This is a genomic window from Enterobacter cloacae complex sp. HYC003_NIDB (genome assembly GCF_056673375.1).
In genome coordinates this window covers 2,303,442-2,359,800 of the sequence record NZ_CP114220.1, presented here as the reverse complement: position 1 = coordinate 2,359,800, position 56,359 = coordinate 2,303,442, and the positions used below count along the sequence as shown (strand labels likewise).

Here is a 56,359-nt window from a genome sequence, read left to right as displayed (position 1 = left end):
GCGCGGAAACAATACGCCCGCTATTCGCAACATGTTTTCCATGGCGTTGTGGATGACGTTGATCGTGGCCCCAGTCCAGGCGCTGGTGGGGGATATGCACGGGCTTAACACCTTAAAACACCAGCCAGCGAAAATAGCCGCCATAGAAGGCCACTGGGAGAATCCGCCGGGTGAGCCTACCCCACTGCTGCTATTTGGCTGGCCGGATATGGAGCAGGAACGGACCCGTTTTGGCCTGGAAATTCCCGCTCTCGGCAGCCTGATCCTGACCCACAGTCTCGATAAACAGGTTCCGGCATTGAAGGAGTTCCCAAAAGAAGATCGCCCGAACGCCACCATTGTCTTCTGGTCTTTCCGCATCATGGCCGGCCTGGGAATGTTGATGCTGCTCCTGGGCGTGACGGCAATCTGGCTGCGTTATAAACAGCGCCTTTATACCTCACGTTCCTTCCTGTGGTTTGCCCTGCTGATGGGGCCGTCCGGGCTGATCGCGATCCTCGCCGGATGGGTAACAACGGAGGTCGGCCGCCAGCCCTGGGTCGTCTATGATCTACAGCGTACAAAGGATGCGGTTTCCGCGCATGGCGATCTGCACATGAGCGTCAGTTTGCTGGCCTTCTTCGTGGTTTACACCGCGGTATTCGGCGTGGGTTACAGCTATATGGTGCGTCTGATTAAAAAAGGGCCGCAGCCCCATGGATCCTTCGCGACTGAATCCGATGGCCGCCCTGCTCGTCCGCTTTCTGCCGTCACCACTGAATTTAAGGAGTAACCGTAATGGGTATCGATCTTTCCATTATCTGGTTCGTGATTATCGTTTTCGCCACGTTGATGTATATCGTGATGGACGGTTTTGATTTGGGGATAGGCATCCTGTTTCCGGCAACGCCGAATGCGGACGACCGCGACGTGATGGTCAATAGCGTGGCTCCCGTCTGGGATGGCAACGAAACCTGGCTGGTGCTTGGCGGTGCGGCCCTGTTTGGCGCCTTTCCTCTCGCCTATGCGGTTATCATCGACGCGCTAACCATTCCACTGACAATAATGCTGATCGGGCTTATATTTCGTGGCGTCGCCTTCGAATTTCGCTTCAAGGCCACTCCGGCGCACCGCCCGTTCTGGGATAAGGCCTTTATTGGCGGATCAATTGTGGCGACCTTTAGCCAGGGCATCACCGTCGGCGCGGTCATCCATGGGTTCAGCATCACTGGTCGCGCTTACAGCGGTGGTCCGTTTGACTGGTTTACCGCGTTCAATTTTTTCTGCGGTGCGGGTCTTGTAGTGGCTTACGCGCTGCTAGGTTCAACGTGGCTGGTAATGAAAAGCGAAAATGCCCTGCAACAGCGGATGCGTCAGGTATCGAAAGTGCTTCTGCTCCTGCTTCTGGTATTCATTGCAGTAATCAGTATCTGGACCCCTCTCGCCCAACCAGCTATTGCTGCGCGCTGGTTTACGCTGCCGAATCTGTTTTATCTGCTGCCCGTTCCTGCGCTGGTTGCGATCCTGAGTCTGTGCCAGTGGCGCTGCCTGAACGATCCTGCGAGCCATACTCTGCCGTTTGTTATGACATTAGGGCTAGTTTTTCTTGGCTTTAGCGGGCTTGGGATCAGCATCTGGCCGCATATTATCCCGCCGGACATTACCCTGTGGCAGGCCGCTGCGCCAGTCCAAAGCCAGGGCTTTATGTTAGTGGGTGCACTGTTGATCATTCCCGTGATTCTGGTCTACACCTTCTGGAGTTATTACGTTTTTCGCGGAAAAGTACAGCATGGGGAGGGTTATCACTGATGCAACAACCTGTATGGAAACGTTTGATGTGGCTTGCCATCATCTGGGGCGGCAGCGTTCTGGCGCTGGCCTGCGTAAGTATGCTCTTTAAAATGCTGATGGCCGCAGCCGGATTTAAATCGCACTAACTCACTGACCGGGTGCGCCGCCGCCCGGTCCCTTCCCGCACTTTCAGATAAACCCCATTAACACTCAGGAGGGTATGGTTACACTGAAAAAATATTTACGGTATTGATAGTTTGAGAAAAAAAATGAAAAAGCTCGCGGCAGTAAGTTTAATCAGCCTCGCACTGGCTGGATGCGTTAATCCTGGTAAAGCCTCCGTTCAGACCGAACAGCTAGAGAATCATCGTTTCGTTCTGGAAAATGTGGATGGCAAAGCGGTTAAAGGCGGGAAAAACCAGCCTGAAATTCGCTTCAGTGCGCAACCCAATATCAGCCTGATTAACAACATTGTCGTCTCCGGCACAATGTGCAACGGCTTCAACGGCCAGGGGAAACTGTCCGAAGGAGAGTTGACGGTCAAAACGCTGGCAATGACGCGGAAACTCTGCACCGAGCCGCAGCTAAATGAACTGGATCAGACCATCGCCGATATGCTACGCACAGGCGCACAGGTAGACCTGACCGAAGACCAGTTAACCCTGGCGACAGCCAATAAGACATTGATGTTTAAGCGAGTTGAATAACTCAGTAGCTTCCGCACGAACCTACGGCAAGCGACTGCTCACTACAGCGTTTGCCATTTGGCAATGCGCACATGCCGATGGCGGAGCCATCGAGCTGACGGGCAACGGAGAGTGAACCGCCGATCATTGCGCAGTTGGCCTGACCTGAACTGGACATCGCCGCCCGCATACCTGGCGTAACGTGTGCCGCTGTCGCCTGCTGTACAGGTTCATTGCTGCATGCCGACAACAGTAACGCGGCACATCCGACCCAAAATGCTGAACGCATACCTTCCTCCCCATAATTAACGCGAAACCTATGCATAATAGGCATCACGCGCCGCATCGTCGAGAGCGGATGTGCGTATTTATGCGCCCTGGTAACAATTTCTCGCAATTTTTTAACACGAATAGCCTACGAGTCATTGATACAGCGCATACCAAGGACACAAAAGCGAAAATCGTAAAACCTGAGCTTTGCTAAAATACACAGATAATATTCAGGGTCTGTCGTCGTTTTACAGGCCCCTCTTTTTGCGCAATGTAAGGGTGTTGTCCTATGCAAACTATTGACGGCAATGGTGCAGTCGCGTCTGTTGCGTTTCGTACCAGCGAAGTGATCGCCATCTACCCCATCACTCCCAGCTCCACGATGGCTGAACAGGCTGACGCCTGGGCTGGTAATGGGATAAAAAACGTCTGGGGCGATGTCCCGCGGGTTGTAGAGATGCAGTCCGAAGCCGGTGCCATTGCCACCGTGCACGGTGCGTTGCAGACCGGTGCCCTGTCGACCTCGTTCACGTCGTCTCAGGGGCTGCTGTTGATGATCCCCACGCTTTACAAGCTGGCAGGGCAATTAACGCCGTTTGTGTTGCACGTCGCCGCACGCACCGTAGCCACTCACGCTCTCTCTATTTTTGGCGACCACTCAGATGTGATGGCCGTGCGTCAGACCGGCTGCGCTATGCTCTGCGCCAGCAGCGTGCAGGAAGCGCAGGACTTCGCGCTGATTTCGCATATCGCCACGCTGAAAAGCCGAGTGCCATTTATTCATTTCTTCGATGGTTTCCGTACGTCCCACGAGATCAATAAAATCGTTCCGCTACCGGACGACACTATTCTTAATCTGCTGCCGCAGGCTGACATCGATGCGCATCGCGCTCGCGCCCTCAATCCGGAACATCCGGTGATCCGGGGTACCTCTGCGAACCCGGATACCTATTTCCAGTCCCGCGAGGCGACAAACCCGTGGTACAACGCGGTCTATGAACACGTTGAACAGGCGATGGACGATTTTGCCGCTGCGACGGGCCGCGAATATAAGCCGTTTGAATATTACGGTCATCCGCAGGCCGAGCGCGTGATCGTCCTGATGGGCTCCGCCATTGGCACCTGTGAAGAGGTGGTTGATGAGCTATTGACGCGTGGTGAAAAAGTTGGCGTGCTCAAAGTTCGCCTCTACCGTCCCTTCTCAGCGAAACACCTGCTCGCAGCCCTGCCGGACAGCGCGCGTGCAGTGGCGGTACTGGACCGCACCAAAGAGCCTGGCGCACAGGCTGAGCCACTTTATCTGGATGTGATGACCGCTCTGGCTGAGGCGTTTAACCGCGGTGAGCGCGAAACGCTGCCGCGCGTCATTGGCGGGCGTTATGGATTGTCTTCCAAAGAGTTCGGACCGGAGTGCGTCCTGGCGGTGTTTGCTGAACTCCGCGAGGCAAAACCGAAGCCGCGCTTTACGGTCGGCATTTATGATGACGTGACTAACCTTTCTCTGCCCTTGCCGGAAAACACCCTGCCCTCGACTGCGAAACTGGAAGCGCTGTTCTACGGTCTGGGTAGCGACGGCAGCGTCTCGGCAACCAAGAACAACATCAAAATTATCGGCAACTCTACGCCGTGGTATGCGCAAGGGTATTTCGTCTATGACTCCAAAAAAGCGGGCGGACTGACCGTCTCCCACCTGCGCGTCAGCGAACACCCGATCCGCTCGGCATACCTGATTTCTCAGGCGGATTTTGTTGGCTGTCACCAGCTCCAGTTCATTGATAAATATCAGATGGCCGAGCGCCTGAAGCCCGGCGGTATTTTCCTGATCAACACCCCTTACAGCGCCGACGAGGTCTGGGCACGCCTGCCCCAGGAAGTGCAGGCGGTGCTTAACCAGAAACAGGCGCGCCTGTATGTCATTAACGCCGCGAAGATCGCCCGCGAATGCGGCCTGGCGGCGCGCATCAATACGGTTATGCAGATGGCGTTCTTCCACCTGACCAATATTCTGCCGGGCGACAGCGCGCTGATGGAGCTTCAGGGTGCAATCGCCAAAAGCTACAGCAGCAAAGGTCAGGAACTGGTTGAGCGCAACTGGCAGGCGCTGGCGCTGGCCCGCGAATCGCTGTTCGCGGTGCCGTTGCAGCCGGTCAATGCCAGCAGTCCGAACCGGCCGCCAGTGGTGTCTGACGCCGCCCCGGATTTCGTCAAAACCGTCACGGCGGCGATGCTTGCCGGACTGGGCGACACCCTTCCCGTCTCTGCGCTTCCGCCTGACGGAACCTGGCCGATGGGCACGACCCGCTGGGAAAAACGCAACATTGCCGAAGCGATTCCCATCTGGAAAGAAGAGCTGTGCACCCAGTGCAACCACTGCGTGGCGGCCTGCCCGCACTCGGCCATTCGCGCCAAAGTGGTGTCGCCAGAAGCGTTAGATGGCGCGCCGGAAAGTTTGCACTCGCTGGATGTAAAATCCCGCGATATGCGTGGTCAGAAATATGTCCTACAGGTGGCGCCGGAAGACTGTACCGGCTGTAACCTGTGCGTCGAGGTGTGCCCGGCGAAAGATCGTCAGGACCCGTCAATCAAAGCCATCAATATGATGTCGCGTCTTGAACATGTTGAAGAAGAGAAAGTGAATTATGATTTCTTCCTCGACCTGCCCGAAATCGATCGCAACAAGCTGGAACGCATTGACATTCGTACCTCGCAGCTCATCACCCCGCTCTTCGAGTACTCCGGGGCGTGCTCCGGCTGCGGCGAAACACCGTATATCAAACTGCTCACTCAGCTTTACGGTGACCGAATGCTGATTGCCAACGCGACGGGCTGCTCGTCGATCTACGGGGGTAACCTGCCGTCCACGCCATACACCACCGACGCGAACGGTCGCGGCCCGGCGTGGGCAAACTCGCTTTTCGAGGACAACGCAGAATTTGGTCTGGGATTCCGTCTGACGGTCGATCAGCACCGCGCCCGCGTAATGCGTCTGCTGGCACAGTTTGCCGATAAGATCCCGGCAGAACTGAATGATGCCCTGCATGCGGAGGCCACACCTGACGTTCGTCGCGCGCAGGTTGCTGAACTGCGCAACGCGCTTCAGGGTGTTGAAGGGGCTGAACAACTCCTCACTGATGCTGACGCGCTGGTTGAAAAATCTGTCTGGCTGATCGGCGGCGACGGGTGGGCCTACGATATTGGTTTCGGTGGTCTTGACCATGTCCTGAGCCTGACCGAAAACGTCAATATTTTGGTGCTCGATACTCAGTGCTATTCCAACACCGGCGGACAGGCCTCGAAAGCAACGCCATTGGGGGCGGTCACGAAATTTGGTGAGCACGGCAAGCGCAAGGCGCGTAAAGATTTGGGCGTCAGCATGATGATGTATGGACACGTCTACGTCGCGCAGATTTCGCTGGGGGCGCAGCTCAACCAGACGGTGAAAGCCATTCAGGAAGCGGAAGCGTATCCAGGGCCGTCGCTGATTATCGCCTACAGTCCGTGTGAGGAGCATGGCTACGATCTGGCGCTCAGCCACGACCAGATGCGTCAGCTCACCGCAACCGGCTTCTGGCCACTGTACCGCTTCGACCCGCGCCGTGCCGATGAAGGGAAATTGCCGCTGGCGCTGGATTCGCGTCCGCCGTCAGACGCCCTTGCCGAAACCTTACTTCAGGAGCAGCGTTTCCGCAGGCTGAACGCTCAACAGCCAGAAGTGGCAGAGCAGCTATGGAAGGATGCGGCAGCGGATCTACAGAAGCGTTATGACTTCCTGGCGCAACTGGCGGGGAAAGCCGAAAAATCGACCAGTGAATAACTTTATGCCCGGCTTGTCCGGGCATTTTTTTGCCAAAAAAAGCCCGATGCACGTGCACCGGGCGAATCCAGAAGATCGGTGAAAATTGCCTCAATGTTCTGAACAATATTCACGTGAATTATGGATGAAAAAATCTTAAAGGCATATAACGGCGTGGAGGTTACCTTGTTTTCCACGTAATTAATAATTTTTATTTTGTATTGATTATCATAATTCATTCATGACATCTATCGTTATTTCAACCGCATCATTTAGTTTAGATTTTACTTAACCCGTAACAATTATATTTTATTCATCCGCCGTCAGAGTGATTTAGCATGGGACAGCTTTCCAGCCCGGAAAGTTCACGAAGTAATAAAAAAATAACTGCAAAGGAATAATCAAAATGCAAAGAAAAGTACTGGCACTGATGATCCCCGCTTTGTTAATGGCTGGCGCCGCTCACGCAGCTGAAATTTATAATAAAGACGGCAATAAACTGGATCTGTATGGCAAAGTAGATGGTCTGCATTATTTCTCTGACGACGCGTCTAAAGATGGCGATCAAACCTATATGCGACTGGGCTTCAAAGGTGAAACCCAAATCAACGACATGATGACCGGCTTCGCACAATGGGAATACAACATTCAGGCAAACAACACCGAAGGTTCTGACAATCAGTCCTGGACGCGTCTGGCCTTCGCGGGTGTGAAGGTGGGCGATTACGGCTCCTTCGATTACGGCCGTAACTATGGCGTCCTGTACGACGTTGAAGGCTGGACCGATATGCTGCCAGAATTTGGTGGCGACTCTTATACTTATGCCGATAACTTTATGACCGGTCGTGCAAACGGCGTGGCGACCTACCGTAATACCGACTTCTTTGGTCTGGTGCAGGGTCTGAACTTCGCGGTGCAGTATCAGGGTAATAATGAAGGTAATAACTGCGACGAGAATTTCTGCTCTACCAATGAAGGGACCAACAACGGTCGTGATACACGTCATGAAAATGGTGACGGTTACGGTATATCCGCAACCTACGATTTCGGCATGGGCTTCAGCGCAGGTGCGGCATATACTTCATCTGACCGTACCAACGATCAGGTAAATTACACTACTGCGGGCGGCGATACTGCGGATGCATGGACCGCAGGTCTGAAATACGATGCCAACAACATTTATCTGGCAGCAATGTATTCCGAAACCCGCAATATGACGCCGTACGGCGACAATGCAGATGCGGTGGCAAACAAAACCCAGAACTTCGAAGTCACCGCACAATATCAGTTCGATTTCGGTCTGCGTCCGGCTATTTCCTATTTACAGTCCAAAGGTAAAGACCTGGGCAATGGCCAGGACGATAAAGATCTGGTGAAATACGCTGACGTCGGTGCTACCTACTATTTCAACAAAAACATGTCCACCTATGTTGATTATAAAATCAACCTGCTGGATGAAGATGATTCGTTCTACAAAAACAATGGCATCGGTACGGATGACATTGTAGCGTTAGGTCTGGTTTACCAGTTCTAATCCCGTTAGCCCGCAGCGATCTGCGGGCTAATTTTATCGCTGTTTCGCCTGTTCTTTGCGAAAAGAGAGATAACCAATTACCCCGCTGTCGCCATCCATAGGGTGATTTACTCCATCCATTACCGCCACTTCCGGGAAGTCGAATGGCGTGACATTTTCCAGACAGGCGACATTCACACCATATTCATTGGGATTGGAACGTCGTTGATGGAACGTGTAAATACCGCAAATCGAACAGAAGAAATGGCGCGCCGTGCCGGTGTTGAAACGGTACTCTGTGAGCGTGTCCGCGCCCTGCGTCACCTTAATGCCCGTCAAAGGCGCTGAAACCACTACCGCCCCACGCATCCTGCAAAACGAGCAGCTACATCGACGTGCGGTATTCAGGCCGTCCGTCAGCTCAACCGTAAATTTCACCGCCCCACAATGACACTGTGCATGACGAATATCAGCCATTGTTATACTCCTTTTCTCACTAACTCAGCCGCTTTTAAAAAGACCTCATCTTCGACACCATCCCCCTTCTGCCTGCCGAGCCTTACCAGCTCAGCGACAATACTTTCACGGTTGATGATCTTCTGGGATGAAACCAGCCCGATAACGGCGGCACCAATCGCCAGCCCAACTAATCCTGTCTGCTCGTCTTTATTTTTCATAGAAGCGCTCCCTTGTCCCCCTCAAAAGCGTAGCAGGAGAAATGTAAAACGCGCTGGTACGCGGGAATGAGATCCGTGCTTTATCTCAGCTGTTCGCCAGGCAAAACAGTAGGGGTTCTGAGCGGTTATCAGACAACGTTGAAGAGGACAACATGAATAGCGGTGCGCATAGAGAGGCCGAATGGGTGTTAAAACCGCCTTCGAAAAGGCGGCAGGTCATTACTCTGGATCTTTATCGCCTGATTCAGGCGCTGAGCCAGGATCATCTTTCGGTTTTTTTCCATCCTTATCCGGGTTATCCGGGCTGGGATTATAATCAGGATGGTCACCATTAACGGGACGGTCAGTCATTTTCACCTCCGTTTTTACTGCGTAAGCTGTAAGTGTAGACAACCCTTCAGTCTTAACCAAACTTCTCCTGTGGAGCTCATTTGTAAATCGTGCTGGCATTCGGCGCTGCAATCCGTACCATACACGACACACTTTCGCATGCTGGTTTTTACCGGTAGCCGCAAACCCGTCTTTTATCGCTAACCAGATGGGGCACGTAAATGCGCAGATGGTGTATGAAATCTATGCTACATGGATAGAAGAGATGAACACGAAGCTGACGCTTTGAAATCGTTTTCCTCACCCTGTGCCCCATTTGAGATCTGAGTAACGAATAGATGCAACAAAATCAAGAAATTAACAAGAAAGAACAGTACAACCTGAATAAGCTACGCTGATTTTTCCAACTCATTGATATCATTTATTTTCTCAACTTATTCAATTAGTTATAGCATAATAACTTCTCCCTAAAGCTACCCAGACCTACATTTTCAGTGCCCTTTTTTTGCCCCTATTCCGCATTTTTGCCCCTAAATTTGCCCCTAACTTTACTCAGTGCGTACCTCATTTTCTCCCTGCCCTATACTTTCAGTCTGAGTGACTGGAGGTTTCTATGTGTGGACGTTTTGCACAAGCACAAACCCGTGAACAATATCAAGCTTACCTGGCCGACGAAGCCGATCGTGACATTGCCTATGACCCGGAACCTATTGGACGCTACAACGTTGCGCCCGGTACCAAAGTTCTGCTGCTGAACGAACGCGACGAGCAGGTGCATCTCGATCCAGTGTTCTGGGGCTATGCGCCCGGGTGGTGGGATAAGCCGCCACTGATTAATGCTCGCGTCGAGACTGCGGCCACAAGCCGCATGTTCAAACCTCTCTGGCAACATGGCCGGGCGATATGCTTCGCCGACGGATGGTTCGAATGGAAGAAGGAAGGCGACAAGAAACAGCCCTACTTCATTCACCGGGAAGATGGCCAGCCCATTTTCATGGCGGCGATTGGCAATACGCCATTCGAGCGCGGCGATGATGCACAAGGCTTTCTGATTGTAACGTCTGCAGCTGATAAAGGTCTGGTCGATATTCACGACCGCCGGCCTCTTGTTCTGTCACCTGAAGCGGCACGCGAATGGATGCGCCAGAACGTCGGGGGAAAAGAAGCAGAAGAGATTGTCGCTGACGGCACGGTTCCAGCCGACAAGTTTATATGGCATGCCGTTACTCGTGCAGTGGGGAATGTGAAGAATCAGGGGCCGGAACTAATCGAGCCGATTTCGTGAGCTGCGTATTCATATCTGTAGCCCATCGTCTATTGCATGATTGAAGAAGAACGTCGTCCGGCCCAGCACTTCAATCTGCTCCAGCGCTGCTCCTTATATCGCCTCTCCATCATCAGTTATGAGCGCCCTGCCCATTAGCTTGGCAAATTGTGTGTGGCCATCGCTAAGTATTAACAACACATCTCCGGGTGTCTTGTTCACTACAGGTTCGATAATCGCAAACCCCAAATCAGTTTCGAGTACACGACTATCGGCACCCATGTTGCACAATACTTCGGGAGTGGGCTGGCGCTCGACGTAATCGGAAGCGGGTGATGCAAATCCCATCAGTGAACCCTCCCCATATTGCGTAAGATCCAGTAACGATTGTCACTGCCGTCTGTCGTCTTGTTAGCGAAGCCTAGCTGGTTGCGCTCTATCCATGAATTTGCATCGGCCCTAGTGAAATGCCAGCTGAACTCCCGCAACTTTTCAATGAAGTCGTCAGTTCTCAGGTAACGATAACCCTTAGGGTTAAGCTGTATAGACGCAACGAAAGCAATTTTTATGTCTTATATGCGTGACATCATGACCTCAAAAAAGCACTGTGTATATGCACAGTATATTTTGAAGATGCGAATGGTCAATCCTAGTATTACCTATCAATCTTTTACAATGAGTAAGCCATTGAGATAATTGGAGACTACAAGATTTTACAGTGAACAGATGGCGACATCATAGATAATCGCCATTTTTTCTGTCTAGAAGATCTCCGATTAAAATCTAATACTAAATATATTTTTCATGTGCGATTAAAATTTACCCGTCACATATTTTATATTTTTTAATTAAAAAATTTTCCTTGGACTCTATGAATAGATAAAGCCCTCAACGATTAGCCCCATTGAAATCGGTTTTGCTAAATAATAATTTAACACCGACATTTGACAGATGACTCCCGCTGTTATATAGAGATCCTTCGGTAGTGATTATTTTGCATCCTTTATTATCACAAATAAAATCAACAGGTCTAATTATAGTTAGGTTTTCTTTATTAACGATTACAGAATCTAATTTCTTAGCAAATTCTATAGCATCGGTTTTCCCTTTGATATTTTTCTCGTATATAATACCGTCAAATTGGGGTTTAAGATCGGTTATTAATGATAAATACATTTTCTTTGCATCTTCAGTAACAGATGGGATAGGGTAAATAACGATTACATTGTGACCCAATGCCTGGAGAGTTACAATATTCTTAGAAAAAGACTGCCATACCTCATCCTCATTGGCTCTAATGCCATAGCTCAAATTATTCCTACCGTCTTCCAGAGGATTGTTTGTTGCAAGCTTACCCTCCCGGAAGAAATAATAATTTGCTGAGATAATGATATTCTTTCTTTCTTTGAAACTTTTTATAATATTCCATCTACGCTTATTAACTTCAACGCATTCTGGTACATTACCAAACCAAAAATCATTTACGAAAGGGCATTGCTCATAAGTTAATGACATAAGCCCATGTCCTTTTTCTAAAAGTACCTTACTCAAATAAAAGTCTAAAGTACCTGCGTAACTATCACCAATTGTAACCCACGAACTATCACCGTTAGAACAGGCATCATAGGGATCTCTCAAGAAACATGACTCGCTTATTATTCCACTCCTCAAGTTCGCACCAGGGTTGCCCTTAAGCCTACGAAACTCAGGCTCTGAAAAGTTCATATATATATTTTGGGCTTGTAGGGACAACCTTGATATATCCCCATTAGTTGCATGAATATAATAGGAAAAAGTCATTATCATGATAAACGATGTAGTTGCCAGTATTTTCTTGTATAAATTATAACCACCCTTCCTGAAAGGTTTTTCTATAAAATAATATGATATCACTGCGACTAATATGGAAACAAAAATCAACGCCAAGCCAGTGAAAGTGTTTATTTCATAAAATCTTATTCTATAGAAGGCAAAGATTGGTTGATGCCATAAATACAAAGAGTATGAAATCATCCCTATAAATACAACAGGCTTGATCGAAAGTGTTTTACCACAAATGTCTTTGCTGTGATGTGCGAATATTATAAAAAGACACGTACCAATCACAGGAATCAGTGTTAAAAATGAAGGATGGTCTATTTTATCACTCATGAAAGTCAGTGAAAAAATTACCATAGCCATTCCTAGAAATGATAAGTATTTATTACTTCTCCTACCTATAATTGCTACCAAACAACCAGAAAGCAATTCCCAAGATCTTGAAGGTAGCAAATAAAATGCAGCATTTATATTATATTTGGCTTGATAAACAGAAACAGCAAAAGAAATAAACCACATTAAAAATACAATCCAAATGACTCTTTTTTTGAATAATTTTAACATTAAAAAAAGAATCGCAGGAAATATTAAATAAAATTGCCATTCTACAGACAAACTCCATGTATGCAAAAGTGGTTTTAAATCACTTGACTCGGAGACATAGGCATCCTCGCCAAAAAAGTAAACGTTTGATACAAATAGAGCCGAAGCTATTAGGGTTTTACCATAAATTAAAAAGGCATCTGGAAGTAATATTCCGTATGCAGCATAAGAAGCTACAATCAGCATAGCAAATAATGCTGGAAAAATCCTTTTTGCTCTGCTGTTATAAAACCCCCAAAAACTAAAACTATTTGATGCTTCTGAATTAAGAATAATTGAAGAAATTAAGTAACCAGAAAGCACAAAAAAAAACATCAACCCCTAAAAACCCTCCAGGTAAAAGGAACGCGCCATTGAAACTTAATTTGGCATGATATATTAGAACAGCAAGTACTGCAATGGTTCTCAGCCCATCTAATTCAGGTCTGTAATTTATTTTGTGTTTCATTAATTTTATGCGTAAAGTAGTGTGTGTAGTGAAACCTCACGAGTATCATTATTATTAAAGAACAGTCAAGTATTTCATATAGTTTTTGTAGGGTTTATCCCAATTCTTTAACATTTCCATAAGAACTTCTGTGCGACGTCGGTACGTAATTTAATCAAAAGCCAATCAATCAGCTCAAAAAACGCACAAATCCTCGAGGCTGAGTACCCATCTTTATTACTGAAAATCTCAAGCTCTCAGAATATTTAAAACATGAGCCCAACGTGTCCCCCCCACCAAAACAATCGCATTTATTTTTGAGCAATTATTTATAAAGTCACTTCAGTCTTAAATCATTTTAGCACCATCTATGCATATTCCATTTCACCTTTAAATAAAATTTAATTTCTCATCGCGTTTTCAAGATCATCCAGCCTTCTGAGAAGCTGCTTAACCACGGGAACAAGATAAGCGGCACCAACTTCCCCAGGATCGATAATTTTTCCATCCTCGAATGTCTTGCTTTCACCGCTTACTGGGTCAATTACGGTCAGTGCTGATACCGAGATTAACTCCGAATCGAGAGTCTCAATATTTTGTGCGCTATACCCTACCTTTATCTTTTCAGGAGCCCATTTGAAGGTATATCTAATAGGTTTTAGTCCTGATATGAAGTCAACCGCCTCCTCTTCGGTAATCTCTCTTATTATGTTTTTAACGCGCTCGTCAGAAGCTGACGGAGTTATGTCACCATTTGCCGTGCTAATAACGCCAGACGAGTTTCTGAAAAGCCATCTATTTTGTTGTGAACCTGTACTTGCCAGCGCTGGCCCACTGCTACCAATGCTGTTAGCATCAATCCAGTAACCAAAGGATGCACTGGCCGCATAAGTAGATGTTGCCACAATGGATGTAGTGGCTCGCACTATGGCACCGACTGTAGTCCCGGTGTAACTTACCAGCGTACCTGTGGAATAATCGGTGTCAGTCCACAATTGGGCGCGCCCCTTCAACCCACGTATCAAAGTGATATCTTCGTTCTCTCCAGATTTTGCCGCGTAAAGATTAGTGCGAGCGATATCGGCATCAGTTGCCCCGGTTCCGCCGTCCGAAACTCCAACCGCCCCATTGCTCCGTTTCTGGACCAGTTTGCCGATCGCCGGAATGGTTACACGAGCACCGTTGATGGTAACGGTGATGTTCTGGTTTGCTGAGGTGGTGGCGAACGTCTCCCAAGCGCCGATGTTCTCGTCATAATCGTTGATCAGCTGAGACATGCTCTGCGCCAGGCCGTCGACCGAGAGACTATCAGTAACAAGAATGCCGTACTTCTGGCCGCTCAGCGCCGGAGACGCTGCGGGTGTAATCGTCAGTGACGTCGCACTGTTGATGGCCGTGATCTGAAACATCTGTACCGGGTTAGAGAGAACAAACAACGTCTGGCCAACCCGAATCTGGCTGGCCGGTGCCGTCCAGTTCGTGCCGGTGCCGGTGGCTGTATTTCCGTTAATGGCAATGGTGCCAGTGTTATAAAGCATATTTTCTCCAGGCAATAAAAAACCCCGCCGGAGCGAGGTTGATTAAAAAGACAGTTTATTCAGACGTACATATCGGGAAGAACGGGAAGATTCAACGGCGTTACAGTGTCATTACCAAAAATTGCATAACGCTCGCGCCCAAGATATTTCCCCCCCTGAACTGAAGCAATGCCGTTCTGTATTTTTATTCCGAACATTCGATACACGTACATGCCATTCACTTCGTGAGCCATCAGCCCGAATCTCCCCAGCGGAACATAGCCGCTACCGATGCTCACGGCGCTTGTCGAAGGGTTCCAGAGTTGGTTCAGATATACGAATGGCCGTTTTGTGGTTGAAAACGTACAGGCACCGGCAGCATTGAAAATATTGAGGCCGGTACCAGGCTGCGGCGCTACGCCGCTGGCGAAGATAACGATGTCTATCGTACCTGTTGCGGGGGCGTCATCATTCGTGGACGGAGGGCTGAAGAACCTGACCGTATTTCCGTCGAAGTCAATCGTATTGCCGCTGTTGCAGCGTCCAAAAACGATATATTTCGACTTGTCATAACCTGCTATCGAGGGAACCGCCCAACCCCCGGTCGGAACATTAACGGTACCCTTCCAGATACACTGGCCTGACTGTGTGGCATTGGTTATCGAGGTGAAGTCTGTACTGTTGCTGATGAGCAAGCCCACCCCACTTCGCTGACCTGTCGGGAATATCTGCCATAGGCTTCCCGGAAACGTGTAAGTGCTGTCCCGTTCGCTGATGCGGTTGTCTTTCATCGTTGAGTTCTGCGTGACGCGGCCCCCCGATATGGTGACCGAGTTCATCTTATGAAGCAGCCCTGAATCAAGGTAAGCCGTAGCGTGCGGGATAAACAGCACCTGCGCCCCGGAAACATAACCAGTGATGTCCACATACTTTGCTTTCTGGTAGCCAGTATCAAAGCTGCCACCAAAAGACGGGCATCTCAGACCCGCCGTTATCTCCATGCGCTTTCCGCCGTCATTAAGTTCTATCAATAATCCTGTCGGCATCTTATGTCCATGTCCCCAGTACGATCCGGCCACCACCAGGAATGTTGACGGTTAAACCGTTGCCATTAATCACTGTTGTGTTGCCGGAGCCATTGAAAGAAAAATTACCGTTTGTGGCGTAAATCGAGCCGCGAACGGTCACGTTGTTGAACGTCGCGTAGCCTGACTTGTTGATGTGCCAGCCAACGTTCCCCGTGCCGTCCCAGGTTGTGGACTGGATGTAGCTGCCGATTTTGGTGTTGTCGATAGTCCCTTCACCAATCACAGTATTTCGGATAAAGGTCTGCCCGTTCTGGATAACGAACGGAAGGGTCACCGTAGCTCCGGCCTGGTGCGTTACGGCGAAGCGGTCAGCCAGGAAGATAACCTGCGACTGCATACCAGAAGGCGTATTCTCAACGCCGATCCCCATCCCAGCCGCGTAATACTGACCGTTGCTGGATAACCCGACCTTGATGCTGTACATCGCCTTCAGATCCCCGTTAACGTTCGCGATGGCCTGAGCGTTAGTGGTAATGGCTGAGGTATGTCCGTTGATGGTCGCCGTGATGCCGTTTATCTGCGTGGCGGTGGCCTGCTGGTAATCGGAGAAGGTCTGGTTCAGGCTGTTTATGGATGCCTTGTTGCCATTCACGTCAGTCTGCAAACTCAGCAGCGAACGCGCCGTTGCCTCCTTCTCGTTGACGATCACCTCATCAATGCGGTCCAGCTGCGCGCTGTTACCGGCGACCGATGCAGACAGCGTTTTGCGCGCAGCCACCTGCGCCAGGTTGCCCTGAATAATCGCGATGGCGGAGTTCTTCACTCCTCCCGCCATGCCGTCCATAGACACGCTAATGCTGTCGATTCGCTGGCCCAGCGCGGTATCAGCAGTCGCAACGGTCTGCTCAAGCTCTGAGAGAGAAGACGACACATCCCCAACCGTGCTGGAAAGCTCATTAACGCTGGTCTGAACCTTCCCGATGTCCTGCGCGTTTTTTGCGATTTCCTGCGCCTGCAGCTCAAGTTCGTCGTTGGCCTGTTTGATGTCGTCAGCCATGCCAGCAATTTTTTCATTGCTGTCCACCGCATTCTCGATCAGGTCTTTGAACGTATCGGAGTCTTTAATTTCCTCCAGAATCACATCTGTGATGTCGGAAACATCGATGCTGGCCTGTCCTCGTACCCATTCTATGTAACCTGATTCGTTGCCGCTGCGGTCCACCAGCTGCGCGCGGTACCAGAAAATCTGCCCAGCCTTAAGGCCCATCTGCTGATATTTGCGCTGCGGGTAAGGCACATCGGCCAGCAGCATCGCATCGTCCTCGGTACCGGTCAGGCTGTACTGAATTTCCGTCTTCAGCGTGTCGTCGGTATTCGCCGGGAATCCCCAGTTCAGCTCGATACCGAATACCACGTTTTCAGAAGCGATGAAGCCAACCGGCTTCGGTGGGTTGCCCACTTTACCCGTCAGCGTTTTCTCTTCTGAATAGCCCCATCCGGACGAGATTTCTGCGGCATTGATTGCGCGCACGCGCACCAGGTAGCGCCCGGCATAAATCCCCGGGACGTCGAATGACGTGGTGGAGGTGCGCGGCACGTTAACCCAGTTCCCGTCGTTGCGGCGCCATTGCGCTTCATAGGCGATAGCGTTCTGCGCCTGGTCCCAGCTCACGCGCATTGTTTCGACGCTGATATTTTGCTGCACCACAGAAAACGAGCTGATCACGATGTTCGCAGGTGGCGACTGGTTGCCCGGCGGGATCACGCTCACCGGCCGCTGGTCAATGATGGCTCCGGTATCAATGCGATCGAATTTATCCGGATCGTGATTTGCACCGACAATTGTGAACGTGCCGTCATTATTATCAGTTACCGTAATAACGCGATACTGCTGCGCGTAGAGCTCATCAGACTCAATGACCCATACGGCCTCAGCCACAGGCGTTTCACTGTAAGCGGTCGTAACGGTAACTTTATTGCCCGTTATCGACTGAATGGTGCGTGACTGAGAAACACCCGATGGAAGATTGACAATCATCCTGTCGGCTGCCGAAGCATCCGGCGCCCTGTCCAGCGTCAGCACGCGACCATTCACCGCAGAGATACGGCCGCCCAGATCGCGCCCTGAGAGATTTCGGTCCGCTACAGCAATTACATAGCCAGGCTGTGGAATGTTGCCATCTTCCCCTACATTGAAAGTAACAACGCGATCTTTGTTGTTGGTGAGGATCCCCCATCGCCCTTTCCGGTTCGCTTCCGACTGACGGGTACAACCGATCGCAGTTATCTCAAGTTGATTAAACCCATAACGCGCAACCAGCGCCTGCTCAAAAACAGGCTCCATCGCATCAGAATATGCGTTATCAGGATCAGACCAGGACACCAGCGCATTGGTGTAACGGTTCTTTGTGGTGCTGCTGGAATATGTAAAACGCCCTTTAATAACGTTCGCATGCGTGTATGTAATATCAACATCTCTCGGCATGTCCGCCAGCGCCACAATCTGGTCGTCGCCCCAGTAGGTCATCCCACGGAAGATTGCAGCAAAATCACGCAGGACCGTATAAGCGTCGTTGCGTTCCTGAATGTACACGTTGCAGGTATAACGTGGTTCTGTACCACTTCCGCCTTTGCCATCCGATACCATTTGGTCGCAATACTGTGCAACCTGGTAAAGCGTCCATTTATCTATGTTGGCCGTTGTAAGACGATCCCCAAGTCCGAAACGGTCGCTAACTACCAGGTCATAGAAAATCCATGCAGGGTTATCGGTCCAGGCCCATTTAAATGTCCCAGCCCACGTACCGCTATAAGTGCGGGTTTCGGGGTCATAAGTATCTGGAACGCGGATAACGCGGCCGCGGGGCTCGCAGGAGATCTGCGGGATAGAGCCGTTAAACTGGCTGGAATCGAATTCGATATAGAGCAGCGCTGTATTTGGATAGCGTAACTTGGCGTCAATTACCTCAGTAAAACTCTGCAGCGACATCGTGTCGCCGATCTTCGCGCTGTTGGCATCAGAGGTAATCTTACGGAGTCGGATTGTCCAGGTACTGCCAGCCTGAGGTAAATCAATACGGTGGCTGCGCTCGTAACCTGAAGTCGTTTTGCCGGTCACACTGGTATTGAGTACCGTCTGCCATGTGCCACCATCCGTCTGCAGGTCAATCGCATAATTAACCGAGTAACCGACCAGATCGCCGTCGTCCTCCTGCTTGAAAAGCGAAGGCCATTTCAGGCGCAGGCGAACCGCTGAAAGCTGCATATTGGTAAACGTGCGCGTCCACGCTGTAGCGCTCGATACCTCAGTTCCCACGTTGATTTCGTTTTCGGTACCGGGTATGCCCTGAATATATTTTTGCGCCTGAGTTCCCGCGCGAAATTCCCACGTAACGCCGCTGAAGTTTTGAGAGCCGTCAGCATTCTCCAGAGCCGTTCCGTCCAGGTAGATATCTTTCGCCGTCAACTGCCCTGCAAATTCACCCTCACCTAGTGCAACGAGGATTTTCGCCTTTGCTATAGATTGCAGATCGTCAGGCTGTTCCGTAGGGGTCCGGGAATTGGAGTTACCACCCTTGCGGCCTGTAATCGGGGTAGAAGTAACCATATTGCACCCATAAAAAAAGCCACCCTGAGGTGGCTAGATGAAAGATATTTTCGTAAGTAAATTCAATACCAATCTCTGAATGTGTATGTTTGTTCGGTTTCACGAAGGTTTCTCCCGACAATTTTTGATAAAGCTCGAAAATCTGGCTTTATTATTGGGATAAGACTTGCTAAATAAGCAGGGCGATCATTTATAACCCTAACAACTTTCGCCCTTTCACCAATCATCTTCATTTCAATATTACTTTCAGCTATATCAGGAAAACAATTCACAAAAGAATCCATTTCTTTCAAGACATGATCCAGTAGAGAAATAAAAAGCTCTGTCAAATGAACATGATGAACTAACTTTTCTCCTTCCAAATGTAATAGCACAAATTCTAGACTAACTTTACGAGGATCGGCCTTTTGCTGACGACAGATAGTTTGGATTTCCTTTTTTATATCCTCCTCGATTGCATTCCTTTTGTGCAGAACAAACAGAATATAATTATAATTATTTACAAATGCCTTTACCCTCATTAAATTCCGCCAACTTTTACCGAAATCTTCCATTGAAGGTTCAGATGGAACAACGCGAACAATCTTTTGATTAATCCAGCGGGAAATTTTTTGCATTATTGTAAAATTACACGTTTGCTTTGGCTCGATAAAATAATACCTTGCGATATCGACACCTAACTTCTTTCATCAAGCATAGTAAATGGAATTGAAAATGCTCTTTTATATGGATCAACCTCAGTCAAACCAATGTAGTTAGATTTTATTGATACTAGCGAATTCAAAGCTGAAGTTACATCAGACAATAATTTATTTGCCAAATCAAACCGCTCCCTCTCAATCCTGTGCCGCTCCTGCCTTTTATTAAAAGAATAAGCCACACCGGCACCAAGTAGAGCTGAAAAAAAAGCAACAAAGAATGGAAAAATATAGTCCTTGAGCACATCTCCATCTTGCTTGAGCTCCAAAATGGATCTAGCTATGACTAAAGCATCTTGATTCACGATTAATATCCCTATTACAACTTATTCCATATATATAACATCTTTAGAATTGGTCTTCCACATAGATACCAGCGGAGATAATCGCGCCACCTATACGGCGCCGGCCGTACAAAAGTGGTACCGGATTGCCCTGAGCTGTCGTATTTGTGACTCCACCAAAGGCATAACTGGCTTGGTTATCCGCAGATTGCTTACTGGCGAGCCCGGTTGTCTGTGGAGAAAGCATCTGGACTACGCCTCCGATCGCCATTGATGCCCCAATCCCCGCCACAGCGCCCCATCCACCAGCGAAAGCGGTACCACCAATCCCAATCGCGGCCCCTCCCGTGACGAACGCGGCAACAGCGACAAGGGCAACCCCGAGGATTGTCTGAAACACCCCGGCTCGCTTACTGCCGATGATCACCGGCGCGATGCGGATTTCCTCTGAGCTCCTGTCCATACTGAGCTCATCGTTTAAGAGGTTTCGTTTCCCGCTAAATACCGCATAGGTTAAACCTCGTTGCTTACTGGTATTCAGGAAACGCTCAAAACCCGGCACGATAATGCTCAGAGCGCGGATGGCCTCTTTAGGTGAAGCTACTGATAAACGATATTCACGCCCGAAGGTGGCGCCTAGCACGCCGTACAATCGAATTGTGCGGACCGGCTCAACATTGAGTAATGCAGCCATTTTCCCCCCATAGAAACTGCCACAGGCGGTTACCAGAAACAGTCTTTAAAGCGCAGTATTTTCATTGTGCGCTCACGCCAGTAACCGCCATAAGGTACGCGCTGGCTCAGATGCCCATATAGGTGATGCAGTAGCATGTTGCCTTCCAGCAAAATCCCCGCATGATTCCACTTATCAGCCTGAACCTGCATGATCACCATATCGCCAGGTTTTGGCGGCCCGTCGAATTCACGGAATCCGCACTCATACCAGCAATCCTGATAGAAGTTGTCCGGGTAGTCGTTTTCCCACCAGGGGTAATCGACCCGGTAATCGTGAAGCTCTATCCCATGCGTTTGCCGGTAATAGCTCATCACCAGACCCCAGCAGTCGAAGTGGCCAAGCACAAACGGGCGCTCCAGCAGCGGCAGTTCACCACGCGGCTGGATGGTCCGTAAATCCCCCTCCGGCCAGCTCACGATATGCCAGGGTAAAAGGGTTGCATCGCATTGCGCTTTATCCAACTCGCTCGGTTGCGTCGTGGCATTCGGGTGACTGTGAGCGATGGCGATCACCTTCCCCCAGTCTTCTGCAACTGCATAGTCTTCGGGGCAAAGTACAAAATTGTCCTCCGGCGCTGCGGCAAGATTCCGGCACGGGAAATAACGTTCAACACGGCTTTTCTGCGCCACCACGCCGCAACACTCGCGAGGATACTCAACTGCAGCATGGGCCATAATCGCATCGATGGTTTTCTGACGCATATCAGCTCCTGATCAAAGACGTGCACGGAAAACCACCGAACGATAGTTCGTTATTTTCGCCGAATCGAAGTTTGCACGCCCTCAGCGTGCCGTTGCATTCGTCCAAAGACGGATCGCTCACCGGGTTGTTGTTTTTATCGAAATAGCGGGTTCCGGCATAGTCGCAGCCATCGCCGGTGCGATATTTATTCCGGATACACCAGGTACACAGAGAATGAAGTTGACGTGTAGGGATCATCTTTCCCTGTAACGACATCGGGCTATCGAGCACGAATTCGATACTCTCGCCCGGAATTTCGCTGGCTTTGCTATCAATGTAAAAAACTCGTTTTCTGACCTGTTGCGGATCAGCTGTTGCGTTACCTGCAGGGAAGTTCTTCGCATCGAGATAGTGCGAATAGGTGTCATGGATAGTGACTTTCGCCTGTAGCATATCGTCATAGGCAAGGCACAGTGCTGTAATCTTGCTATCGATATCTGCAACCGTGAGCGTTGGCTGGGCACTGTTGCCGTCTGTGGAGGCTTCTAGCCCTTCAATTTGATACGGCCAGGCGGCATATTCTTCCCCCTGCCACCAGATGCTTTTCGCCTCCAGCTTTGATTCATCACCACCAGCGGCGGCGATTTCTTCTTCCGTGTGCGGGAGGTTGTACGCGTGAAATCGCAGTACATCATCCACGCCGAACGTAGAGCCATCAACTTCAATAAGCCGGACTTTGTTGCCGGGCTCAAGGTTTTGATAGTCTGCTGTGATCATGGAGCGTACGCCTGTTTGAATGTTGCGGAAATGGTCAGAACGTTGCTGGATAAGGGCTGTGACTTGATTGATTCGGCCTCAATCCGGTAGAGCCCTGTTTCGCCAACTGGCGATGTCCAGATAAATGACTTCGTGACGTGAGAACGAAAGAACTTCAGGGCCTGAAGCATGTCCGCTTTTTTCCCCGTCAGTGTGACAGGCCATGACTGCTTTTCAGGGTTAATGCCTTCCCCGGCGATCTGCTCATAGCCATCGCCAAAGGTTGCTGAGCGCGTTTTATGGGTAAACGTTCCTTCCATTCCCGCCTGTATCTGTGTTCGCCAGGTGAATGTTTCGATTGCCATGCTTTCTCCGGGCATAAAAAAACCGCCGAAGCGGGTTATCGTGATTTGGAAGCATTCCAGATGAGCCCTCCGGGCCTTAATTGCTTCGCAATACCTTCGCGCACTGACTGATCAATAGTTTGCTTATAGGCTCGGGACATCGTATCGCTACCAGCGTTTGTTTGCTGTTGCGGGCTCTGGTTCTGCACAACAACAGACGTTTGCACCGTCACATTCCCTGAACCAGCGGCCTGTAATCCGTACATCGGTGCGTTTCCGACGTAGCCGCCGTTTGCATAACCTTGAGCGCCCCGCATAAGCGCATAAAGATTACCGACACCCAGCGCACTGGTCGCTTCCTTCGTAAAGACAAACTCACCTCCATGAACTACACCTTTCGGTTGATATTTACCGCCATCACCGGTGTAGCAGCCGCTATCGAATCCTGGCACCAGACCGCCACCAGAAAAACCAAAAAACGCCCCGATACCCGTTCCACCAAAGGCTGACTTCATTCCATTAACCAGAGCCAGTTGCGTCAGCATCTGGGCGATGCCCTTCAGGAAGGTAGTCAGGAAATCTGAGAAGTTAGATTTACCAGTAGTAAAAAAATCGGTGAGCGTGCTGGCCATCCCAGTGAACGCATTGCTGGTAATCGTCTGCACCTGCGAGTAAACATTGGTCGCGCTGTCCTCAAATTCAGCCCAGCCCTTTTTCGCGCCAGTCAGCCAGTCGCCACGTAACCGGTCCTCTGCATCATAGTAATCATTCGCCGCTTTAAGCTGGTTCTGATAGCCCTCGTCGTCAAGTGAACCTCCAGCAATCTTCCAGCCAGCGGCAAGCTGACTTTTCGCGAGTTCACGTTGTGCCTGACGGTCACTCATCCCGGCACCGTTCACTAATGCAGCCTGCTTCTCTGCCATCTGCGTGACGTATTTCTGCGAGGTATCCATTCGCTTGTTCAGCTGTTCCTGTGCGGTAATCTGATCACCTAACAGGGCTTTCTGCCGTGCCAACTGAAGCACCTGGTCTTTACTCGCCAGCAGGGCTTGCTCCTGCTTTGTCAGTGAACGTGAACGCGAGGCCTCTTCCAGCACCTGAAATTTCGCTTCAGTCGTCCACAGATCTTTGCGCTGCTGGCTGATAGTGTCGTTCAGCCCTTTGTGCTGCTGCAGCGCGCGTAATTGTGCCTGAAGCGCCAGCAACTCGGCCTGGGCAGCATCCGTGCTGCGATCGCCAGCCGATAATGTGCCCTGCTTGCCGGTTTTGGTCTTTTTACCAAAAGAAGCGACTCCTTCCCGATCCTTCTGGGTGGTTGCGGTACTTATCTTTCTGGTCGTATCGAGGTATTTACCTGCACTTATATCAGCCGCATCCCAGTCTTTTTTCAGCTGAGAAATGCTGTCGCCATAAGCGCCGGCCATTTGTTCGTTGTAGTCCTGCCATCCCTGCAAGGTATCTGTTTTCGCCCAGTCGGGAACGAGGTTAATCGCGGCAGCGATAGAGGAAGAAATGATCTGGTTCAGCTTCTGGAAAACGATCGCAACGCTGTAATAAATTGCGTTGAATTCCTTCAGTGTGTTTGATGCCAGCTCTGCTACCCACTGACCGATACTCTGCATGGCCTCAGACGCCCAGCCCTTGATATCCAGCCACAGGCGACCAAACGGTGTCAGCGAGTCGTAAGCCTGCTCTCCGCGTTTTGCCATCGTATCGCCAAACAGGTCCATAGCCTGCGTAACTGCCGCGGTCTGGTCCTTTTGCTTCATCAGATCGTCAACATGCTTAAGTTGTGAAACGGTCAGGAAATTATATTGTTCGTTGAGACTCTGCAGCGCTTTAACAGGGTCTTTTTCGATGTCCTTATAGGCTTTGGCAATGTCCTGCGCCGAGACTATACCGGTCTGAACCGCCAGCGCCGTGGAGCCCGCTGCTTTTTCAAGTTGCTGCTGTGTCAGCGATCCCATGCCAACCAGCTCAGTCATCAAACTCTGAACGGTTCCTACAGTAGCCCCAGTAGAGGCAGCAATAGACTGAGAGGAAGCCATAATCTGGAGCGCTGACGTGCCGGCAATATTGCCAGTCCTGATAATGGCCTTGTTGATTTCGTTGTAAGCGGTGAAGTAGTCCGATCCCGCTTTGGCCGCAATCAGTACAGCGCCAGCCAGGCCACCAATGGCCACTCGGGCAGGAGTCACCATCGACAACATTGCTTTCAGAGCATTGCCCACACCGCCAAACGAGTCACGGAGCTGCCCGCCCTGCTGAATAGCAACCATATAAACCGGCATACCGGAAGCCAGTGAAGTCACAATGTCGGTCATTTGCATCGGGAGATAACGCATAGCATTGCGATATTGGCCCGCGCTGATAGCCCCAGACTTCCATGCTTCTTCCTGCTCTTTCAGCTTTGCGATCATTGGTGCAGCACGATCGGATACGCCGAGTTGGGCAGCTTTTAGCTCTAACAGTTCTGCGCGCGTTTTTCCGATTGCTGTGACCTGCTCCTCCAGCGAATCGATAAAGGTTTTGCCCGCTGCAGCTGCCCGCTGCGCTGCCTGAGCCTGCTCAATGCGAGCCCGCCCCTCTGCGGTCTCAGACTCCATTACCTGTGCCAGTTTTGCCCGCGTCGTCTCAAGCACGCTGTTGTAACGAGTAAAATCCTCGTCTCCCACCAGCCCTTTACCACGAAACTTCGCCAGGCTCTCCTGGATAGTGTCCAACTCATCCAGCGCCTTGTTTACCGGACTAATTTTATTCAGCAGGTTTTGCAGTTCCTGCCGTTGCTGTTTCAGGCTTTCGCTGTTCTTCTTCTGGTTATCGATGCCGGTGCGGAACGTACTGTTCAGGTCATCCGCTTTACCTGCAGCAGCGGTCGCGGTCTCCTGAAAGCGATCCAGTGCCTGGTTACCACGCTCCAGCTCAGTGGTATTTACGCGCAGGGAAATCGTGGCGATGTCGTTACTCATTCCGCCCTCTCTTTATGCATAACTTTTAGTGCGGTGCTCTCCATGATTCGGATGTCTGTAAGCGCGGTTGCCTCGTCGTCGACCTGGTGCAGGCGCATCACCCAGGGCAGCACATTGTAATCAAGCCCTGATGCGCCTCCCATGCCCGTGCGCCACTGCGTACTGACAGCCTGAAACACCAGGAATGATGGCCATACATCTGGCCAGACGTCGATGTATTGATCGTCGTAGTCATCCGCCGTAAGCCCATAGGGTGCCAGGTCTGCCGCTGTGGGTTCAGGCGTATAGAATGCAGAGGCAACCGCTATCAGTTTTTTTCGCGCTGCCCCATCAGTTCGCGATAGTAGGTTTCAGGGATAGCCTTCATTGCAGCCGGGTAGTTTTCCAGCAGCAACGACAGATTTTCCGCGTTGAATGTATCGGGGAGCGCCCAGCCAGAAATAATTTCCATTAGAAAATCAGTGGCGGTTTTGCCTTCCAGTTTTTCCAGATCAGCCAGCTCTTTAAGTGGCTTATGATTGAACGTGAAGGTCAGTACGCCATCCTCATCACCAGCGCGCGGGATCGAGACGTTGGCCTTGAAGGTTGGTTTGGGCTGAAGGGTGAATTTAGTCGCCATTGATACCTCTTAACGAAAAAAGCCTCCGTGATGGGAGGCATGGAATGGTGAAAGCTCTGACGGGTCAGGCGGCAGCGTCAGTCACCTTGTAGAACGTCATCGCCGGTGACTGCAGGTTCAGCACCACACTCACTGTCTCTACCTCGTTAACTGCAGTAGTTGGCGTATCATCAAAGGACGCCGTGGCCGCCCAGTAACGGTTTTCCTTCGCCTTCGGCACGTACATGTAAGCCGCCACGGTCTCTTCGTCTTCGTCCAGCTGGCGCAGCAATGGATATACCGGGAGCGTGGAGTCATGCGCGATCGAGTAGGTCTGCGAGACTGCGGATTTATAGGTGTTCAGGTTGCGCTGGCGATCGTCGCTGAGGAACTGAATCTGCGTGGTGTTCTGATCACCACCGGATTTCGATACCTCTGTGATTTGTGGCAGTTCGGTCCATTCTTCAATTTTGCGAATAGAGCCGGAACCGCCGCCCGCCGCGTATTTGTTTTTGTTGGTGGTATTGATGTTGCGAAGAGTGACAGCATTCTCCGCAATCGCGTCGATTTTCGCGATAACGTTATCAATACCCGACCAGTTGCAGTTCACGTGAACGATATCGCCGACCGCAATATCGTCCGCGGCGCTGACGGTGATCACCGTGTGCTCAGCATTCGTCGCGCCGGTGAAAGTAATGGCCGGGCCGTAGCCCGATGCCAGATAAACATGAGCGCCGTTAGGCAATGCAAAGCCCATAATGGTTTCTCCTTCAGAAACAAGATAATCGGCGTTAAGCCGGTCAGGTGTGGGATGTCAGAGAGGGAATCAGCTGGTAATGTCTGCCCGATAATTCAGGCTGACAGGAACGGTGTAGGACACAGGTGTAGGGACGCCGCGGAATATGCCAGGCGCGCGGCTAATCCAGCAGGTAAAGTCTTTGCCTGCAATTTCCTGCCCCTCGGGGAACAATTCCGCCACTCTGCTCGCCAGGGCAACGACGGAGGTACGGCCGGAGCCGGCTGGCGCCACGACATTAATCTGGTACACGCCAGAATAAGTCCGGCAGCGCAAGCCGAGATCGATTGTTCGCGGCGTAACGGGCAGATCGTGAACGGCCAGGTACATCTCGTTAGCAGGAGGTGTAAACGGCACGTTCTCCCATGCAACCGAAATGCCCTCGGCATCAGCCCAGGCACCCAGTCTGGCGGCCAGTGCAGATGCAATATCAGGAATCACTTAGTCACCTCCCTGACAGCTTCCTCAAAGAAGCGTTGAAACTCAGCTGCAGTTATGCGGACCATGCCGCCCGGAGCCTGTGTGGAATGCCCCATTTCAAGCGGGTAGGCATAGGGCACGTTGTTGCAGTAATAAATGGCCTTCATCCCGACTTTGAAGAGCGACAGCGTGTAGTTCCCGGCCGCTTTTGTCAGATCACCTGTCTTATCAACCCGGCCTGTCTCGTCAGTCGTTGGCGCATCAAAGGACACCTGCCAGTTACCGCGAAAGCGTCCGCCCGTATACCCCGGCGGTGCTTTGATATCCATCCCATCCAACACCCGGGCTTTTTTCTTCAGTCGCCCGGTTTTGGTCAGGTTATCGGGATTGGCCCGCTGCGCCTCGTTGTGGTCGTAAACAGCGCGATTATAGGAAACTGCTGTCTGGTTAACTTCCCACAACTCCGGGTTGCCCACTGGGGACATCAACACCAGTTGGTTAAGAATTTTGATTCCGACGGCGCGTACCACTGCTTCCTGATTCGTTTTCGCCTTGTTAACGAAAGCCGTGATTTCAGCCAGGAAAGCCGCGTTCTCGCCCATGCTAAGCCCTCAGTTGCGCTTTGTAGCAGAGCACCAGCACGGCAGGTTTTGCCGGGTTCGGTTTGACAACACGGTAGGCTGTGCCGTCAATATCAACCACATCACCGATTTTAATTTCCTGCTCTGCCGTAAAAACGATCTGCACATCGCCGTTAACGATTACCGTTCCATCTATTTCGCCTGGCGCGTATTCGGTCTTCACACCCACAGCAGTAAAACGGACCGCTTCAGTTTTATGCTCAACGCCGCCGATAACCGTTACCGAGCCTTTACGTGTGACGTTGTACGTCGCGCCGTTCTGCCTGAGCATGCGGGTCGTTCTGGCCTGCATACGTTGGTAATCTATCGCCATATCAGGCCCTCTCAGCAAATGCATTGATGGCGTAACCACGACCACCAGCGAGGTCGCCCAGCAGCGCCATAACGGCAGGATAGGACGGCGTGAAGACTTCACCATCTGAGACCGCATAGGCCATGGTGACAGCACCTTCCACACGTTCAGTTTTCACAGCGGCTTCGCGCACGCTGGAGAGTAAATCGCCGTCGATTGCCTCTACCGCCAGCATGCACTGTGCGGTTATAACCTGCCGTGGAACTTCATCCGGCGGGAAATCATGTTCATCCAGAATGACATTCACGCGTGGCCATGCCAGCGGCTGGCGTGGGTCTGTTTTTGAGCCAACCCAGTCCAGACCTTCCAGGTAATCCATGGCCTTAATCAACAACGATGTGAGCTTGTCAGGCAGTTCAATGCCGCGTATTTCCGCAAATGAGGCAAGATCCTCTTCACTGGCGTAGCTGTTGGCATAAGGAGAGGTGATATCGGTATTGACCATCGATACATCCTGTTTATGGGGCTTTCGCCCCATTCGTTATTCACCGGAAGGCGCAGTGAAGGTGATCTCTTCAGTGGTTTTCGCCACTCCATCTACAGTACCGGTTACCGTGAAGGTTCCAGCTGCGTCTGATGTGAGTTTCACCGTTGCACCACCAGCAGAGCCGGTTTGAGAACTGGCCGTGCTGAGCGTGCCTCCTGTAGATGTCCACGCGACGGTTTTACCGGATACACCGGAGCCATTTAGCGTGTACTTCAGAGAAACAGTTACCGCGTCTGTACTGTCAGCAGTTGCGGAGGTTTTATGCGCTGACAGCGTTACTCCCCCACAGCGGATTCCAGTTTAATCAGCACGCCTGCCGTAGATTTGTTGCTGGTGAAGTGTTTCTTCCAGTTGCCCGCAGTGCCGATGGCGGTCAGGTCAGGGTTATCACCTTTGGCGGTATCCCAGCTGTAGCCCAGCAGATCAACGTTCACCACGCCTTCAGCACGATAGCCAACCGCAAGGTTTTCCTGATCGTTGATATCGTAGGAACGGAAGCCCGGCGCCTGAGACTCGGTGACAGTAACCGCTCCAGATACCAGCCCAAGGATCGCATCAGCGTCCATGGTGTCAGTCACCAGCACAGGTTTACCCAGGGTGCCTGGCTGCCCGCCGTAAACCACCACGCCCGCCTCTTCGTAGATTTTGTTGGCAATCGCCTCATCAACAATGTCGAAGTAAGTGGCAGAGTGCATCACGAACAGAACCACGCGGTTAAACTTGTCCCCGTACTTGCGCAGGCCGCGCGTCAGGGTCTTCTTGCCGTCAGTTTCGATATCGGCGGTGACCACCATGTCCGCGTTAGCGCCAATCGCCGCAGTCAGCGCTTTCAGGCCGTATTTCACGTAGCCTTCCAGCGTGGCATCTGCGACATCAACGCCGATCACTTCGGAGAACTCATCAACGGAGCGGCCACGGCGTTTAAAGGCCTCTTCCGTGGTTTCATACGGGCCGTATTTCCACGGTGCTTTGACGGATACCGCTTCACCAGCTCCGATCTTTTTACCTTCAACTTTGCCGTTAGAGTTCACATTGCGCGATTCAATGGAACCACCAACTTTGTAGAAAGCACGCTTACGAAAATCGCCCTCGATCAGTTCGTTATCCAGCAAAATCGCACCGTTGGAGGAAGCGTTGAAAATTGCCAAGTTGTCCTGGCGGCGCTCGAGGAAAGCGGTCTGCGCCAGATCGTCATAAATAATCAGGTCACTATTAACAGTGGTAGACATGGGTTAATCCCTTATTTCGGAAGTTTGAGGAAGGCCTGTTGGCCATGCTTGCGGATGTAGTCCGCTTTGTCGCTGGCGCTCATTTCGGAACGTTTCAGGCTGCCACCGCTGTTTGATTTGTGTCCGCCTGCGCCGGTGCCTTCGGCGCGCGGGAACAGGTGCGGAGCCGTCTCCTTAAGAGACTCCGCCCACTCAAGCGGGCTTAGTGGGGTTTTGCCGTCTTTACCGAACAGAACATCGCCATTTGCATCAACTGCTACGGCCTCGCCCTCGTCGTTGAGCTGGAATGTGCCTTTGGCACGCAGGATCAGATCGTCTGATGCTTCCGGCAGCGCGCCCGCTTTAGAGGCTGCTGCACGGATTGCATCCCCAAGGACCCGATCCCGAAATTTGTTGGAGAACGCTTCAGCTTTTTCCGCGCGCTCGTTCGCCGCTTTGATCTGCTTATCAACGTCAGCACGCAGACGCTCGGTACGCTTATCCAGCACCTCGTCAATTTTTCCGGCGGCGATAAGCTTCGCCTCTTCATCGTCAGAAAAACGCTGGAGAATGCCGCGTACAGCGTCTGGATCGATACCGTCAAAGCGGGACAGGTTTTCTTTCTGCTGTTTGATGGTGCCCAGCAGTTCAGAGTTTTTCGATTTCAGGCCAGTGACTTCACTGGTCACACGCTCATCAATCAGCTTCTGGATTTCGGGGGTGATTTCGATACCACCACCACCACTGACCTCACCGCCGCTTTCAGGTGCGTAATATTTCAGAAGCATGTTTCGAATTAACATAATTTCCCCTCGGGATTTTGTCGGGCCTCGCCCATAAAAAAGCCCCGGCGGATGCCAGGGCGTGTAGAAAGTGATGGTTGTCAGGTTCAAGCGCCTGATAGCTGCTTAAGACGCTCCAGGCTGATCCACTCGCCTTTGTCAGTGAACATATCAACCAGGTCGATTTCACTCGCGCGGAACAGACGTCCACGCTCGGCACCCAGAACCTGATCCTGGCGTTGTGCCGACTGGCGTGCGAGCCATTCCAGATATGATGTTTTCCCCGGTACCTGTCCATCCATGCTGGCACGAGTCCCCTCGTCCATCTCGTCGATATCGATGCCGAGTTCGCGCCACGACTTGAGAATCAGGGTTTCAGTAGATCGACAGCAGAAATGAATCTTCCCGGGTCCCTGCAGGTAAGGCACCTTGTGCCCGACCGGTTTGTTATCCAGGGTGTAACGCAACAGGTCACGAATAATGCAGTCGTGGCTGGTTTTATTGTCCAGCGTAGACAGCCACTGCTTACCCTTCACGATGTCGCTGTTGGCGCTGGTGAAGCTGTTGCGCGCGGTCGCAGCCAGATGATTCACGGCTGTTTTAGCGATGCTTGCTGCGTTTGCCCTGCTCATCTGGAGCGCGCCGTCGCGATAGTCTTTATTGGCATGACCGCGCACGCTTCGGGAGATGGTTTCAACCGTGTCGCCAGCAAGATAGCCACGGCGTACAGCGTTTACGATCCGCGCCATCCTGTCCGATTCCAGATTCTCCGCCCACTCACTCAGCAGGCGCCCCTGAAATGGCTGAGCCATCGCCGCGGCATAAACCATATCGGCGGTGATTCTCTGTAGCGGGTAGCGTGCCAGCACCTGTGAGGGAAGAAGGGAATCGAACAGGCTCAGCTGATAACTGACCTCATTCCTGGAAAGCGCAAGCAGTTCCCCTTCCAGCCCGGACTGCATCGAAGCGACAGCATGATGGTTAAGTTCGCGTACGCTGCCGAGCAAGCTTTCCAGACGTGTAACCGTGAAGTTATCAGCCGGAAGCCGATCCAGTGCATCCAGCAGGCGGGCAGACAGTTCTGCGTCCGTCTCGTTGAGCAACTTTACCATTCGGTTTGCCACGCCTGTTGCATAGCGGCTTAACCAGACGGAATGAGCTATGGCCTCATCCCGCAAACTTTCGTTGACTGTTCCCATATCAGCCCCCGGTCAGCGTGGGAGCCTGGTTGCGGAGCGCATCAATCACCTCGTCCGGGCTGTCGGCCGGGTCAATGAGATCAAGCTTCTGCAGCGCGCGAATCATATCGCTATCGCGCAGCGCACCGGACTGCCAGGCGTTGACGATTGCCGTCACCATGCCCGACTCAGCAACTTTCGCTATGAATTCCTGATTGATGGTGTAACTCGTCGACTCTCCCTTGATGCCGAGGTATTTTGCACACCAGCCAAGCGCCAGTGTATAGGCCTCAGATACGTTTGAGACGCAGATACCGAGCACCGATGTTGATGATGTTTGCTCACCGCTCGCCTGCGTCGCAGTCTTCGCCGTGGCGTTCTGCTCAATCAGTCGGGCGCCCAACTGCACCATGTAATCGCGCTTACTGTCCATGGCCTCTTTAGCCAGCATGTTCGGTTGCGCCTGGGCATAACCAAACGAGCCCTCCCTGGGAAGTAAAAGCGGTGATCGGGAACCAATTTTCACGCCCTTCTTCTCGAGATGATCGCGCCAGTTGGTATCAAGCCCGGTCATGTACGGCTGCACCTGGCCACAGAACCACACGCTGTCCTCATAGTCAGCGCTGTTCCGGTAATGGCCGTGGTTTATCTCCACCAGCGCAGCCAGCGGTGAATCATCAATGGTAGGATCGTTGTTCTGAGCACCGACAAAGGTGAACGGGATTTCGTCCCAGTAGTCCTTCCCTTTTGGCTTAGGGTGATACTCACTGTCAACGGTATAGGTTCCGCTTGCAGTGCCACCAGCCCGGCGCCATACCCGGCAGATGAACCGCCCTTCTTCCAGCGCCAGCTCGCGGTACTGGATTTCATCCTTGTAAGCGTAACCATCCGGCTCTTCTACGCATTCGCGCAGGACCACCAGCACCAGTTGATCGCGCCCATTGATACGCTTCGTCCGCCAGTTAATGATGTTCTCTGCCGGATAGCGGAGAATGATCGCTTCGTCTGATGCTTCTGCATAGTCAACATAAAGCCCATCACGAGCCACCTCCAGCACGTTCTCGACCACCAGCTGCGACTGCTGATAGATGCTGGTGCCGGCCCCGTCAGCGTTATCCAACAGGTATTTAAGCTTCTCCGGACCGTTAAACGTGGGATCCTTGCGATATGCCATCCCAAGCATGCCGATCTTCGTGTTGCCGGCAATGGCATAGAACACCGCGCGACTCAGATAGTCTTCGTTGCGTTTGCGGTTACGCGTGGATTTATCGGTTGGGTCAAGATAAGGCAGATATTTATTACCCGCCGCCTTTACGGCCTCAGCTCCTTTGCAGAAGTCCCTGTATTTCCGCCAGGCAGCAGAAGCCGCCCGGTGTTCTGGTCGAACCTAGGTGATGTCGTCGTTTGCCATATCAGAAAGTGGTGTCCATGGTGATTGAGTATGCCGGTTTCACGATCGGGTAATCCTTCACGATGAAGTACCCACCAGCATCATTGGGGTGATCGTTATCAGCTGATTTGTCCGGTTCGCCATTGGCCGCCCAGATTTGCTGCTCGAGGCTCTCGGTGTAAACCGGGCAGTTCTGAACGTTCACCAGATAGCGGCGTTCGCCGTTGGCGTTGCAGAACATGGCGTTCATAGAGTTGATGCGGTCCTTAACCGGCGGGTTGGCATCATCAACGATGACGCTGAATCCGGCATCGTTGAGCTGGGCAATATCGGTCTTGCTGGCGTTCTGGGATTTGCGGGAGTCGCCTGAGGCATCCGGATAGATGTAAATCTCCCGGCTCTTCACGTAGCGACCGTCCTCATAGCGCCAGAACTCTTCCTGAATGCGCTTTATCATCGCCGGCGTGTCGTAGACCTTCACCAGTTCACGAACCGCACGCGGAAGGCCGTTACGCTTTACGTGAACAATCGCGGCCATTTTCCCCACGTTGAAGTCCATACCGATAAACAGCGGATCCCCGTCCTGAATCTCGTCAGAACAGTTATTCAGCTTGCGGTTAAATGTGTGGTAAATGGTCCCGCTGTTAAGGTTGGTGAATTTCCCTCGCAGGTATGCCTGAATCAGTTCATCCGGATAAGAACTCAACAGCGACGGGATGTAATCCGCGGGCAGGTTCTTAGCGTTATCGAATGTGCTGGCCTGTATCAGACCGTACAGGGCCGCAAGCTCTGGTTTTTCACGCACCGCCTTCACGAACTGCTGGTAGACGAATTTGAACCCCTCCGGCGTGGTCGTAACATCGATGCCGTTACGTAACCCATCGACGTTGTAGCGCATACGAGCGATGATTTTTCGCCAGGCCTGCTGTGCTTTTGCCGCCGCCATGACGTCCAGCTCATCCACCATCGCGTTACCGATTTTGAAACCAACTATCGAGCCGGGTTTCTCCATCGAACGGCAGATGGTTGTCCCACGGTATCGTCGCCCCTCGTAGAAGTGAACCTCTTTGTTCCCCTCGTTGATTTTGACGCTCAGCCCCCAGTCAAAGGCCACCTCCTCAATCGTCGGGTAGAAGATGTCACGAATCTGCGGGTACGTCGGCGCGAAATAACCCTGGTTGATTTTAGGGTGCTCCCACATCCCCTTACAGATGCCGCCACACCCTACCCACGTCTTACCGGAACCGAACCCGGCAACATAGGCTTTAAACTTGTGCTCCATCGCGAGGAAGCGCGCCTGAGGAATGTTAAGTGTCGGGCTGATCCCCATCGTCTGCCCTCGCATCCACTACGTTGATATTGATCTGCACTGGGGTTGGTTCATCGTCCTCCCCCTCACCGGCCAAATCTTTACGGAGTTTCTCAACCTCCAACTGCCGGCGTTCGATTTCGATCTGCTGGAGACGCTGAGCGAACTCGCTATCCGCCAGGCCAAGCCGTTTCATTACGGCTTCGAACATACGCTCACGGCTGATAGCGGTTATCTCGACGCCGTTCTTTCCGATCTTTACGCCGGAGTAAGCGAGTCGCGAGACTGGCGAGAGTTTACGCGTATCAGCGAAGTAAGGCTGGCCGATACCATCGCCGTTGCAGCGTGGGCAGGCAGGGTTAGGCTCACGATTATGGTCATAGCCATAACCACCAACATCAGCGGGCTCGCGACTTTTCCGCTCAAGCGCTTCGAGTCGTTTCTCTTCGAACTCCACCATATCGCGCCACTGGTACTGGTGACCGAAGCCCCAGCAGTAACGACACGCGCCGCGGCGATACTGCGATAGCTGGTTTGCATCGAAGGTGGCAAGCTGCCACATCTGCGCGAGGACTTCATCGGCACCGCCAAGCGTGCGCGCAATGGAGGCTTTCTGCTGCTGCGCAATGGCCTGGGCAACGTTAGGATTCGTTATGAGCTGGCGACCGTAGTTTGGGTCACTATAACCAGCACGTGCAGCGGCAGCGGTGGCGTTGTTGTCCTTCAGGTACTCCGCGACAAATAAGCGTTGCTGAGCCGTAAGTCCATCATCATCCATCAGCTCATTTGCGCTTTGTTCTTTCTGCGCACTGCGCACTTTTTTCTGCGCAGATTTTTGCGCAGTTTGCGCAGAAGGTTTTTTGATATATCGACGGGCGGTAGCGTAATTCAGTCCCTGCGCTTCACACCACTCCTTCGGTGATACGCCGGTTGCGGCATGTTCGGACAGGAACCGTTGCTGAAGCACGCCCCAGTCCGGTTTAGCCATAAAATCCTCTTTAGTTTTCTTCGTAAATGATCAATATTACTTACAATACGTTAATAATGAAAAAGTTGAGATTATAATGACATATAAAGATGAAACAAAAACTGAAGTAAAACCAAGCACTAATGCCATTTTTGATGAAAGCTCTAAAAATGAAAAGAACAGCCTCGTTGACTCCCCTGAAAGTGAATTAATTAGCACTGCGCTGACGTCATCGAACATAGGGGAAAAGAAATTTAGGTGGATATGTTTATTGCTAATAGTCTCAGTTTTAGCAAATATTGGTTTTACACTCTGGGTTTCACAAACCGACCCCTTAAAAGGCATCGCTTTTTATGCTTCAAACTGGGCTGTTACCGGCGCGATTATTGATTTCGCCAATTTGCCTACTGGTAAAGAGAAAAATAGTATCACGGGCATCCTTAAGCTTATCCCTGCGCTGAGCAGTGCTGTTCTCTATTCTGTTTTGCACTATATAGGTTGATAATACTTGACTAAAAATGGAGAGGCGCTTTATCAAATCAAGCCCCCTCCAATTAATTTCAAAAAACCACCATTTAAAATAATCATTGAGAATATTGTGTTGATTGTATATTTTCATTATAAAAAAAGATAATCTTCGGTTGTTTGTCATACCCATTATTATACCGATAAAACCGCCCGTAGGCGGCTTGATAGCCACAATTAGATTCTAACTATCTGAGCCACAACCTGGGCATAAACGATAATTACCCTCATATTCCTCATGCTCATCCAGCCACACTTCGAATGAGCTAACTTCAGGTACCATACAGTCAAGATAATCATCAAATCGATCCATCATTACAACATCGTCATAGCTCTCAGCATCGGCCTCCCATAAAGAGACAAGATAGAATTCTTCACCACGGTCACAACATGGGAATGCTTTTGTTCACTCATTTTTATCTCATTAGCTAAAGCCATTAACTTACTTCAGCAAAGGATTTATGCACATTCCAATATCAAGACCACCGGCAGACTAGCGTTGTAATGGCTGCCACCTATCGGAGCATTTCCCCTTATTAACCCTCACCACGGTATGCTATACCTGCTCGCCATTACGCGACTCGGGGCAGCATTATGGCTGCTGCATGGCCTTATGGCTGCGGTCAACCCGCTTATTGCTTCAAGATCTTTAGCCCATCCACAAGTGAAAACAACCTGAGGAAATTCTTAATATCCCACGCTTACGCTTGTTGTTATCTGCCTGGCTGCCAGGCTATACATGACTCTGATGCGGAGAATGCCAACTCCGGGGAACATCAATAAAAAGAGCAACGAAACTGAGACTCCTGTAGCCCTCTCTGAGAGGGCTTTTTTTTGCAAAAAAAGCCAGCTCGGACAGAACTGGCTGGGTCTAGCAGTAAGTAGGTATTACTTCGCACTCATTTCGACGTGTACCCTATTCCTTTAGTCAAGCATTCAGATGCCGGGTGCCTCCCGGTGGACTTGCATCACTCTGCAAACCCGCAACGTTACGTCCAGCAGTGACTGGTTGCCCCTCCGCTCAGGGGGATTCATCTGTATGGCAGAGATATCGAATCACTCGTGCCATTAAAATGTAGCTGACAGACAAAATAAAGTTGTGAGCATTGTTAAAATTCTTCGCTAATCATTCATTCCGCATACCCATCAGGCATTAGAAGAAAGTAGATTTTCGTTCCTTTGAGTTATTTATTTAATACACCTTTTTACTTTTGAGAAATGGATTACATTTACATTCTCTTGTAATGATGACCCCTTTGGTCTCCCTTCCGAATTGCAGGATTTCATTTCGGAAGGGACTTTTTTCCTTTCCCGCCTTGATAAATACTCATTGTTTTCTAGACTCTTACATAGACTTTGCTATGTCAGGTGAAGTCGTCGTTCAGGACTACCCGTGTGCTCAAGGATGAGCCACCCTGATTTGTTCAAGCTTTTCCCTGCTAATTAATCATCTGCGCCACAAGAATTGTCCATTTGTATAACAGAATTCTCAATATTTGCTACGGTTAAAGTCCAGAGGAGAGACTGTGTCCGAACCTCAGGGATGAGGCTCAATTTTTCCCGCAATTTGCTTTCCATGCTTTGTTATGCGCCAGGATGTCACGCTTCGTCTGCTTATCCAGTACATCCCAGTCGTGATGCGTACCGTAAATGGGTTTAACCCAGTCGCATGCAGTGTCCACCACCTCAACCCTTACGGGTCCATTTGTCCCGCAGCTCGCGATCAACATCGACGCCAGGCATATGGTTAACAGTCTGATGTACATTGCTGGCCTCTTTCGTTGCTTCTACCCGGCGTTCGGCTACCGTGACCGTTGCCGCTGCGTTATCTTCTGCGCGCTGCTGGTCGGCTTTCGCTTCCGCTTTGCTGGTGCCGCGAATATTGCCTAGGCCAAAAGCGCCGGCAATAGCGGAAATAACCAACGCGGCCAGCCCGATTATCGTTTCGATCCCCACATTCACCTCACACCAGAACGGATTTCGCCAGGTTAAACAACGCGCTGCGTTTATCCAACCCGTTTTTGCCGCCATTGATAAGAAGCGTCACGCGCTCCACGTCGCCGGAATGAAGCAGGCAACCTCGGGAAACATAAAACCATGCAGCTGAGCGCGCGGCGTATTCATCCTGTTCAAGCAGCTCCGGGTGGGTAACAAGTTCCAGTTTCAACGCCTGGCCACAACTGCGATAGTTGCTCAGGCCGGTAATCTGTTTCAGCCCACGACCGCGATATTTCCAGCCATCACCGGCAACCTGATTGCCAAGATGTTCTTTTCCCCACTCTCCACCGTATACCAGATTGGCGATCGCTTTCTGGTTTGCTGGTTGCGTTGTCGTTCTGCCAAGTGCAGCGGCTTGCTGAGATGTGATGCGGTGGCTGCCGAACGTCGGCACCAAGTTTTCTGCCGCATAATTAAGATTTTCCACCACACAGGTAAATCTGGAGCTTTCATGCCCCATCTGGGCAATAAACATCGCCTGATCAAGCGGTGTGGTTATGCCGTATTCCTTCATAGCGGCGTCGATATGCGGAAACCAGCGCGCAGCTAACCCGGCGCTGATACCAGCCGCCTTCTGAAATTGTGTTTGATTCATTAGTGCCTCAGATGATCAACCAGACGTGCAACGTTGCCTTTGACGGCCACCAGCACGGAAAGGAATATGATGTTTGCCGCAATGGTGGCCCATGATGAATGCGGGTAAATCCCACACAGGTACGCCAGCGGTACAGCGCTATAAGTGACGGTAATCAGCCAGGCAAAACGCGAAATCCATGGCCGATGCCGCGAATCACCGCGGCGATAAAACATCAGAGTAATTACAACTCCGGCGCAGAGCAGCGCGTTGATAGTTGCTGTTGGGTCATTTAGTACCACCTGAACCTCCCCGGCGCGTTATCAGCGCCACCAGCGAGCCAATGTCCTGCTTGTTCAGGAACGTAAGGATTTGAACGGCTAACGCAGAAGCTATTACGGCACCGATAGCATCCAGAGGCTTCTCGGTGTACCCCGTCCAGGATGTAAGTTTTGAACCCAACAGCCCCGAACAAAGAATGCCGACGATATACGACACGAAGAAGTATGCCAAACGACGTAACACACTTAGGTCAGCCGCTGTCGCTATGTAAAATACGGCGCCCGCAAATGCACCAAAAACAACACCGTAGTCAGTTCCGGTCAATAGACCGTAGACACTGGCTCCAGTCAAAGCTAAACCGGCCAGCCCCGTGCCGGAAAATGGATCGGACATCGGCCCCCCTCATATTGCTGTGAATCCTCTCAGTAAATTTGAGGGGAAATAAAAAAGGCCGCCCTTAGGCAGCCTGTGTTCTTCGAAGTATGTTCACAAAGGTGGGGATATAGGTCCTTCCAGAACGACCGCTTCACCGTTATGGCAAAGATCGTAGCCACGAGTTAGATGCCAGACGCCTCTGATTATTTTTCCTGTAACCATATCTTCAGTTTTACCGTGCGAAAAGTAGGCGATCTGGACACAGTCATTGTGTCTAATCCAATAATATCCCTCTTTCATAATTCACCTCTTAAATTGTTTCATTTAGAAGTGTATATGACGATTCAGAACCTGGTGGTCGACAAAACGTTTTTTTGAGGATGTGGCGCCGGGTGCCTCCCGGTGACTTATCTCTGGTCGTCAAAGTCGCGTGCATACCTGCACATAGCAGTTAACCAGACGCCCCATCGCTTAGATGGGATTCACCACATTCATAACTAAAACAAGAAACATTCATCTGGTCAATGGATGATTAATAAATGAAAAAAAAGCCTGCTCGGAAAAGCAGGCATAAATAGCTAAGTTGGCAATAACTGAGGGAGTGGTGCCGGGTGCCTCCCGGTGGAAATGATCACAGCATTCATTTCCGCGCGCTGGTTGGACACTCTGGAGAAATGTCCTGCTGAATCGCCCCTCCGCTTAGGGGGATCCACCACAAAAATGCTTTCAGAAACATCCATTACTCAGGATGCTTAGAAAGCATATGTGCAGTATGAAGAATCTGCCACGTAATCAGATGAATATATTCATTTAAATGGTACAGGCAGAAGGTCTTCAATCACCTCTACCTCTCCGTTGTGGCAAATGTCGTCTCCCTGCGTCAGATGCCAGACACCAGTTATCAACTGGCCCGTTTCAAGGTCATCGGTTACACCATCGGTGTAGTAGGTTACCTGAATTTTGCCGTTGTGCTGTAGCCAGTAGCAACCCTCTTCCATTTTCCCACCAGCATGGCTGGGAAATTAGAAGTTACTACGGGGTTGTATGGTTTTAGTAATTCTTAAATTGCTATAAAGCAAAAAGCCCTACGGGGTTAACCGCAGGGCTTTAAACGAAGGCAATAACCCATCGTTAGAGCAAAATTACCACAGATTCGGGAAAAGTAAATAGCTCACGATAAAATAACGCCCTATTTTGTTATCTGCTTCAATTGCGCATCGGCCCATGCTTCTTCGATGTCAAATTTGGTGATTAGCTGATCGTAAAAGGGCTTAACAGACTTCTTCCAGGTATCTAGGCTGATTGTATCCGTTATCTGGCGCACCGCAGCGTAAGCCTCAGTTGAGGGGATACGCTCATATCCACGTCCGCCGCAGCGCTTGCAATCAGCTAAAATCGGAACGCCCCGCTGTTCAGTAAGAACCTGATTAATGGCTTTTCCGCGACCATGGCAATCTCTACAGGCACAACTTACTACCTTCTTGCCCTTACACTGAGGGCACAGAACGCGCGCTATCTCCCTGACCTGTCTGCGAATCTCGAACTCAGAAGGTCGAACATCATCGACGCCCATGAGCAAGGACATCTTCACGAACTTCTTCTCTTTTGCCGGAGTGTGAGACTTCGTGCTGAAAACCTCAGCGTCAACAAACCCTTCCCCATTGCAGACATCGCACTGCTTCACGCTGGCGGCGCTGCGGGAATAATCCTCGAACGCGATGGTGGCCAGTTGGTGCATCACCATTGGTTTAATCTCTGCATCAAGCTTCCGTAATGCCGCAACCCGATCGCACTTAGTCAGCGCGTACTGAGCCAACAGCTCAATCGCCCTCTTCCGGTCAGTATTGCTGATCCCCATCTTCCCGAGAAAAGCGCTATAACCCATGGCGGCCCGTTCCTGCGTCATGCCCATAGCGGCCATAATATCCGTTCCAGTTAATGAGTCTGACGCAGTAGCACGCGGCGAATCGCTAATCATTGTCGATTTGGCGAAGTGATATTTGAGGGTATTTTCAAGATTCATGCGGTCTCCAGCTCGGTAATGGTGAGTTCTAATTTCCCGCCCTTAACGACAGGCATCTTCACAACGCGATAGTCGACTACCTGGCAATCATCCAGCCATAATCCCGCCTTAGTTAAAGCGTCGAATGCAGCTTTTTGGAGGTTATCCAGATCGCGGCGCCGGCGGTCGGGCATGTGACATTCAATTCGGATTTTGAGTGGTGCGGCCGTCCGGATATTAAGCCGGGCGCTTCGAATGACACTTGCGACCGCATAGCGGTAAGCGACGCCATCAGCACTAATATGCGTACGCCCGCGGTTGTGCCGGTAATACCGGTTGTTGCTCGGCGGCCAGGGCAAAGTGATTTGATATGTATTCACGTTCATCCCCACATCCGGTTTCGCCAGCGGCTATCCGGGCGCGCTGGTGTATGTGAGGTCGGAAGTAATGCACTGACAGTCCAGGTCACGTAATCCTGGTTAAGGCTGCGCTCCACTCTCACACCGCGCGCTCTGTAACGCTTAACCAGTTCGTCGGCCTGTTCGGTGCTGCATTCGGTATGATGGAACCATGAATGTTGCATGCCCATCACCCCGCAAAGCCAAGCAGCTGCGCGGCGACATTTTCGGCCTCATCGCGACTGCGGAATGAACGAGACAGGACCCAGCGCCAAAGAACATCGAGCGCAGCTTTATAAAGTTGCTGGAACTCGAGTTCGTCCATGTTGGCGAATGAGATGCTACGTGGATGCTTTTTGAGTGTGCCGTCAGGTAGCTGAATAGCATCAAAGTGCCCTGCCTCGACGATTACCCATGAGCGGTAAGCATCGAAGGACTTGCACAGGCTAATTCCATTCGTGACCCGGCGGTATTCGACTTGCTCCAGATACTGCTCAGCAGCATCGATCAGCGCGTTCTCATTCCCGCCATAAGAAGCCAGGAACTTTGCGTAGCCGGTGATTAGCTTCCGCTCGTTACTCGAGATAGCCCCGCCGATTGGTTCCCAGTATTCAAAACCGAGATTGAGAAGCGCGAAAAATCGCCGGTGGAATGCCGGGTTTCGTAGTCGCCTGAACTCGGCAACAAGAACATCGCCGAGCCGGGTTTTGGATTGCAGGATATCACTGGTCTCGGGTGTGGCCGGGATCAGTATTCCTGAATGGTGTTTGATAAGTTGTAATTCCAGCGCCATGGTTCTCTCCGTGGCGCATCAGGTATAGGGTGTTCAGGCCTATGAAAGAATGATATCAGACGGTGGTGTAATTCGGTACCCAAGCCGTTTTGCAAATTGCATAAACCCGTTAAGAGTGAAGATTTCTTCCTCTTCGAGTAAGGGTCGTAATGAAACTATTCCATTTACTCGATAAACCAGATATCTCCCTTCCGCCGGGAAGCTATAGATAACTGCTTTATCGGCCCTTCTGACCACGTCGTACCATTGATCATCTGCATTAAAGGCATCTGCACTACACACTATTTCCCCCAGAGCGACTTATTGACGCGGCAAAAAGTTATCGGGAACAGCCAGGGGAACGCAAACAGCGATACTCTTTGAAACTGCTCCAGTCAAATTCACGCGATTAATAAAACCACTCGTCCGCGCTTTCCCAGGTCTCCTGCACGATATGTTCGACCTCTTTCTTGTCGCCCCCGAAAACAGTCAAACCATCATTACTGGCACGCTTAATTGTTAGCTGGCAATGATCAAACTGCTTGCTGAGCCTTTTGAGCAATTCTGACTCGAGTGCAGGTATAGCACCATCAGGAAGTTTCTTCATGCGATCAATGGTTAACTCGATTTTCATTTTTACCTCCGCAACGAACAACTGTATGCATATACAGTATATATAAACGTATCTCACGGATTTTGCAACGCATTAAAAGCACAAAATTTACACTATCAGTTTGAAAGGACATAAAAAATCGTCGAGGTAAGTCACCATTAAATTTATACGCATTTCACCATCTAGCGCAGTCGAAGCGCGAAGGACGAAGGTTGAAAACATCTTTGTATATGGCTGGTAAACCGCCGCAAATTCTGATTTACGCGTATAACAGAGCCAGTGTTACAGGGATAGATTAAAATAGTTTGATGACTTTAACTCCCTGTGGCTGAGGACATGCCGATGAAAGAAATGAAAAGCAAGAGCCCAAGAATTGATCCTGCTGAAGATAACGCCTTTTTCCCGTCTGACTATTCCCTGAGTGAATTTACCAATCCGGTGACCGATTTAAGTAACTATGAATATTCTAACCCCTACCAGGGAAACAAGAAGGTACTAGTGATCGCAGCAGATGAACGCTATCTGCCCATGGACAACGGATCCCTCTTTTCCACAGGAAATCATCCTGTGGAAACACTGGTTCCAATGTATCACATGCGTGCCGCCGGGTTTGATTTTGAAATAGTCACACTTTCCGGAAATATGGCAAAGTTTGAATTCTGGGCGATGCCCTCTCAGGATAAGTTAATTATGCCGTTCTATGAACGCTATCGTGATGCGTTCAGGCATCCACGCAAGCTGTCGGATATACGTTTGGGTCTGGAGGCTCAAAGCGACTATGCAGCCATCTTCATACCAGGTGGCCACGGTGCGCTAATTGCTCTGTCTGAAAGCCAGGCAGTAGCAGAGACGCTTCGTTGGGCGATGAGTAATGGCACATTTGTCATATCGTTGTGTCACGGACCTGCCGCTTTCCTCTCGCTCAGGCACGGCATAAATCCTCTTCACGGGTATTCGATATGTGCATTTCCGGACAGTGCGGATAGGCAAACCCCCGATATTGGATATATGCCGGGACATCTAACATGGTATTTCGGAGAAAAACTGTGTGAAATGGGTATTAACATTGTTAATAATGACATCACAGGTTCAGTTCACAAGGATCGTAACGTGCTGACTGGAGACAGCCCATTTGCCGCCAATGCTCTGGGGCGGCTCGCTGCAACAGAGTTACTCTCCGCTTATGCCGCTCAAAATGAAAGTCCATTGCTCTAAAACGCGGCGGCTTTTCTGCCGCCGCCTTCATTTTGCTTTGCCTTAAACCTAAGCGGATCTGTCGTCATTCTTCCGCCTTTTGAGGCATTATATTCATACTAGTAAAATTCTCCCGTAGCTTTTCAAGGCTCCCTGACAATGCGGCAAACAACAGAGCCTTTCCATCAGGGAGTTCATCACTAATCCCAAGCCACTTAAGTTGCTGTTGTTCAGGGGTTTCGGTAAAGGCGAACACACCAGATAGAATATTTCGTAGTGGAGAGTAAGCAATTACGATTTTTTCGCGTTCACAATCATCAGGGTTACAGGCTTTCATGACGTAGTAGTGTTCTTCACGAATGGTCATTTCTAGAGTTGGATAATTCGATGCGTTACGGATCACCCAAGTCGGCAGCTGATTTGCTTTCACCATCTGATGAAAACAGTTTTGCGTCGATGAATTGTTAGCGAGCATATTAATAGTTATGTTATCGTTAGCAGAACTTCCTTCCGCTAAGAACAATAATGAAAGACCGATAAGGCTCCTGTACATGATAACCTCCTATTCAGACATTACTCTTTTTGGACTTCCGGGGAAGCCACGTTAGTAAACGTCTTATGTAAAGCATAACTACTTTTACTGCTTTTGTACGCATACTCAAGAAAGTGGAAAGAACGTCATTGTTATAAAAAAGCAAAGATTGAACATATCGTGTACATATTTTGATTAATTTACGTCCTACTTTTTATGTATATAAGACATTCCTCACCTCACTTAAAACATATCTGAAAAAATAATTTCTCAATAACATTCTCCAGGAATTATCTGTAACAGCAGCACTTTAAATATACCCAGCCACATTATTTTATTTATGTTTCTCACAAGTCCACCACTCAACCACTTTAAATATTTTCCAAATAATAACATAAGCATAGCCCAACTATCTGAAGATACTTTGTTACTGAATAGGAAATACTTAATCGATATTTATGAATACACATTCAAATCTCACCAATATTCAATAATCAAAAGTTGTATGCATAATTGTCTTGTAACTTGTCTGACCAGACTCTGAATGTTATGTTATAACAAACACTTCGGAGGCATGCAGTTCAGGACGCAGAAGTAAAGATAAGGGGATGTGTTATGCGTAATTTGAAGTCTCTAATTAGCCTATCAGTTATCTATCTCCTGTGTTTCTTTATGATAGCCATATCACATAAAACTAATGCTAGTTCGTTTTATGTGAAGAACTACAGTCTGCCAAGCTATACCGAGTTTCATGGCAAAATTAAAAGTGGTGAATTTGATGAATACCATGTGTTTCTGCAGAAGTCTCAGCACCTCGGATTGGAGATATCAGATAAACGCTTTGAACTGAGAGTGACTGGCCCGGATCACAGAGGAAGTAAGATGAACACCCGACTGGATAATAGTAATGTTTTCATCGCCCCAGTATCCGGTATGTATAAGATTATTGTTAAAAGCACGCATCGGGATCAACAGTGTAATTGCTATGTTCTGGCAATTAACTTTACGGATTGAGATGACGCATTATGTGTAAATGGAAAAATATATCTATTTTATTAACAGTAAAAACATCAGTATTTTACTTACGGATGACTTCTACCTTTTTTATGGTTTGAAACAGATAACCGGCTTGCCTTTGGTTCATATGACATATGATGGAATCACTCATCCTCCGGCTATTATAAGAGGAAAAGGTAAGATTCGGGTACTTATTGATGGCCGAATTTTCAAGGAAGGTAACTGGAGGGGTTTCAATAAACTACGCGAGTCGCTAAAAAAGGGCGCTGACTGGATTTGGCTTGATATATGCGGGCACGGACGTTTTTACCCTGAAGATTGTGAGTATCATATTTATGTCAATCTACGGGGAAGTATGCATGACTCAATTATGTCCTTATATCATGCTTATTTAAGACGCCGAATCAGTATGATTTACCATCACTATCCGCGACTGACTGTAAAAGAGTTAGATATTCTTCAGAGTCTACTTGATAACGACAGCATTGCTGAAATTCAAAAAAAATTTTGTCTTGTTGAAAAGACTGCTACCTGTTACCGAAGCAGGATTGTACAAAAATTTGGTTACCGAGGATACGGTATGTTTATGCGGTATTATGAACGAAACAAAGAAATAATTGACAAAAAATGGAGGCATAAATGTAAGCGGTAATTAAAATTTTTTATAACCTTTTATACCCAAAATCTAAGGAGCACTCGATGAAAAAAGTTGTAACTCTTTCCCTCCTCACTGCCGTCACTATATTTACCGCAGGATGCGTTAAACATTCATACAGTATTGTCACTCAGGACGGACGAACGATTATTAGTGAAGTAAAACCTAAAGAAACCAGCGCCGGATTAGTAGGGTATGTGGATGCGAATGGTGTCAGACAGCAGATTAACCGCGCAGAAGTGAAAGAAATCACACAGATCAGGTAAGTCAGATTTCAAGGCAGCAGTTTTATGCCATCAACCCGGAGCGTAAATAAATCTACGCTCCTTAACTAGCTCTCTCGAAATGGCTGCTAAGGTACCTGTTTCCTGCACCTTTCCCCTTTCCCCTTTCCCCTTTTCAATTGTGCAGGCTCGAACTTTCTATTTCAGTTCAAGGCAATCGTTTCTTTCTTGAAAGTAGCAGTAAAATATAGACTTTTGATGAAGCAACGCTACTGGGCACCGAAGCTGCATTCATTTGGTGAAGTTAATCAAGTAAGGCTACATTTAACCTACATTTGATGGATATAAGCGTGATATGTCGAAACTTCCTACCACGCCGGACAGGTTGATAGACAGGTAACATGTGTCATTAATGCAGAATGGCGATATTAGCTTGGTAACAGGATTTAACGCCCCCCAAAAAACGTTGTTTTAGGACTGGTACTTTATGGTGGCCGGGAAACAACTCATATTTAACAGGCGTAAATTATGAAATAAAAAAACGTCGGGCAGACATAACCCGACGTGGTACTCAAAAGCAGGATTACATTTTAGCCATAGCCAGAATAATGACGTAATACCTGCCGGCAAGTTCCCAAGAGGTAGCGACTTATTAATGAAACTTAAAGACAATCACACACAACAGCAGTAGAGGCTCCATAGTTACTTGAAGTTAAAGGCATCTGGATGGTTTTGAAGGCTGCCACTTAGAGCAGCAAAAAGGACCGTCTTACCATCTATCGAGATATCACTTCCGGAATTCAGCCACACCAATTTCTGCTTATTTTCTTCTCCAGATTGTTTAGAAAACACCCCTGACATGCTCTTGCTATCTGGTGCGTACAAGATCGCAATTTGTTCTGCTGCACAATCATGGGGTTTGCAGGCAGAAACAACCTGGTAGGTTTTATTGTCCAAGGTTACCTTGGTCGCTGGTGTACTGGTTCCGCCTTTCATCACCCAGTCCGGCAGGTTATGATCCTTCGACATCTCATGAAATGCTTTACTGGTTTCACTATCCGTCGCCAGACTGCTTACTGTCATCTCAGTTTGCGCATAGGCAGCAGTTGCAGTTAACAGGGATAAAGTTGTCACAATTAGCTTAAGCATATGTTTTCCTCTAAAAGTTAAAGCTCCAGCTTAGGATAATGTCAAAAGAAAGTACTGCATTTGCACATATCTATAGTGGATGTACTTTATATAAATTTCAATAAACCAAAAATCAATGAATACTTTATTTTAGGCTCATTCCGATATGAATTTCGGAAATATTCTAATAAAGCCAGCAAAGACATTAAATTACGTCTAATGTGCTTGTATTAATCACTAACTAAGATAATCCTAAAGTTATCGCTTATGTTAACATTTGGCAGAGTAAGCATTCGCATACTTATATCCTTCCACAATTCTTCAAGCGCTCGTATTTGGCTTTCAAAAGCTCTGCCGGTGTCGGCCCCTTAGGCGATACTGGTGAGGGCAACGCCCGCCGAACAGGCGGAATTGGCTGCCCGGCCAGCACACGCTTTTCCCACATATCCAGAATTTCGCCAGCTTCACGCTCAAGTTCTTTCTGACTCAGTTGGCCATCAGTTCCGCGACGCCGCAGTTCCAGACAGATGTGGTAAAAAACCGGCTTTGGCCAGGGATACTGCTCACTGCTCGGGTACCGAAACACCAACTTTCGCCACTTCCAGTATTCAGCCATTACGTCAGCGGTGGTGATCCCCAGCACGCAGCGCTCTTCCCTGCACCACTTGATGAACTGGCCTGGCGAAGGCAGGAACGGGCGATCCTGGCGACGCACCATGCGCATACCGGCCTCAACCTGCTCCATGGTGGTTATCCCGTTTTCTTTGAACGCCAGCACCCACTGTCGGCGGATCTCATTCACGTCTTCCTGTCTTCGATTAACCAGGCTTGCCGGGAATGCAGCGGCCAGCTGTACGAATAGCCCGTTGATAATCTGCGCCACCTGCTGCGTTTGTTCGCGTTCGGTGTACTGCTCAGGCAGGTTATGCGCCACACGGCGAGCCTGTTCCCGGTCAAAACTGCGAATGTTCTCTGCGAGGTTTTTCATTCCAGCACCCCGTCAATCCAGTCGGTGTTATGCAGGTCAATGCCGCCACGGTAAGGTTTTGCCGTTCCGGTTGCACGCAGCCGCTTGGTAGTGAGCTGATCCCACTGCTTGCGCAGACTTGAAGGGCTCAGGATGTTATCTTTCCAGAACTCGTCCCGATTAGCCCACTGGAACAGGTCACAAATTTCGTAGTGCGTGCGCTTGTCCTGGACACGCATCAGCCTGATGGTGTTTGCCCATTCTGCCCAGTTTGGCTCTGATAGCGATGCGTTGACGGTGAGAAGCCTGTCGTAAATCCAGCGAGCCGCCTTGAGGTCGTCAGCGGATCCCCATGATTTACCTGCCGGGGTGTATATCCCGGCGGCAGCTTCTGGATGGCGAGAAAGAAACTTTTGAGTTTTCTGGTTTCGGGATTCGTCAGAATTCCGAGACGAGGATATTTTAATATTGTTCTTGTTATAGTCTTGGGTGTCTACCGTTTCCGGGAAGGTTTTTCCCGTTTTCGGTAACACTTTTCCTGATTTCGGGAAGACTTTTCCCGTTTTCGGCTTGTCTAAAATCCAGGCTGAAAGGTCAGTATTTATACCGACCGTTTTCATCACGCCCTGCTTCTGACTGAAGATAATTTTGCGTTCTGCGAGTGACTTGAGCACATCAGAAACATGCGAATCACTCAATCCTGTAAGCTCGGCGATCACCGTGTTCGTAACGCGGTCCTGCTTCTTGTTCCAGCCGTAGGTAAGCCAGATCACCGCTTCAAAACACTGCCACTCCCGGCCTGACATTCTCAGACGAGGCTTGAGCTGTTGGATCTCGTTAGCGACCTTGGTATACCCGTTCGACAGGTCGGCCATACGACCTCCCGGTTGTTCAGTTCTGTGAGGGAAATTGATAATTTCAGCTGTGTTTGACATACTTAGCTCCGCAATTACACTCCGTTTTTGCACCTGAAAGTCGGTTCTGTTCGCGCAGACCGGCTTTCGCCTTTTCTAGAGTATTCACAACGCCCCCAGCATGGTTGTCACCATCGCCAGCAGCGGCGCAGTAAGGTCCGGATCGACACGGAACATCTCAAAAATCCCCTCGCCTAACTCCTTCAGCTTTTCCTTCTTCGGTGCATCGAGCATCAGAGCTTGCTTCGCCTCACTCACTTCCTTTTCCAACTTGGCCATGCGGTAGGCAAACGAGTCATTTTTAACGACACGGTCGCGGTATCGAAGCGGTAAGACAGACATGATCGCGGGCACCAGCTGTTCGACGTTCTTTCGGTAAGATGCGGAGTCTTCTTTGTTGTCCAGCCAGCGAAACAGCTTCACATTCCAGACATCGGCCTGGCCTGAGAAGTCCACGCCATTAAGCTGAAGTTCTTCTGCCGCTTCTTGGATCTGAAGAGCGACAGCTATGCGCCCTTCTGCCGCTGCCCACGCCCGAACCGCAGAGCAAATATCGCGATGATCGATATCCTCTGCTGCCGGTTCGCTTTGATGACACGGGAATATCAGTCGATTAGAGGAAGCTCTGCTACTCTGTTGAACTGAAACAGTTTGCATTGTTAAGGCTCCTGTTTAGGTAAACCGTCTGTGGGGTTTGGGTAGAGATCGGGGCGTAGCTCGTGGGGTGTCACGCCAGTTATTTTGAAAATTGGTAGAACACGCTCAGCAGGTACTACACCCTGATATCGATTTTTCCAGCGACTAACTGACATTGGTTTGATTCCAAGTAGAAAGGCTAGCTTTGTCGCATTACCAGCCCTGTTTATGGCTTTTGTTAACCCATTCATCTTGTTCTCCGCTATGAATGCAAACCAAATTAAGCCTCGGACTTAAATTAATGTCAAGTCCCTGGCGAATTTCCAAGTTTAAGCAAAAGGCTTATTCTTTAACTATGAAAGAGAAAATCGTACTTAATCCGACGCTTGTTCAACGCTTGTCCGAATTGAACGGGCGAGGTATGACTAAATCCGATATGGCAAGAGTTGCTGGTGTAACACCGCAATCTGTTAACGGCTGGTTCAAAAAAGGGGTTATAAGTAAAAAATCAGCGCTTGCAGTTGCTGATGCTGCTGGAGTATCAGTACCTTGGTTGCTAGGTGAGAATGTAGATGAAAAAGAAGGGCTTAAACCGGACGAACAGAGAATGTTAGAACTCTATAGACAACTTCCGGAAGAAGAACAGAAAAATATGTTGCGTATTTTTTCACTTCGCCTTAAAGAGCTCGATGAGATGTACGAAAAGTACATGAAAGGACGGATCCGTTCACAGCAGTGACGTATAGTCCCCCCTTGAAATCTGTTGCTATGACTTATGTGCTCTTTGATAAGCATTAGATAAAGCTGAATTTTTTATCAATATAAACATATAGATATCTCATGTCATTGAGTTTTTTTTCGTATAAAAGAGTTGATACTTTTTGTGCGAAACGGTAGCCAGCAAACTTGACATTGCAGAGTTAACATATATATTAACTGACACGAGGTCACTGATGAGCAACGATGAGTCGCCATCCAAATGTCCTAACTTGATTGTTGGCTCAATGCTACGAGTCGTCCATTGCGAAGGGGCTTGGGACACATTTATCGAGGCTTTAAATAGCGTATCTGCAAGTAAACGAGACTCAGTAAAAACTCAAATGGATCTGTTGGTTAAGCGGTTATCCGATGGGGGAAGGCTATCCAAAGACTCTTTTCCGCCTGAAGGCCCTCTTCCCTGTCGCCCCGGAAGACCGGCAAAACAGTTTTACGCATTCAAGAAGATTCCGATTCGAGCTTATGGTTGGTTTTCAGAAAGGTATGAAAAAACGTTTTTCATCAGCCATTACATTTATAAGAACCGAGATAAGCTCGCACAGAAAGATACAACAAAAGTCCAAGGGAATTGGACGAGAATTGAGGTAGACGGCGATGAGAAATGACAGTCTTTATCATACTGAAGTTGAAATGCATTCTGAAGAACACAAGCGCCTCTATGCAGCCGAAGAATTAACGTTTAATGTCACTGAAGATATCCTGATCCAAATGGAAGACAGAGGTGTATCTAAATCGGATCTTGCAGAGAAGCTCGGAAAAACAAAAGCTTACATTTCACAATTGCTAAGTGGTTCTAGAAACATGACTTTACGAACCCTTGCAGATATTTGTTTTGCTTTGGATATTAAACCAACTGTTTGTTTTGAAGAAGAAGCAACCACCTCTATAGAATCAAAACCTATACTGTTGAAAGAAACTTGTGGTTGGCAAGATGTTGTTAATGAATTCAATGGCTTTACTGACACTCTGCTTCAGGGAACTAGTACAGTAAATAAATCCAACGTTATTGTAAGGGCCCAGAAAGAGTTCTGGAGTAAAGCTGCATAATGAAGGAATCACTAAAGGTAGCAATTGAAAACTTGGCAATACTTTCAGTTCATTTACGTAATGCTAAGATTGAAATGGATGATTCATATAATTTCCTGAACATTAATTCTATTCCAAGGAAGAATCAGTCGTTTAGAAATGTTGTAAAAATTGAGTTAATCGAAATGGTTCGTGAAGATGATCCGAACGATAAAAAACTCTTTTATTCATTTCTTTATGATGTGGGCGCTCGACTTGTCACACCTGAAAGTGATGATGATGGCAAAGATGATGATGCGATACTTACTATTGAGTCTTGCTTCGAAGCTATTTACGTAGCAAAAAAAGAGCTTGGAGAAGAAGAACTTGAAGCATTTGGTGCTAATAATGTCGGTTATCATGTTTGGCCGTACTGGAGAGAATATCTTCAATCAACATGCTCTAGGTTAGGAGTTAATCCTATAAGAACTCCTTTTTATGACATGAAGAAGTCAGACATCCGAAAAGACTAGTACACAGCGACCCGGCCAATGGCCGGGTTTTTTGTACTCCTCTCCCTATCTCTAACCTCAATTTACTCCCTGTAAACTAACGTTCAGTTCTTCAGTAACTTTGCCAGCTTTTACAACCCCAAAATTATCGAAACCATCACATTTAAGCCTAAAACTTAGCTATCGACTTCGCCTTGAGCTTGACTTTTATTAAGCTCAAGGCTTAATATCACTACACCAAGAAGCACTATGAACCACCAAGGCAGGACGCCCACGAAGTAGCCGCCGACGGCATACGAACAGTCGGATGAGGTGGAGAGATTAACGCGCATCAGGTGTAAACGTTCCGCTGGCCGGCGATAAGGCATAAAAAAGCGCCCCATAGGACGCTTAGCTCTTTAAAAATCTGAATATCCTCAAGACCAGGGAGCATAAATCTCAGGGTTGTAGTTTGAAACGTTCATGCTATAGACGGAGTCACAATTATGGCAACGAGATTGAAAATACCATTTTTTTGTATGGCTATTAAAAGAGGCTTCACCAGTTGGTTGCAGTATCGATATCTGACGCTTGGCATGACATTGTGGGCAAAGATGCACTTCTACCTGCTCCTCACCCACAAGTTCTTTTTTAGAATATACAAAAGAACCGAAATCAAGTTGATTAAGAACGTAACCTTCTGTCTGGGAACTAAAGTCTTCGTACTCTGCAATTTTTGCTTTGAGAAGTATTGCCTCTTCCTCACGCTGACGAATCAAATCGCAAAGAGAGAAGCACTCCGCCTGAAGTGTAATTAATCTGCTCTGAAGTTCTATAGTTGCAGCTTTGACCTCCGCGTCAGTTTTTGCGTCATTAATGACTTTGGCTAGCCCAGCAGTCTCCTTTATAGCGGCCATGGCCGCTGATAGTTCAGCAATCACTTCGAGTACTCTTCTTCTTGTTGGGGATATCCAGATTAAACGAATCCTTGTTGTTGGGGAATAGCAGGATCCACCGAGCCTGATGTGGTCAAAAGACAGGCATTACAAGGAGATCAAAGTGACTGATTACGCACGTAAACCATCACGGCAACAGGCAGTAAAGCTGAACTTCATCGAGGTGATTCTTCGCCGCCTATGCTACCTGCTGGCGCAAAAGGGGAACCCAGATGTGTAACTCAATGAAATGCGGGTACTGCGGCAAGCCGGTTAAACCAGGGGAAGTAGCCAAAAGTACCCTTCTCTATCGCAACGGCGCACAGCTGGCGCGCAAAGATAAAGAATACTGCTCTGAACGTTGTGCTTCGTACGACCAGATGGCCCACGAGGCATAACGTAAAAGCCGCGCAAGGCGGCCCGTACGTCCGGTGCTCCCGACCAAAGTTACACCGGAAAACTACTTAAAAAACCAAAGTTCACCCAATGGGCGCTATCTCTGGCCCGGGGATCTTACATCCAAAAAAGAGGATCTCACATGGAATTTTTCTATGTAGTGAAGGCTACGCAGAAATCAGGCAAAGAAGATGCAGTGATTTGGTTCACTGCGAAATCTGAAGCCCGTGCAAACCTACAGCTCGATGTTGAGCTGGAAGATGCTGGTATTGAAACCGGACGCGGTAAGGATTATGCCAAACCGATTCGCACCGATTTTCCGGTCTTCGACGACCTCCCGGAAGAAAGTACAGTGGATTACACCTGGTGCAAACACTACGAAATCCAAGACGATGGACGCACTTGGCTACCAAAGGCTGGTGCTGAGTCTACTGGCGCCGTGGACAACACTGCCGCACCGGAAACTACCGTTAAAGTCGAAACTACCGTCGAGAGTGTCCCGCTTGAAAACCGCACTCCAGCGGTTCGTTATGCCGTCCACCTGACCAGCGACAAATACCAGTCACACATCACTAAAGAGCAGCAACTGGCTGCCAGCGAAATGTCTCTGGATGAAGGCAACACCTATCTCCAGAATCTGCTGCTGGCGAAGAACGACATCCCTGAAGTTGCCGAACTCAGCCTGAACGCTGAGTGGAAACTGGTTCAGGCGATTAAGCAGGTCTTCGCGCCAGATGAAGAGCACGAAGTAAAGCTACTTACTGCTTTCATGGCCGACTGGTTGAGAGTAGATGCCGGCGACCGTAATGAGGTAGTGAGAGAGTGGAGGAACAGAAAGCTTACTCTGCTCAAATCAGAAAGAACCAGCGACGCCGATTTTACAACCGATCAGGTTCCAGAACCTGAAAACGGTATTCAGATTGACGAGAATGATGACGAAACCACACGTTATCCGGTCGTTCGTATGCCATTTCGCAAGCAGCTACTCGCTCAGTTCACCGCCGATGAACTGCGCCACCACTTAACCCGCGAAGAATACGAAGGTATCAGCGCGCTGGAAATGGACACAGACAACAGCTATGTCCAGAACCTGCTGCTGGCGGCAGAAAACTGCGAAGAGGTGAAGGGTTACGATACCAAAGACCTGTGGCGCTACACCGACGCCATTCGCAAAGTGTTCAGCCAGGAGAAGCGTCACGAACTCGCTTTGGTTCTCCGATTCACCAGAATATGGGCTGCGACTGATTACATTAACCGCGGCATTCTCGTTCGCGAATGGGCAGCCGGTAACCGCATTAGTAATGTTCAGCGCACCGATTCTGGTACCAATGCCGACGGCGGCTATGTAACGGATCGCGGCGAAGGCGCGCATCACACTCTGGACACTCTCGATCTTGAGATCGCATGCGCCCTGCTGCCTATGGATTTCCACCACTTCGAAATTCCTTCGAGCGTGTTACGACGAGCCAAAGAAATCGTGGCCAAGAAAGAAGAACCATGGAAGTCATGGAGCGTAATCTTATGCAATCAACCAGGCATACTGTCGGTGAACCGTGCGGCAATCTTCAATCTGATCCGCATCGCACCAGAAAACATTCATCACACGCCAGCGGCTCATCTTGAGTTTGTGAATAAAACCATGACGGCTGAGTTTAACTCTGCTGTGGAGTTGCTGCCGCTGTCTACTCCGGCTGTTGAGACCGAAGCACCTGTTGAACAACCGCAGGTTGAAAATCTCGGCAGCGGCATGTTCTCCATCGATGGCCTGATGTGTGGAAATACCGAACCGGTCATCAATACCTCCTCAAATGATGTTCAAAAAACGGAAAACGCAGCGGAGACCACCAGCAATGTGCAGATGGAAACGACTCAGCCAGAGAAAGTCGAAAATACTGATCCGGTACAACCAGGCGAAGGCGCTGATGCAGCTGATACGCAAGCAGTTACCGTAGCACCAGCAGAGATACTTGCCGCTGCCGCGCCAAGCCTGGCGAATCAGGAACAGGCGAGCGTTGACCATAAAACAGATTCAGCCAGCCAGAATAGCGTT

65 protein-coding genes and 2 pseudogenes (2 of these 67 only partly in view) are annotated in these 56,359 nt (G+C 49.6%); 19 read left to right on the top strand and 48 right to left on the bottom strand.

The features are described from left to right. The 4 genes from O1722_RS11135 to hslJ form a co-directional block, all read left to right on the top strand. On the top strand, positions 1-772 hold the 3' portion of the coding sequence (locus tag O1722_RS11135; RefSeq protein WP_479954587.1) for a cytochrome ubiquinol oxidase subunit I. Its footprint begins 623 nt before the window's first position; the window shows 772 of its 1,395 coding nt (coding positions 624-1,395); its start codon lies off the left edge, out of view; its stop codon occupies positions 770-772. 5 nt (positions 773-777) lie between these two features. Beyond that, positions 778-1,788: a cytochrome d ubiquinol oxidase subunit II gene (gene cydB / locus O1722_RS11130; protein WP_032653710.1), complete on the top strand. Its 1,011-nt coding sequence runs from the start codon at positions 778-780 to the stop codon at positions 1,786-1,788. Continuing rightward, the gene (locus O1722_RS11125) at positions 1,788-1,916 is read left to right on the top strand and encodes a DUF2474 domain-containing protein (RefSeq protein ID WP_017693358.1); all 129 of its coding nucleotides are present in this window, start codon (positions 1,788-1,790) and stop codon (positions 1,914-1,916) included. The genes cydB and O1722_RS11125 overlap by 1 nt, the downstream gene beginning before the upstream one ends. A 123-nt stretch (positions 1,917-2,039) precedes the next feature. Further along, on the top strand, positions 2,040-2,477 hold the full coding sequence (hslJ, locus tag O1722_RS11120) for a heat shock protein HslJ (RefSeq protein ID WP_032653712.1): 438 nt from the start codon (positions 2,040-2,042) through the stop codon (positions 2,475-2,477). A 1-nt stretch (position 2,478) separates the two neighbouring features. Here hslJ and O1722_RS11115 read toward each other — a convergent pair whose 3' ends face one another. After that, positions 2,479-2,745: a putative hemolysin gene (locus O1722_RS11115; RefSeq protein ID WP_003856935.1), complete on the bottom strand. Its 267-nt coding sequence runs from the start codon at positions 2,743-2,745 to the stop codon at positions 2,479-2,481. Between the two features lie 270 nt (positions 2,746-3,015). On the opposite strand from O1722_RS11115, the gene nifJ reads away from it, so the two are divergent. Further along, complete coding sequence (gene nifJ, locus O1722_RS11110; protein WP_017693357.1) at positions 3,016-6,540, top strand: pyruvate:ferredoxin (flavodoxin) oxidoreductase; 3,525 nt, start codon at positions 3,016-3,018, stop codon at positions 6,538-6,540. A 385-nt stretch (positions 6,541-6,925) separates the two neighbouring features. Continuing rightward, positions 6,926-8,053, top strand: a complete 1,128-nt coding sequence (gene ompC / locus O1722_RS11105; protein WP_017382260.1) for a porin OmpC — start codon at positions 6,926-6,928, stop codon at positions 8,051-8,053. Between the two features lie 33 nt (positions 8,054-8,086). Here ompC and O1722_RS11100 read toward each other — a convergent pair whose 3' ends face one another. The 3 genes from O1722_RS11100 to O1722_RS11090 all read right to left on the bottom strand — a co-directional run bounded on the left by O1722_RS11100 (position 8,087) and on the right by O1722_RS11090 (position 9,060). Then, positions 8,087-8,509, bottom strand: coding sequence for a GFA family protein (locus O1722_RS11100; protein ID WP_032653714.1), 423 nt, complete (start codon positions 8,507-8,509; stop codon positions 8,087-8,089). Positions 8,510-8,511: 2 nt separating this feature from the next. Then, positions 8,512-8,709: a hypothetical protein gene (locus O1722_RS11095; protein WP_000790642.1), complete on the bottom strand. Its 198-nt coding sequence runs from the start codon at positions 8,707-8,709 to the stop codon at positions 8,512-8,514. A 219-nt stretch (positions 8,710-8,928) separates the two neighbouring features. Beyond that, positions 8,929-9,060 carry a hypothetical protein gene (locus O1722_RS11090; RefSeq protein WP_017693355.1) on the bottom strand — a complete coding sequence of 44 codons (132 nt, stop codon included), beginning with the start codon at positions 9,058-9,060 and terminating at the stop codon, positions 8,929-8,931. A gap of 70 nt (positions 9,061-9,130) precedes the next feature. Here O1722_RS11090 and O1722_RS11085 point away from each other — a divergent pair. Then, positions 9,131-9,328: pseudogene (locus O1722_RS11085) on the top strand (tyrosine-type recombinase/integrase); the annotation flags it as partial. A 324-nt stretch (positions 9,329-9,652) separates the two neighbouring features. Next, on the top strand, positions 9,653-10,324 hold the full coding sequence (locus O1722_RS11080) for an SOS response-associated peptidase (RefSeq protein WP_033487830.1): 672 nt from the start codon (positions 9,653-9,655) through the stop codon (positions 10,322-10,324). A gap of 93 nt (positions 10,325-10,417) precedes the next feature. On the opposite strand, the gene O1722_RS11075 is transcribed toward O1722_RS11080, so the two are convergent. The 27 genes from O1722_RS11075 to O1722_RS10945 all read right to left on the bottom strand — a co-directional run bounded on the left by O1722_RS11075 (position 10,418) and on the right by O1722_RS10945 (position 35,920). Then, a complete protein-coding gene (locus tag O1722_RS11075; RefSeq protein ID WP_369806292.1) occupies positions 10,418-10,651 on the bottom strand; it encodes a hypothetical protein in 234 nt (77 codons plus the stop codon). Continuing rightward, positions 10,651-10,872: a hypothetical protein gene (locus tag O1722_RS11070; protein WP_223230154.1), complete on the bottom strand. Its 222-nt coding sequence runs from the start codon at positions 10,870-10,872 to the stop codon at positions 10,651-10,653. Before O1722_RS11070 ends, O1722_RS11075 begins: the two co-directional genes overlap by 1 nt. 319 nt (positions 10,873-11,191) lie before the next feature. Continuing rightward, positions 11,192-13,039: an acyltransferase family protein gene (locus tag O1722_RS11065; protein ID WP_100151284.1), complete on the bottom strand. Its 1,848-nt coding sequence runs from the start codon at positions 13,037-13,039 to the stop codon at positions 11,192-11,194. 513 nt (positions 13,040-13,552) lie between these two features. Next, complete coding sequence (locus O1722_RS11060) at positions 13,553-14,689, bottom strand: tail fiber domain-containing protein (RefSeq protein WP_127341566.1); 1,137 nt, start codon at positions 14,687-14,689, stop codon at positions 13,553-13,555. A gap of 59 nt (positions 14,690-14,748) precedes the next feature. After that, positions 14,749-15,714 (bottom strand): DUF6453 family protein, encoded by a 966-nt coding sequence (locus tag O1722_RS11055; protein WP_058686501.1) that lies wholly within the window; start codon positions 15,712-15,714, stop codon positions 14,749-14,751. A 1-nt stretch (position 15,715) separates the two neighbouring features. After that, positions 15,716-19,303, bottom strand: a complete 3,588-nt coding sequence (locus O1722_RS11050) for a TipJ family phage tail tip protein (protein WP_100151285.1) — start codon at positions 19,301-19,303, stop codon at positions 15,716-15,718. A 62-nt stretch (positions 19,304-19,365) separates the two neighbouring features. Further along, positions 19,366-19,920 carry a hypothetical protein gene (locus O1722_RS11045; RefSeq protein ID WP_127341893.1) on the bottom strand — a complete coding sequence of 185 codons (555 nt, stop codon included), beginning with the start codon at positions 19,918-19,920 and terminating at the stop codon, positions 19,366-19,368. Positions 19,921-19,979: 59 nt separating this feature from the next. Then, a complete protein-coding gene (locus O1722_RS11040) occupies positions 19,980-20,306 on the bottom strand; it encodes a hypothetical protein (protein ID WP_100151287.1) in 327 nt (108 codons plus the stop codon). 43 nt (positions 20,307-20,349) lie between these two features. Then, entirely contained in the window at positions 20,350-20,979 is a 630-nt protein-coding gene (locus tag O1722_RS11035; RefSeq protein WP_033487992.1) for a tail assembly protein, read from the bottom strand. Between the two features lie 29 nt (positions 20,980-21,008). Continuing rightward, positions 21,009-21,722 carry a C40 family peptidase gene (locus O1722_RS11030; protein ID WP_033487993.1) on the bottom strand — a complete coding sequence of 238 codons (714 nt, stop codon included), beginning with the start codon at positions 21,720-21,722 and terminating at the stop codon, positions 21,009-21,011. Between the two features lies 1 nt (position 21,723). Then, positions 21,724-22,479 (bottom strand): phage minor tail protein L, encoded by a 756-nt coding sequence (locus O1722_RS11025; protein WP_033487994.1) that lies wholly within the window; start codon positions 22,477-22,479, stop codon positions 21,724-21,726. Continuing rightward, complete coding sequence (locus tag O1722_RS11020) at positions 22,476-22,823, bottom strand: phage tail protein (protein ID WP_033487995.1); 348 nt, start codon at positions 22,821-22,823, stop codon at positions 22,476-22,478. The genes O1722_RS11025 and O1722_RS11020 overlap by 4 nt, the downstream gene beginning before the upstream one ends. A 35-nt stretch (positions 22,824-22,858) precedes the next feature. Further along, positions 22,859-25,771, bottom strand: a complete 2,913-nt coding sequence (locus O1722_RS11015) for a phage tail tape measure protein (RefSeq protein WP_100151288.1) — start codon at positions 25,769-25,771, stop codon at positions 22,859-22,861. Further along, complete coding sequence (locus tag O1722_RS11010; protein WP_050515907.1) at positions 25,768-26,031, bottom strand: DUF1799 domain-containing protein; 264 nt, start codon at positions 26,029-26,031, stop codon at positions 25,768-25,770. Before O1722_RS11010 ends, O1722_RS11015 begins: the two co-directional genes overlap by 4 nt. A gap of 47 nt (positions 26,032-26,078) precedes the next feature. After that, positions 26,079-26,390, bottom strand: coding sequence for a phage tail assembly chaperone (locus O1722_RS11005; RefSeq protein WP_033487998.1), 312 nt, complete (start codon positions 26,388-26,390; stop codon positions 26,079-26,081). A 64-nt stretch (positions 26,391-26,454) separates the two neighbouring features. Next, positions 26,455-27,126, bottom strand: coding sequence for a phage tail protein (locus O1722_RS11000; protein ID WP_022651272.1), 672 nt, complete (start codon positions 27,124-27,126; stop codon positions 26,455-26,457). A 69-nt stretch (positions 27,127-27,195) separates the two neighbouring features. Next, positions 27,196-27,606, bottom strand: a complete 411-nt coding sequence (locus O1722_RS10995) for a DUF4128 domain-containing protein (RefSeq protein WP_033487999.1) — start codon at positions 27,604-27,606, stop codon at positions 27,196-27,198. Continuing rightward, complete coding sequence (locus O1722_RS10990) at positions 27,603-28,187, bottom strand: hypothetical protein (protein WP_033488000.1); 585 nt, start codon at positions 28,185-28,187, stop codon at positions 27,603-27,605. The genes O1722_RS10995 and O1722_RS10990 overlap by 4 nt, the downstream gene beginning before the upstream one ends. A 1-nt stretch (position 28,188) precedes the next feature. After that, a complete protein-coding gene (locus O1722_RS10985) occupies positions 28,189-28,539 on the bottom strand; it encodes a hypothetical protein (RefSeq protein ID WP_032643352.1) in 351 nt (116 codons plus the stop codon). A gap of 1 nt (position 28,540) precedes the next feature. Then, positions 28,541-29,023: a DnaT-like ssDNA-binding protein gene (locus tag O1722_RS10980; RefSeq protein ID WP_033488001.1), complete on the bottom strand. Its 483-nt coding sequence runs from the start codon at positions 29,021-29,023 to the stop codon at positions 28,541-28,543. 36 nt (positions 29,024-29,059) lie between these two features. Further along, positions 29,060-29,338, bottom strand: a complete 279-nt coding sequence (locus O1722_RS10975) for an Ig-like domain-containing protein (protein WP_255248644.1) — start codon at positions 29,336-29,338, stop codon at positions 29,060-29,062. 2 nt (positions 29,339-29,340) lie between these two features. Then, positions 29,341-30,294: a major capsid protein gene (locus O1722_RS10970; RefSeq protein ID WP_033488002.1), complete on the bottom strand. Its 954-nt coding sequence runs from the start codon at positions 30,292-30,294 to the stop codon at positions 29,341-29,343. Positions 30,295-30,305: 11 nt separating this feature from the next. Next, entirely contained in the window at positions 30,306-31,076 is a 771-nt protein-coding gene (locus O1722_RS10965) for a hypothetical protein (protein ID WP_033488003.1), read from the bottom strand. Positions 31,077-31,162: 86 nt separating this feature from the next. Next, positions 31,163-32,254: a structural protein gene (locus O1722_RS10960; protein WP_033488004.1), complete on the bottom strand. Its 1,092-nt coding sequence runs from the start codon at positions 32,252-32,254 to the stop codon at positions 31,163-31,165. 1 nt (position 32,255) lies between these two features. Further along, the gene (locus O1722_RS10955; protein WP_479954636.1) at positions 32,256-32,900 is read right to left on the bottom strand and encodes a DUF4055 domain-containing protein; all 645 of its coding nucleotides are present in this window, start codon (positions 32,898-32,900) and stop codon (positions 32,256-32,258) included. Between the two features lie 745 nt (positions 32,901-33,645). Beyond that, on the bottom strand, positions 33,646-34,953 hold the full coding sequence (locus O1722_RS10950; protein WP_033488006.1) for a terminase large subunit domain-containing protein: 1,308 nt from the start codon (positions 34,951-34,953) through the stop codon (positions 33,646-33,648). Next, entirely contained in the window at positions 34,931-35,920 is a 990-nt protein-coding gene (locus O1722_RS10945; protein WP_033488007.1) for a terminase small subunit, read from the bottom strand. The genes O1722_RS10950 and O1722_RS10945 overlap by 23 nt, the downstream gene beginning before the upstream one ends. 76 nt (positions 35,921-35,996) lie before the next feature. Between O1722_RS10945 and O1722_RS10940 the strand changes: the two genes are divergently transcribed. After that, entirely contained in the window at positions 35,997-36,401 is a 405-nt protein-coding gene (locus tag O1722_RS10940) for a hypothetical protein (RefSeq protein WP_058686504.1), read from the top strand. 1,709 nt (positions 36,402-38,110) lie between these two features. On the opposite strand, the gene O1722_RS10935 is transcribed toward O1722_RS10940, so the two are convergent. The 10 genes from O1722_RS10935 to O1722_RS10890 form a co-directional block, all read right to left on the bottom strand. Continuing rightward, entirely contained in the window at positions 38,111-38,380 is a 270-nt protein-coding gene (locus O1722_RS10935) for a hypothetical protein (protein WP_033488018.1), read from the bottom strand. 7 nt (positions 38,381-38,387) lie between these two features. Then, positions 38,388-39,017 carry a glycoside hydrolase family 19 protein gene (locus O1722_RS10930; RefSeq protein ID WP_033488009.1) on the bottom strand — a complete coding sequence of 210 codons (630 nt, stop codon included), beginning with the start codon at positions 39,015-39,017 and terminating at the stop codon, positions 38,388-38,390. Continuing rightward, a complete protein-coding gene (locus O1722_RS10925; protein WP_047057764.1) occupies positions 39,017-39,298 on the bottom strand; it encodes a phage holin family protein in 282 nt (93 codons plus the stop codon). Before O1722_RS10925 ends, O1722_RS10930 begins: the two co-directional genes overlap by 1 nt. Further along, positions 39,285-39,671, bottom strand: a complete 387-nt coding sequence (locus tag O1722_RS10920; RefSeq protein WP_015570936.1) for a phage holin family protein — start codon at positions 39,669-39,671, stop codon at positions 39,285-39,287. The genes O1722_RS10925 and O1722_RS10920 overlap by 14 nt, the downstream gene beginning before the upstream one ends. Before the next feature lie 788 nt (positions 39,672-40,459). Then, positions 40,460-40,651: a hypothetical protein gene (locus tag O1722_RS10915; protein ID WP_023296485.1), complete on the bottom strand. Its 192-nt coding sequence runs from the start codon at positions 40,649-40,651 to the stop codon at positions 40,460-40,462. A 191-nt stretch (positions 40,652-40,842) separates the two neighbouring features. Further along, complete coding sequence (locus O1722_RS10910) at positions 40,843-41,676, bottom strand: antitermination protein (protein WP_033488011.1); 834 nt, start codon at positions 41,674-41,676, stop codon at positions 40,843-40,845. Next, entirely contained in the window at positions 41,673-42,035 is a 363-nt protein-coding gene (gene rusA / locus O1722_RS10905) for a crossover junction endodeoxyribonuclease RusA (protein WP_026094310.1), read from the bottom strand. The genes O1722_RS10910 and rusA overlap by 4 nt, the downstream gene beginning before the upstream one ends. Positions 42,036-42,037: 2 nt before the next feature. Beyond that, on the bottom strand, positions 42,038-42,244 hold the full coding sequence (locus O1722_RS10900; protein WP_071591740.1) for a hypothetical protein: 207 nt from the start codon (positions 42,242-42,244) through the stop codon (positions 42,038-42,040). After that, on the bottom strand, positions 42,244-42,846 hold the full coding sequence (locus O1722_RS10895) for a DUF1367 family protein (RefSeq protein WP_033488012.1): 603 nt from the start codon (positions 42,844-42,846) through the stop codon (positions 42,244-42,246). The genes O1722_RS10900 and O1722_RS10895 overlap by 1 nt, the downstream gene beginning before the upstream one ends. A 388-nt stretch (positions 42,847-43,234) precedes the next feature. Next, positions 43,235-43,459: a DinI family protein gene (locus tag O1722_RS10890; protein WP_033488013.1), complete on the bottom strand. Its 225-nt coding sequence runs from the start codon at positions 43,457-43,459 to the stop codon at positions 43,235-43,237. Positions 43,460-43,780: 321 nt separating this feature from the next. On the opposite strand from O1722_RS10890, the gene hchA reads away from it, so the two are divergent. After that, complete coding sequence (gene hchA / locus O1722_RS10885) at positions 43,781-44,653, top strand: glyoxalase III HchA (RefSeq protein WP_033488014.1); 873 nt, start codon at positions 43,781-43,783, stop codon at positions 44,651-44,653. A gap of 64 nt (positions 44,654-44,717) precedes the next feature. Here hchA and O1722_RS10880 read toward each other — a convergent pair whose 3' ends face one another. Beyond that, complete coding sequence (locus O1722_RS10880) at positions 44,718-45,185, bottom strand: Ivy family c-type lysozyme inhibitor (RefSeq protein WP_047057741.1); 468 nt, start codon at positions 45,183-45,185, stop codon at positions 44,718-44,720. 1,012 nt (positions 45,186-46,197) lie between these two features. Here O1722_RS10880 and O1722_RS10875 point away from each other — a divergent pair. Beyond that, positions 46,198-46,833 (top strand): helix-turn-helix domain-containing protein, encoded by a 636-nt coding sequence (locus O1722_RS10875; RefSeq protein ID WP_033488016.1) that lies wholly within the window; start codon positions 46,198-46,200, stop codon positions 46,831-46,833. Between the two features lie 47 nt (positions 46,834-46,880). Continuing rightward, complete coding sequence (locus tag O1722_RS10870) at positions 46,881-47,102, top strand: YgdI/YgdR family lipoprotein (RefSeq protein WP_033488017.1); 222 nt, start codon at positions 46,881-46,883, stop codon at positions 47,100-47,102. A 660-nt stretch (positions 47,103-47,762) separates the two neighbouring features. On the opposite strand, the gene ivy is transcribed toward O1722_RS10870, so the two are convergent. The 5 genes from ivy to O1722_RS10845 form a co-directional block, all read right to left on the bottom strand. Beyond that, positions 47,763-48,209 carry an Ivy family C-type lysozyme inhibitor gene (gene ivy / locus O1722_RS10865; protein WP_033486908.1) on the bottom strand — a complete coding sequence of 149 codons (447 nt, stop codon included), beginning with the start codon at positions 48,207-48,209 and terminating at the stop codon, positions 47,763-47,765. A gap of 280 nt (positions 48,210-48,489) precedes the next feature. Further along, positions 48,490-49,176 (bottom strand): replication protein P, encoded by a 687-nt coding sequence (locus O1722_RS10860; RefSeq protein WP_033486906.1) that lies wholly within the window; start codon positions 49,174-49,176, stop codon positions 48,490-48,492. Beyond that, on the bottom strand, positions 49,173-50,090 hold the full coding sequence (locus O1722_RS10855; RefSeq protein ID WP_033486905.1) for a replication protein: 918 nt from the start codon (positions 50,088-50,090) through the stop codon (positions 49,173-49,175). The genes O1722_RS10860 and O1722_RS10855 overlap by 4 nt, the downstream gene beginning before the upstream one ends. 84 nt (positions 50,091-50,174) lie before the next feature. Next, the gene (locus O1722_RS10850; protein WP_033486904.1) at positions 50,175-50,726 is read right to left on the bottom strand and encodes a toxin YdaT family protein; all 552 of its coding nucleotides are present in this window, start codon (positions 50,724-50,726) and stop codon (positions 50,175-50,177) included. 2 nt (positions 50,727-50,728) lie between these two features. Then, positions 50,729-50,956, bottom strand: a complete 228-nt coding sequence (locus O1722_RS10845; protein ID WP_033486903.1) for a transcriptional regulator — start codon at positions 50,954-50,956, stop codon at positions 50,729-50,731. Between the two features lie 104 nt (positions 50,957-51,060). Here O1722_RS10845 and O1722_RS10840 point away from each other — a divergent pair, with 104 nt between their 5' ends. From O1722_RS10840 to O1722_RS10825, 4 genes are all read left to right on the top strand, one after another. Further along, positions 51,061-51,444 carry a helix-turn-helix domain-containing protein gene (locus O1722_RS10840; protein WP_033486902.1) on the top strand — a complete coding sequence of 128 codons (384 nt, stop codon included), beginning with the start codon at positions 51,061-51,063 and terminating at the stop codon, positions 51,442-51,444. A 214-nt stretch (positions 51,445-51,658) separates the two neighbouring features. Then, the gene (locus O1722_RS10835; protein ID WP_050515879.1) at positions 51,659-52,087 is read left to right on the top strand and encodes a hypothetical protein; all 429 of its coding nucleotides are present in this window, start codon (positions 51,659-51,661) and stop codon (positions 52,085-52,087) included. Continuing rightward, positions 52,077-52,529 carry a helix-turn-helix domain-containing protein gene (locus O1722_RS10830; protein WP_050515878.1) on the top strand — a complete coding sequence of 151 codons (453 nt, stop codon included), beginning with the start codon at positions 52,077-52,079 and terminating at the stop codon, positions 52,527-52,529. The genes O1722_RS10835 and O1722_RS10830 overlap by 11 nt, the downstream gene beginning before the upstream one ends. Beyond that, positions 52,529-53,020, top strand: a complete 492-nt coding sequence (locus tag O1722_RS10825) for a hypothetical protein (protein WP_050515877.1) — start codon at positions 52,529-52,531, stop codon at positions 53,018-53,020. Before O1722_RS10830 ends, O1722_RS10825 begins: the two co-directional genes overlap by 1 nt. Before the next feature lie 395 nt (positions 53,021-53,415). On the opposite strand, the gene O1722_RS10820 is transcribed toward O1722_RS10825, so the two are convergent. Beyond that, entirely contained in the window at positions 53,416-53,919 is a 504-nt protein-coding gene (locus O1722_RS10820; protein WP_072015910.1) for a hypothetical protein, read from the bottom strand. A 124-nt stretch (positions 53,920-54,043) separates the two neighbouring features. Here O1722_RS10820 and O1722_RS10815 point away from each other — a divergent pair. From O1722_RS10815 to O1722_RS10805, 3 genes and pseudogenes are all read left to right on the top strand, one after another. Beyond that, positions 54,044-54,154: pseudogene (locus tag O1722_RS10815) on the top strand (hypothetical protein); the annotation flags it as partial. Continuing rightward, entirely contained in the window at positions 54,147-54,311 is a 165-nt protein-coding gene (locus tag O1722_RS10810; RefSeq protein ID WP_033486900.1) for a YdaE family protein, read from the top strand. The pseudogene O1722_RS10815 and the gene O1722_RS10810, both read left to right, overlap by 8 nt. A gap of 140 nt (positions 54,312-54,451) precedes the next feature. After that, a protein-coding gene (locus O1722_RS10805) for a RecE family exodeoxyribonuclease (RefSeq protein WP_479954578.1) crosses the window boundary here: on the top strand, positions 54,452-56,359 show its 5' portion. It continues 1,365 nt past the right edge of the window; the window shows 1,908 of its 3,273 coding nt (coding positions 1-1,908); its start codon is at positions 54,452-54,454; its stop codon lies beyond the right edge, outside the window.

Excerpts from the sequence above, each read along its gene's own strand:
- O1722_RS10990 (WP_033488000.1), bottom strand. The coding sequence starts at position 28,187 with ATGGGCGAGAACGCGGCTTTCCTGGCTGAAATCACGGCTTTCGTTAAC.
- nifJ (WP_017693357.1), top strand. The coding sequence starts at position 3,016 with ATGCAAACTATTGACGGCAATGGTGCAGTCGCGTCTGTTGCGTTTCGT.
- O1722_RS11050 (WP_100151285.1), bottom strand. The coding sequence starts at position 19,303 with ATGGTTACTTCTACCCCGATTACAGGCCGCAAGGGTGGTAACTCCAAT.
- ompC (WP_017382260.1), top strand. The coding sequence starts at position 6,926 with ATGCAAAGAAAAGTACTGGCACTGATGATCCCCGCTTTGTTAATGGCT.
- O1722_RS11030 (WP_033487993.1), bottom strand. The coding sequence starts at position 21,722 with ATGCGTCAGAAAACCATCGATGCGATTATGGCCCATGCTGCAGTTGAG.
- O1722_RS10920 (WP_015570936.1), bottom strand. The coding sequence starts at position 39,671 with ATGTCCGATCCATTTTCCGGCACGGGGCTGGCCGGTTTAGCTTTGACT.
- O1722_RS11100 (WP_032653714.1), bottom strand. The coding sequence starts at position 8,509 with ATGGCTGATATTCGTCATGCACAGTGTCATTGTGGGGCGGTGAAATTT.
- O1722_RS10915 (WP_023296485.1), bottom strand. The coding sequence starts at position 40,651 with ATGGAAGAGGGTTGCTACTGGCTACAGCACAACGGCAAAATTCAGGTA.
- O1722_RS11035 (WP_033487992.1), bottom strand. The coding sequence starts at position 20,979 with ATGGCTGCATTACTCAATGTTGAGCCGGTCCGCACAATTCGATTGTAC.
- O1722_RS10985 (WP_032643352.1), bottom strand. The coding sequence starts at position 28,539 with ATGGCGATAGATTACCAACGTATGCAGGCCAGAACGACCCGCATGCTC.
- O1722_RS10910 (WP_033488011.1), bottom strand. The coding sequence starts at position 41,676 with ATGAATCTTGAAAATACCCTCAAATATCACTTCGCCAAATCGACAATG.
- O1722_RS10855 (WP_033486905.1), bottom strand. The coding sequence starts at position 50,090 with ATGTCAAACACAGCTGAAATTATCAATTTCCCTCACAGAACTGAACAA.
- O1722_RS11080 (WP_033487830.1), top strand. The coding sequence starts at position 9,653 with ATGTGTGGACGTTTTGCACAAGCACAAACCCGTGAACAATATCAAGCT.
- O1722_RS10860 (WP_033486906.1), bottom strand. The coding sequence starts at position 49,176 with ATGAAAAACCTCGCAGAGAACATTCGCAGTTTTGACCGGGAACAGGCT.
- O1722_RS11055 (WP_058686501.1), bottom strand. The coding sequence starts at position 15,714 with ATGCCGACAGGATTATTGATAGAACTTAATGACGGCGGAAAGCGCATG.
- O1722_RS10945 (WP_033488007.1), bottom strand. The coding sequence starts at position 35,920 with ATGGCTAAACCGGACTGGGGCGTGCTTCAGCAACGGTTCCTGTCCGAA.
- O1722_RS10950 (WP_033488006.1), bottom strand. The coding sequence starts at position 34,953 with ATGGGGATCAGCCCGACACTTAACATTCCTCAGGCGCGCTTCCTCGCG.
- O1722_RS11095 (WP_000790642.1), bottom strand. The coding sequence starts at position 8,709 with ATGAAAAATAAAGACGAGCAGACAGGATTAGTTGGGCTGGCGATTGGT.
- O1722_RS10810 (WP_033486900.1), top strand. The coding sequence starts at position 54,147 with ATGTGTAACTCAATGAAATGCGGGTACTGCGGCAAGCCGGTTAAACCA.
- O1722_RS10875 (WP_033488016.1), top strand. The coding sequence starts at position 46,198 with ATGGAAAAATATATCTATTTTATTAACAGTAAAAACATCAGTATTTTA.
- O1722_RS11060 (WP_127341566.1), bottom strand. The coding sequence starts at position 14,689 with ATGCTTTATAACACTGGCACCATTGCCATTAACGGAAATACAGCCACC.
- O1722_RS10970 (WP_033488002.1), bottom strand. The coding sequence starts at position 30,294 with ATGTCTACCACTGTTAATAGTGACCTGATTATTTATGACGATCTGGCG.
- O1722_RS11090 (WP_017693355.1), bottom strand. The coding sequence starts at position 9,060 with ATGACTGACCGTCCCGTTAATGGTGACCATCCTGATTATAATCCCAGC.
- O1722_RS10900 (WP_071591740.1), bottom strand. The coding sequence starts at position 42,244 with ATGGGCATGCAACATTCATGGTTCCATCATACCGAATGCAGCACCGAA.
- O1722_RS10890 (WP_033488013.1), bottom strand. The coding sequence starts at position 43,459 with ATGAAAATCGAGTTAACCATTGATCGCATGAAGAAACTTCCTGATGGT.
- O1722_RS10870 (WP_033488017.1), top strand. The coding sequence starts at position 46,881 with ATGAAAAAAGTTGTAACTCTTTCCCTCCTCACTGCCGTCACTATATTT.
- hslJ (WP_032653712.1), top strand. The coding sequence starts at position 2,040 with ATGAAAAAGCTCGCGGCAGTAAGTTTAATCAGCCTCGCACTGGCTGGA.
- ivy (WP_033486908.1), bottom strand. The coding sequence starts at position 48,209 with ATGCTTAAGCTAATTGTGACAACTTTATCCCTGTTAACTGCAACTGCT.
- O1722_RS11045 (WP_127341893.1), bottom strand. The coding sequence starts at position 19,920 with ATGCAAAAAATTTCCCGCTGGATTAATCAAAAGATTGTTCGCGTTGTT.
- O1722_RS10840 (WP_033486902.1), top strand. The coding sequence starts at position 51,061 with ATGAAAGAGAAAATCGTACTTAATCCGACGCTTGTTCAACGCTTGTCC.
- O1722_RS10850 (WP_033486904.1), bottom strand. The coding sequence starts at position 50,726 with ATGCAAACTGTTTCAGTTCAACAGAGTAGCAGAGCTTCCTCTAATCGA.
- O1722_RS10940 (WP_058686504.1), top strand. The coding sequence starts at position 35,997 with ATGACATATAAAGATGAAACAAAAACTGAAGTAAAACCAAGCACTAAT.
- O1722_RS10845 (WP_033486903.1), bottom strand. The coding sequence starts at position 50,956 with ATGAATGGGTTAACAAAAGCCATAAACAGGGCTGGTAATGCGACAAAG.
- cydB (WP_032653710.1), top strand. The coding sequence starts at position 778 with ATGGGTATCGATCTTTCCATTATCTGGTTCGTGATTATCGTTTTCGCC.
- O1722_RS11020 (WP_033487995.1), bottom strand. The coding sequence starts at position 22,823 with ATGGCAATCGAAACATTCACCTGGCGAACACAGATACAGGCGGGAATG.
- O1722_RS11000 (WP_022651272.1), bottom strand. The coding sequence starts at position 27,126 with ATGGGCTTTGCATTGCCTAACGGCGCTCATGTTTATCTGGCATCGGGC.
- O1722_RS10830 (WP_050515878.1), top strand. The coding sequence starts at position 52,077 with ATGAGAAATGACAGTCTTTATCATACTGAAGTTGAAATGCATTCTGAA.
- O1722_RS10880 (WP_047057741.1), bottom strand. The coding sequence starts at position 45,185 with ATGTACAGGAGCCTTATCGGTCTTTCATTATTGTTCTTAGCGGAAGGA.
- O1722_RS10960 (WP_033488004.1), bottom strand. The coding sequence starts at position 32,254 with ATGGGAACAGTCAACGAAAGTTTGCGGGATGAGGCCATAGCTCATTCC.
- O1722_RS10980 (WP_033488001.1), bottom strand. The coding sequence starts at position 29,023 with ATGGTCAATACCGATATCACCTCTCCTTATGCCAACAGCTACGCCAGT.
- hchA (WP_033488014.1), top strand. The coding sequence starts at position 43,781 with ATGAAAGAAATGAAAAGCAAGAGCCCAAGAATTGATCCTGCTGAAGAT.
- O1722_RS10930 (WP_033488009.1), bottom strand. The coding sequence starts at position 39,017 with ATGAATCAAACACAATTTCAGAAGGCGGCTGGTATCAGCGCCGGGTTA.
- O1722_RS11005 (WP_033487998.1), bottom strand. The coding sequence starts at position 26,390 with ATGGCGACTAAATTCACCCTTCAGCCCAAACCAACCTTCAAGGCCAAC.
- O1722_RS10895 (WP_033488012.1), bottom strand. The coding sequence starts at position 42,846 with ATGGCGCTGGAATTACAACTTATCAAACACCATTCAGGAATACTGATC.
- O1722_RS11065 (WP_100151284.1), bottom strand. The coding sequence starts at position 13,039 with ATGTTTTTTTTTGTGCTTTCTGGTTACTTAATTTCTTCAATTATTCTT.
- O1722_RS10825 (WP_050515877.1), top strand. The coding sequence starts at position 52,529 with ATGAAGGAATCACTAAAGGTAGCAATTGAAAACTTGGCAATACTTTCA.
- O1722_RS11125 (WP_017693358.1), top strand. The coding sequence starts at position 1,788 with ATGCAACAACCTGTATGGAAACGTTTGATGTGGCTTGCCATCATCTGG.
- O1722_RS11115 (WP_003856935.1), bottom strand. The coding sequence starts at position 2,745 with ATGCGTTCAGCATTTTGGGTCGGATGTGCCGCGTTACTGTTGTCGGCA.
- O1722_RS11075 (WP_369806292.1), bottom strand. The coding sequence starts at position 10,651 with ATGGGATTTGCATCACCCGCTTCCGATTACGTCGAGCGCCAGCCCACT.
- O1722_RS11015 (WP_100151288.1), bottom strand. The coding sequence starts at position 25,771 with ATGAGTAACGACATCGCCACGATTTCCCTGCGCGTAAATACCACTGAG.
- O1722_RS10965 (WP_033488003.1), bottom strand. The coding sequence starts at position 31,076 with ATGTTAATTCGAAACATGCTTCTGAAATATTACGCACCTGAAAGCGGC.
- O1722_RS10835 (WP_050515879.1), top strand. The coding sequence starts at position 51,659 with ATGAGCAACGATGAGTCGCCATCCAAATGTCCTAACTTGATTGTTGGC.
- O1722_RS11025 (WP_033487994.1), bottom strand. The coding sequence starts at position 22,479 with ATGATCACAGCAGACTATCAAAACCTTGAGCCCGGCAACAAAGTCCGG.